General features: G+C 71.5%; 50 protein-coding genes, 3 tRNA genes and 4 pseudogenes (1 of these 57 running past the window's edge). 33 read left to right on the plus strand and 24 right to left on the minus strand.

The features are described from left to right. Positions 1-165: 165 nt before the first annotated feature. Both ABZU99_RS30595 and ABZU99_RS30600 read right to left on the minus strand, forming a co-directional pair. Positions 166-1,596 carry an FGGY family carbohydrate kinase gene (locus ABZU99_RS30595; RefSeq protein ID WP_356048170.1) on the minus strand — a complete coding sequence of 477 codons (1,431 nt, stop codon included), beginning with the start codon at positions 1,594-1,596 and terminating at the stop codon, positions 166-168. Between the two features lie 25 nt (positions 1,597-1,621). After that, complete coding sequence (locus tag ABZU99_RS30600) at positions 1,622-1,972, minus strand: YtxH domain-containing protein (RefSeq protein ID WP_356048168.1); 351 nt, start codon at positions 1,970-1,972, stop codon at positions 1,622-1,624. Positions 1,973-2,116: 144 nt separating this feature from the next. On the opposite strand from ABZU99_RS30600, the gene ABZU99_RS30605 reads away from it, so the two are divergent. From ABZU99_RS30605 to ABZU99_RS30615, 3 genes are all read left to right on the plus strand, one after another. After that, positions 2,117-2,189 (plus strand) — tRNA-Asn (locus ABZU99_RS30605). Between the two features lie 5 nt (positions 2,190-2,194). Then, positions 2,195-2,267: transfer RNA gene (locus ABZU99_RS30610), tRNA-Asn, on the plus strand. 200 nt (positions 2,268-2,467) lie between these two features. Beyond that, positions 2,468-2,541, plus strand: a tRNA-Ile gene (locus ABZU99_RS30615). Positions 2,542-2,736: 195 nt separating this feature from the next. Here the strand turns inward: ABZU99_RS30615 and ABZU99_RS30620 are convergent. Further along, a complete protein-coding gene (locus ABZU99_RS30620; RefSeq protein WP_356048166.1) occupies positions 2,737-3,312 on the minus strand; it encodes a hypothetical protein in 576 nt (191 codons plus the stop codon). Positions 3,313-3,341: 29 nt separating this feature from the next. Here ABZU99_RS30620 and ABZU99_RS30625 point away from each other — a divergent pair. Continuing rightward, positions 3,342-3,815: pseudogene (locus ABZU99_RS30625) on the plus strand (GNAT family N-acetyltransferase); the annotation flags it as partial. Positions 3,816-4,369: 554 nt separating this feature from the next. Beyond that, the gene (locus ABZU99_RS30630) at positions 4,370-5,524 is read left to right on the plus strand and encodes a hypothetical protein (RefSeq protein ID WP_356048164.1); all 1,155 of its coding nucleotides are present in this window, start codon (positions 4,370-4,372) and stop codon (positions 5,522-5,524) included. A 561-nt stretch (positions 5,525-6,085) separates the two neighbouring features. Here ABZU99_RS30630 and ABZU99_RS30635 read toward each other — a convergent pair. After that, a complete protein-coding gene (locus ABZU99_RS30635) occupies positions 6,086-7,075 on the minus strand; it encodes an AraC family transcriptional regulator (RefSeq protein ID WP_355944073.1) in 990 nt (329 codons plus the stop codon). 412 nt (positions 7,076-7,487) lie between these two features. On the opposite strand from ABZU99_RS30635, the gene ABZU99_RS30640 reads away from it, so the two are divergent. Beyond that, a complete protein-coding gene (locus ABZU99_RS30640) occupies positions 7,488-8,210 on the plus strand; it encodes a response regulator transcription factor (protein WP_356048162.1) in 723 nt (240 codons plus the stop codon). Here the strand turns inward: ABZU99_RS30640 and ABZU99_RS30645 are convergent. Continuing rightward, positions 8,194-9,768 carry a beta-ketoacyl-[acyl-carrier-protein] synthase family protein gene (locus tag ABZU99_RS30645; RefSeq protein ID WP_355943819.1) on the minus strand — a complete coding sequence of 525 codons (1,575 nt, stop codon included), beginning with the start codon at positions 9,766-9,768 and terminating at the stop codon, positions 8,194-8,196. The genes ABZU99_RS30640 and ABZU99_RS30645 overlap by 17 nt on opposite strands. A gap of 101 nt (positions 9,769-9,869) precedes the next feature. On the opposite strand from ABZU99_RS30645, the gene ABZU99_RS30650 reads away from it, so the two are divergent. The 7 genes from ABZU99_RS30650 (at position 9,870) to ABZU99_RS30680 (ending at position 21,435) form a co-directional block, all read left to right on the plus strand. After that, positions 9,870-11,666, plus strand: a complete 1,797-nt coding sequence (locus tag ABZU99_RS30650) for a fatty acyl-AMP ligase (RefSeq protein WP_356228077.1) — start codon at positions 9,870-9,872, stop codon at positions 11,664-11,666. Positions 11,667-11,736: 70 nt separating this feature from the next. Continuing rightward, on the plus strand, positions 11,737-13,545 hold the full coding sequence (locus tag ABZU99_RS30655) for a fatty acyl-AMP ligase (RefSeq protein ID WP_356048157.1): 1,809 nt from the start codon (positions 11,737-11,739) through the stop codon (positions 13,543-13,545). A gap of 543 nt (positions 13,546-14,088) precedes the next feature. Then, complete coding sequence (locus ABZU99_RS30660; RefSeq protein ID WP_356048155.1) at positions 14,089-16,035, plus strand: dynamin family protein; 1,947 nt, start codon at positions 14,089-14,091, stop codon at positions 16,033-16,035. 5 nt (positions 16,036-16,040) lie between these two features. After that, positions 16,041-17,879, plus strand: coding sequence for a dynamin family protein (locus ABZU99_RS30665; protein WP_356048153.1), 1,839 nt, complete (start codon positions 16,041-16,043; stop codon positions 17,877-17,879). Positions 17,880-17,917: 38 nt separating this feature from the next. Beyond that, positions 17,918-19,870, plus strand: coding sequence for a dynamin family protein (locus ABZU99_RS30670; protein ID WP_356048151.1), 1,953 nt, complete (start codon positions 17,918-17,920; stop codon positions 19,868-19,870). Further along, entirely contained in the window at positions 19,870-20,940 is a 1,071-nt protein-coding gene (locus ABZU99_RS30675; RefSeq protein WP_356048149.1) for a hypothetical protein, read from the plus strand. Before ABZU99_RS30670 ends, ABZU99_RS30675 begins: the two co-directional genes overlap by 1 nt. A gap of 3 nt (positions 20,941-20,943) precedes the next feature. Beyond that, a complete protein-coding gene (locus ABZU99_RS30680; protein ID WP_355943805.1) occupies positions 20,944-21,435 on the plus strand; it encodes a hypothetical protein in 492 nt (163 codons plus the stop codon). Here the strand turns inward: ABZU99_RS30680 and ABZU99_RS30685 are convergent. Beyond that, positions 21,341-22,168 carry a Crp/Fnr family transcriptional regulator gene (locus ABZU99_RS30685; protein WP_356048147.1) on the minus strand — a complete coding sequence of 276 codons (828 nt, stop codon included), beginning with the start codon at positions 22,166-22,168 and terminating at the stop codon, positions 21,341-21,343. The genes ABZU99_RS30680 and ABZU99_RS30685 overlap by 95 nt on opposite strands. 624 nt (positions 22,169-22,792) lie before the next feature. Between ABZU99_RS30685 and ABZU99_RS30690 the strand changes: the two genes are divergently transcribed. The 5 genes from ABZU99_RS30690 to ABZU99_RS30710 all read left to right on the plus strand — a co-directional run bounded on the left by ABZU99_RS30690 (position 22,793) and on the right by ABZU99_RS30710 (position 25,136). Next, positions 22,793-23,287, plus strand: coding sequence for an FG-GAP repeat protein (locus ABZU99_RS30690; protein WP_356048145.1), 495 nt, complete (start codon positions 22,793-22,795; stop codon positions 23,285-23,287). After that, positions 23,284-23,424, plus strand: a complete 141-nt coding sequence (locus tag ABZU99_RS30695) for a hypothetical protein (protein WP_356048143.1) — start codon at positions 23,284-23,286, stop codon at positions 23,422-23,424. Before ABZU99_RS30690 ends, ABZU99_RS30695 begins: the two co-directional genes overlap by 4 nt. Positions 23,425-23,550: 126 nt before the next feature. Next, positions 23,551-24,018: a thioredoxin gene (trxA, locus tag ABZU99_RS30700; protein ID WP_356048141.1), complete on the plus strand. Its 468-nt coding sequence runs from the start codon at positions 23,551-23,553 to the stop codon at positions 24,016-24,018. After that, positions 24,011-24,655 carry a histidine phosphatase family protein gene (locus ABZU99_RS30705; protein WP_355943797.1) on the plus strand — a complete coding sequence of 215 codons (645 nt, stop codon included), beginning with the start codon at positions 24,011-24,013 and terminating at the stop codon, positions 24,653-24,655. Before trxA ends, ABZU99_RS30705 begins: the two co-directional genes overlap by 8 nt. A 55-nt stretch (positions 24,656-24,710) precedes the next feature. After that, positions 24,711-25,136 (plus strand): OsmC family peroxiredoxin, encoded by a 426-nt coding sequence (locus ABZU99_RS30710; protein ID WP_355943795.1) that lies wholly within the window; start codon positions 24,711-24,713, stop codon positions 25,134-25,136. Here the strand turns inward: ABZU99_RS30710 and ABZU99_RS30715 are convergent. Further along, a complete protein-coding gene (locus ABZU99_RS30715) occupies positions 25,111-25,716 on the minus strand; it encodes a hypothetical protein (protein WP_356048138.1) in 606 nt (201 codons plus the stop codon). The two genes, ABZU99_RS30710 and ABZU99_RS30715, sit on opposite strands and share 26 nt — an antisense overlap. A 32-nt stretch (positions 25,717-25,748) precedes the next feature. Here ABZU99_RS30715 and ABZU99_RS30720 point away from each other — a divergent pair. From ABZU99_RS30720 to ABZU99_RS30745, 6 genes and pseudogenes are all read left to right on the plus strand, one after another. Next, a pseudogene (locus ABZU99_RS30720) lies at positions 25,749-25,949 on the plus strand (SMP-30/gluconolactonase/LRE family protein); the annotation flags it as partial. A 353-nt stretch (positions 25,950-26,302) separates the two neighbouring features. Next, complete coding sequence (locus tag ABZU99_RS30725) at positions 26,303-26,872, plus strand: hypothetical protein (protein ID WP_356048136.1); 570 nt, start codon at positions 26,303-26,305, stop codon at positions 26,870-26,872. 488 nt (positions 26,873-27,360) lie between these two features. Next, positions 27,361-28,380, plus strand: coding sequence for an NADP-dependent oxidoreductase (locus ABZU99_RS30730; RefSeq protein WP_355943789.1), 1,020 nt, complete (start codon positions 27,361-27,363; stop codon positions 28,378-28,380). A 302-nt stretch (positions 28,381-28,682) separates the two neighbouring features. Beyond that, positions 28,683-29,234: an IPT/TIG domain-containing protein gene (locus ABZU99_RS30735; RefSeq protein WP_356048134.1), complete on the plus strand. Its 552-nt coding sequence runs from the start codon at positions 28,683-28,685 to the stop codon at positions 29,232-29,234. 109 nt (positions 29,235-29,343) lie between these two features. Beyond that, positions 29,344-29,763: a hypothetical protein gene (locus tag ABZU99_RS30740; RefSeq protein WP_355943785.1), complete on the plus strand. Its 420-nt coding sequence runs from the start codon at positions 29,344-29,346 to the stop codon at positions 29,761-29,763. Positions 29,764-29,815: 52 nt separating this feature from the next. After that, positions 29,816-30,205 (plus strand): hypothetical protein, encoded by a 390-nt coding sequence (locus ABZU99_RS30745; RefSeq protein ID WP_355943783.1) that lies wholly within the window; start codon positions 29,816-29,818, stop codon positions 30,203-30,205. 112 nt (positions 30,206-30,317) lie between these two features. Here ABZU99_RS30745 and ABZU99_RS30750 read toward each other — a convergent pair whose 3' ends face one another. Continuing rightward, positions 30,318-31,094 carry an intradiol ring-cleavage dioxygenase gene (locus tag ABZU99_RS30750; RefSeq protein ID WP_356048131.1) on the minus strand — a complete coding sequence of 259 codons (777 nt, stop codon included), beginning with the start codon at positions 31,092-31,094 and terminating at the stop codon, positions 30,318-30,320. A 560-nt stretch (positions 31,095-31,654) separates the two neighbouring features. On the opposite strand from ABZU99_RS30750, the gene ABZU99_RS30755 reads away from it, so the two are divergent. Together ABZU99_RS30755 and ABZU99_RS30760 are read left to right on the plus strand one after the other, a co-directional pair. Next, positions 31,655-32,464, plus strand: coding sequence for an EI24 domain-containing protein (locus ABZU99_RS30755; protein ID WP_355943779.1), 810 nt, complete (start codon positions 31,655-31,657; stop codon positions 32,462-32,464). Between the two features lie 11 nt (positions 32,465-32,475). Continuing rightward, a pseudogene (locus ABZU99_RS30760) lies at positions 32,476-32,724 on the plus strand (DJ-1/PfpI family protein); the annotation flags it as partial. A gap of 76 nt (positions 32,725-32,800) precedes the next feature. On the opposite strand, the gene ABZU99_RS30765 reads toward ABZU99_RS30760, so the two are convergent. The 3 genes and pseudogenes from ABZU99_RS30765 to ABZU99_RS30775 form a co-directional block, all read right to left on the minus strand. Continuing rightward, positions 32,801-33,970 (minus strand): aldose epimerase family protein, encoded by a 1,170-nt coding sequence (locus ABZU99_RS30765; protein ID WP_355943777.1) that lies wholly within the window; start codon positions 33,968-33,970, stop codon positions 32,801-32,803. After that, positions 33,967-34,474 (minus strand): annotated as a pseudogene (locus ABZU99_RS30770) (hypothetical protein); the annotation flags it as partial. The gene ABZU99_RS30765 and the pseudogene ABZU99_RS30770, both read right to left, overlap by 4 nt. A gap of 71 nt (positions 34,475-34,545) precedes the next feature. Continuing rightward, positions 34,546-35,514 (minus strand): transcriptional regulator, encoded by a 969-nt coding sequence (locus ABZU99_RS30775; protein ID WP_355943775.1) that lies wholly within the window; start codon positions 35,512-35,514, stop codon positions 34,546-34,548. 59 nt (positions 35,515-35,573) lie between these two features. On the opposite strand from ABZU99_RS30775, the gene ABZU99_RS30780 reads away from it, so the two are divergent. Further along, complete coding sequence (locus ABZU99_RS30780) at positions 35,574-36,803, plus strand: MFS transporter (protein ID WP_355943773.1); 1,230 nt, start codon at positions 35,574-35,576, stop codon at positions 36,801-36,803. 127 nt (positions 36,804-36,930) lie between these two features. Then, on the plus strand, positions 36,931-37,443 hold the full coding sequence (locus tag ABZU99_RS30785; RefSeq protein ID WP_355943772.1) for a DUF6299 family protein: 513 nt from the start codon (positions 36,931-36,933) through the stop codon (positions 37,441-37,443). Between the two features lie 30 nt (positions 37,444-37,473). Here ABZU99_RS30785 and ABZU99_RS30790 read toward each other — a convergent pair whose 3' ends face one another. Beyond that, positions 37,474-38,085, minus strand: coding sequence for a TetR/AcrR family transcriptional regulator (locus ABZU99_RS30790; protein ID WP_355943770.1), 612 nt, complete (start codon positions 38,083-38,085; stop codon positions 37,474-37,476). Between the two features lie 173 nt (positions 38,086-38,258). Here ABZU99_RS30790 and ABZU99_RS30795 point away from each other — a divergent pair, with 173 nt between their 5' ends. Further along, complete coding sequence (locus ABZU99_RS30795) at positions 38,259-40,775, plus strand: glycoside hydrolase family 3 C-terminal domain-containing protein (RefSeq protein WP_356048204.1); 2,517 nt, start codon at positions 38,259-38,261, stop codon at positions 40,773-40,775. Between the two features lie 31 nt (positions 40,776-40,806). Here ABZU99_RS30795 and ABZU99_RS30800 read toward each other — a convergent pair whose 3' ends face one another. Further along, positions 40,807-41,757, minus strand: coding sequence for an SGNH/GDSL hydrolase family protein (locus ABZU99_RS30800; RefSeq protein WP_356048127.1), 951 nt, complete (start codon positions 41,755-41,757; stop codon positions 40,807-40,809). A gap of 326 nt (positions 41,758-42,083) precedes the next feature. Here ABZU99_RS30800 and ABZU99_RS30805 point away from each other — a divergent pair, with 326 nt between their 5' ends. Then, entirely contained in the window at positions 42,084-42,578 is a 495-nt protein-coding gene (locus tag ABZU99_RS30805; protein WP_355943766.1) for a DUF3145 domain-containing protein, read from the plus strand. Positions 42,579-42,613: 35 nt separating this feature from the next. Next, on the plus strand, positions 42,614-43,510 hold the full coding sequence (locus ABZU99_RS30810; protein WP_355943764.1) for an NAD(P)-dependent oxidoreductase: 897 nt from the start codon (positions 42,614-42,616) through the stop codon (positions 43,508-43,510). Between the two features lie 60 nt (positions 43,511-43,570). Here the strand turns inward: ABZU99_RS30810 and fabF are convergent, their stop codons facing one another. The 5 genes from fabF to ABZU99_RS30835 all read right to left on the minus strand — a co-directional run bounded on the left by fabF (position 43,571) and on the right by ABZU99_RS30835 (position 48,476). Then, positions 43,571-44,833, minus strand: coding sequence for a beta-ketoacyl-ACP synthase II (fabF, locus tag ABZU99_RS30815; protein WP_355943762.1), 1,263 nt, complete (start codon positions 44,831-44,833; stop codon positions 43,571-43,573). A 63-nt stretch (positions 44,834-44,896) separates the two neighbouring features. Continuing rightward, positions 44,897-45,145 carry an acyl carrier protein gene (locus ABZU99_RS30820; RefSeq protein ID WP_020871568.1) on the minus strand — a complete coding sequence of 83 codons (249 nt, stop codon included), beginning with the start codon at positions 45,143-45,145 and terminating at the stop codon, positions 44,897-44,899. Between the two features lie 82 nt (positions 45,146-45,227). After that, complete coding sequence (locus ABZU99_RS30825) at positions 45,228-46,238, minus strand: ketoacyl-ACP synthase III (protein WP_355943759.1); 1,011 nt, start codon at positions 46,236-46,238, stop codon at positions 45,228-45,230. 13 nt (positions 46,239-46,251) lie between these two features. After that, on the minus strand, positions 46,252-47,202 hold the full coding sequence (locus ABZU99_RS30830; protein WP_355943757.1) for an ACP S-malonyltransferase: 951 nt from the start codon (positions 47,200-47,202) through the stop codon (positions 46,252-46,254). A gap of 89 nt (positions 47,203-47,291) precedes the next feature. Next, on the minus strand, positions 47,292-48,476 hold the full coding sequence (locus ABZU99_RS30835) for a helix-turn-helix domain-containing protein (RefSeq protein WP_355943755.1): 1,185 nt from the start codon (positions 48,474-48,476) through the stop codon (positions 47,292-47,294). Between the two features lie 96 nt (positions 48,477-48,572). Between ABZU99_RS30835 and ABZU99_RS30840 the strand changes: the two genes are divergently transcribed. Beyond that, positions 48,573-49,241: a pirin family protein gene (locus ABZU99_RS30840; RefSeq protein ID WP_355944069.1), complete on the plus strand. Its 669-nt coding sequence runs from the start codon at positions 48,573-48,575 to the stop codon at positions 49,239-49,241. Between the two features lie 16 nt (positions 49,242-49,257). Here ABZU99_RS30840 and ABZU99_RS30845 read toward each other — a convergent pair whose 3' ends face one another. Then, on the minus strand, positions 49,258-50,070 hold the full coding sequence (locus ABZU99_RS30845) for a serine hydrolase domain-containing protein (RefSeq protein ID WP_355943753.1): 813 nt from the start codon (positions 50,068-50,070) through the stop codon (positions 49,258-49,260). Positions 50,071-50,228: 158 nt separating this feature from the next. On the opposite strand from ABZU99_RS30845, the gene ABZU99_RS30850 reads away from it, so the two are divergent. Then, complete coding sequence (locus ABZU99_RS30850) at positions 50,229-50,690, plus strand: MerR family transcriptional regulator (protein ID WP_355943751.1); 462 nt, start codon at positions 50,229-50,231, stop codon at positions 50,688-50,690. A 13-nt stretch (positions 50,691-50,703) separates the two neighbouring features. Here the strand turns inward: ABZU99_RS30850 and ABZU99_RS30855 are convergent, their stop codons facing one another. The 5 genes from ABZU99_RS30855 to ABZU99_RS30875 form a co-directional block, all read right to left on the minus strand. After that, positions 50,704-51,900 (minus strand): alpha/beta hydrolase, encoded by a 1,197-nt coding sequence (locus ABZU99_RS30855; protein ID WP_356048122.1) that lies wholly within the window; start codon positions 51,898-51,900, stop codon positions 50,704-50,706. A gap of 145 nt (positions 51,901-52,045) precedes the next feature. Beyond that, complete coding sequence (locus ABZU99_RS30860; protein WP_355943747.1) at positions 52,046-52,726, minus strand: response regulator transcription factor; 681 nt, start codon at positions 52,724-52,726, stop codon at positions 52,046-52,048. After that, positions 52,723-54,072 carry a sensor histidine kinase gene (locus ABZU99_RS30865; protein WP_355943745.1) on the minus strand — a complete coding sequence of 450 codons (1,350 nt, stop codon included), beginning with the start codon at positions 54,070-54,072 and terminating at the stop codon, positions 52,723-52,725. The genes ABZU99_RS30860 and ABZU99_RS30865 overlap by 4 nt, the downstream gene beginning before the upstream one ends. A 110-nt stretch (positions 54,073-54,182) precedes the next feature. Then, positions 54,183-55,154: a DUF4429 domain-containing protein gene (locus ABZU99_RS30870; protein WP_356048119.1), complete on the minus strand. Its 972-nt coding sequence runs from the start codon at positions 55,152-55,154 to the stop codon at positions 54,183-54,185. 74 nt (positions 55,155-55,228) lie between these two features. Next, positions 55,229-55,752, minus strand: partial view of an alpha/beta hydrolase gene (locus ABZU99_RS30875; protein ID WP_356048117.1) — the end only. The gene runs 682 nt beyond the window's last position; 524 of the gene's 1,206 nt are visible here — the last part of the coding sequence; its start codon lies off the right edge, out of view — the gene reads right to left on this strand; the stop codon is at positions 55,229-55,231.

The raw sequence follows: 55,752 nt of genomic DNA on the forward strand, positions 1-55,752 counted from the left end.
CTCTCGGGCTCAGACGGGATCTCCGACACTCGGGCTCAGACGGGATCTCCGACACTCGGGCTCAGACGGGATCTCCGACACTCGGGCTCAGACGGGATCTCCGACACTCGGGCTCAGACGGGACCTCCAACACCCGGGCTCAGACGGGACCTCCAACACCCGGGCTCAGACGTCGAACGCCCCGGGGTGCGTCTGCTCCCGCACGGCCACGTACTGCTGCCGCACCGCCTGCCCGACCGCCAGTTCGTCCCCCGGCTCGAAGATCTGGCTGGCCGCCGCGGGCCACCGCGGGGGATCCTGCGGCGCGTGGGTGCCGTGCGAGACGCCCAGCGCCCAGGCGGCCTGCCGGGCCGCGCCCAGGGCGGTGTAGTCCGCGGGCTGTGGCACGACCACCTGCGCCCCCAGCAGCGCGGGCGCGATCGCCCGGACGGCCTGCAGATCGGCCGCGGGCCCCAGCAGGAACACCCGCCGCACCTGGACCCCACGGTTGCGCAGCACGTCCAGCGCGTCCGCGAGCCCGCACAGCATCCCCTCGAAGGCGGCCCGCGCCAGATGCTCCGGCTTCATCGACTCGCGCCGCAGCCCGGTCAGCGTGCCCGCCGTATGCGGCAGATGAGGGGTCCGCTCGCCCTCCAGATACGGCAGCAGCACCAGCCCGTACGCACCGGAGGTGGACTTCATCGCGAGCGCGGAGAGCCCCTCCAGATCGGTGCCGAGCAGCTCCGCCGTGCCGCGCAGCACCCGTACGGCGTTGAGCGTGTGCACGACGGGCAGATGCATCCCGGTCGCGTCCGCGTACGACAGGATCGTGCCCGTCGGGTCGGCCAGCGCCTCATGGTGGACGGAGAAGACCGAGCCCGAGGCCCCGAGCGAGATCACCGCGTCGCCGAGCCCGACGCCCAGACCGAAGGCCGCCGCCATGGTCTCGCCCGTCCCGGCGGATATCAGCAGCCCCTCGGGGGTGTGCCCGGCGGCGTCGGCAGGGCCGATGACCTCCGGCAGCCGCACCTGATGACCGAGTGCCAGGTGCACCAGATCGGGGCGCCAGGAGCCGGTCGCCGCCGACCAGTAGCCGCTGCTGGAGGCCGTGCCGCGGTCGGTCGTACGCCGCAGCGGCCGGCCCAGCAGCTGCCACACCAGCCAGTCGTGCGGCTGTATCAGCTCGGCCACGCGCTGCGCCGCCTCCGGCTCGGCCCGCGCCAGCCAGCGCAGCTTGGCCACCGGCTGGGAGGCAGTCGGCACGGAGCCGACGGCCTGGGCCCACGCGGTGCGGCCGCCGAGCGACTCGATGAGGTCGGCGGCCGCGGCCTGGGCGCGCTTGTCGTTGCCCACCAGCGCGGGCCGCACCAGCGCTCCGGCCGCGTCCAGCGCGAGCAGCCCGTGCTGCTGCGCCGAGACGCCGATGGCCTGCACCCCCTCCAGCAGCCCGCCCTCGGCGGCCTCGCCGAGGGACATCAGCCACGCCTGTGGATCCACATCGGCGCCGCCGGCCGGATGCGGGGCGTACCCCTGTCTGAGCACGGCACCCGTATCCATGTCACAGACGACGATTCGTGTGCTGTCGGACGAACTGTCCAACCCGGCGACTATCCCCATGGACCAGATCATGCCACCGCGGAGGCTAGGTGTTGCTGGTGCCCCAGTCGTCCTCCTCCACGCCATGCTCCTCGCGCTGCCCGAACCGCTCCTTCAGCGGCCGGGCCTTCTCCACCGCCTTCACGGCGGCCTGCCGGCCCCCGTGCGCGGCCGACTCGGCCGCATTGCGGACGGCCGGATTCTGCGCGAGCCGCTGCGACCACTTGCGCAGCTGCTCATACCGCTCGCGGCCGGCCCGCGCGCCGAGCACGTAACCCACAGCCATCCCGGTCATGAACGTCAGCCGGTAGCGCATCGACCTGCCCTTCTCGTTGTCCTGCACCTCGGACCCGGAGTCGTGCCGCTCGCCTACCCGCCCACGCCGCAGATCACCCACAGACCATCGACAGATCATCCGGTGACAGCTGCCGGGATACCGATTGGCGGAGCACCCCCCTGCTTGCGCTAATGTATGTGTCGCAGCGAGCGCACGCCGTCCGGGAGCCCCCGGACGAGGGCGCGGTCGAGGCACACGGAGCAATCCCCTGTAGCTCAATTGGCAGAGCAGCCGGCTGTTAACCGGCAGGTTACTGGTTCGAGTCCAGTCGGGGGAGCTCGGTCCCCTGTAGCTCAATTGGCAGAGCATTCGGCTGTTAACCGGAGGGTTACTGGTTCGAGTCCAGTCGGGGGAGCAGCTGAAGAGGGCCCCGCGGGGCCCTTTTTCATGCCCTGCGTCATGCCCTGCTCGATGCCCTGCTTCGTGGCCGCCCAGTGATCCACGTCATGATCGAAGGCATGGGGGTGCCCATCATCGGCCCCCCGAAGCAACAGATCGTATGAGCGGCTATGCTGCGGCAGACGGAGCGCGCAGATGTGCGCGACGCGCCGTTACGGGGCGGTAGCTCAGCCGGTTAGAGCAGCGGACTCATAATCCGTCGGCCGTGGGTTCGAGTCCCACCCGCCCCACCGACGCACTACGCGGGCGGCCCTACTCTGACCTGCGGAAACGAGAGAACGGGGGTCGCCACTCCAGTGTGGCGAACCCCGTTCATCCGTTCAGACCAAGATCCGGTGGACCCGTAGTGGACACAAGGACGGATCAGTGGACACAGGGGCCTCACGCCGCCTTCTGGCGCCTGCACGGAGTATGGCGGCGGGGCCTCATGCCGTGGGCGGGAGGCCCGTGGGCAGCTCCCAGCCATCCAGGCCCGGGGACTCGGAGCGGGCGACAGTGAAGCGCGTGAGCGAGAAGTCCGATCGCTGCTCCTTCGGGTACCGGTCGTTGAAGTTCTCGACCCGAACCAGTTCCAGGTCGTTCGCGGCGCAGTGGTCGCGTATCCACTTCATGGCCGCGTTGGCGGCGTCGTCCTGGCCCCGGTCGGCCAGCACGATCATGCCGAGGGGATCCGAGTCAGGTTGGGTCTGCGCTCCAACGGCCCAGGTGTCCCCTGACCGCCGTGCGCCGTGGGCGAAGAAGGCGGCGAGGTCGCCCTGCCGGGCCGTCTCGGGGATCTCCAGCGGGGTGTGCACCTGGAAAGGGATGTCGCGCGGGACGACAGCCATCACCGACTCGGCCTCGGCTCGCATCATCTCGGGCAGCACGCTGGTGTAGGTGTCGGACGTGATCTGGTGCGAGGAGTGCCCCAGCTTCTCCTGGAAGGCTCGCAGCGGCACAGCGGGGACTTCGTTATCGAGGACGCCGCTGCGCGCCGACCGCTCGGCCGGGTCGGGTTGCACCGCAAGCCCGCTAGTGTCCTGCGCCCCCAGTTAGCACGCTCACATCACCACAGCCGGCCCCAGAGGGCCGGGGTCGAGTCGCGGGCGAGAAAGATCGCGAGCAACTCATGCTCTGGTACCGCGAGTTCGTCGCCGCCATCGGCGGATCCGCCTCCGCGGATGCCGGCTCCTGGGCCGACACACGCATCGCCTCCGGCCGCGTCACGTTCTGGGAGGCGCCGGACGGCACCCCGGTCTCCATGGCGGGTATGAGCCCGATGGTCGCCGGCCAGATCCGGGTGGCCCCCGTCTACACCCCAGCCCATCTGCGCGGCCGCGGTTACGCGGGCGCCGCGACGGTCGAGGTGACTCGGGCCGCGCTGGCCGCAGGCGCGGCGGAGGTCCTGCTGTTCGCGGACCTGGCCAACCCCACCAGCAACGGTCTCTACCAGCGGATCGGGTACCGCCCGATCACCGACTTCGCGGTGTACGACTTCTCGTGTGGCGCACCGGAAGTCCGTTGAAGCACTCAGGAGCGTCCTATCACGGACACCACAGCGAACACCTGTGCCATCAGGAGCCCATCGGCACGCGGGCTGCGGGGATAGATCCAGCCATTGGTCCGCGTTAGCAACAGGGGCCGGTGCCTCGGCAGACTCACAGATGAGGGGTGGCACGGTGGTGAGCCGAGGGCGGCATGACTTCGAACGCTTGCCGCGCCTGTGAACCGCAGCCCGCTCACATTCGGAGATCATTTAAGGGGCAGATTTTGTGACCAGATGGCGGTGCGCCGCGGTGTGTGCCATCGCTACCACGGTAATCGGCAGCGGCTATCGCGCTCTGCGTACTCCTCCGGAGTGGCGGCGAGTCATGTTCGCCGCGACCACTCGTCGACGGGCGGTGAGAAGTCCGCCTGGCAGGCGGCTCATGTGACGCTTTCACGGTGCATCACCGCGGAGAGGTGGCCGGGCGTGCGTGTCGCCGCCGTCCTTCGGGAGCGTGCCGTTACCGTGATTCGGCGCGGCCTCACGGCCCGCCCCAGCACCTGCTGCTCACATCGCGGAAGACGGGAGTGGTGATGCGGGCTACGCCCGATACGGACAACGGGCAGCCGCGCGTTGTGGTGGGCCTCCTCGCCGATCCGGACACTCCGGCGGAACTGGCGGAGGAGCTGGCCGATGATCTGCCGGAACTGCTCGCCGAAGCCGTGAACCGAGACATCGAGTGGAGCCTGCGGGTCGTCCGTGACCCGCTGACCGCCACGTTGCACGACAGCGTCGCGATCCTCAACGCGACACGGGAGCACAAGCTCCGGGAGAACTGGGACATCGCCATCTGCCTCACCGATCTGCCCTTGCGCACCGGCGGGCGACCACTGGTGGTCGATGTGGACGCCGAAGACCGGGTGGCGCTGGTGTCGCTGCCCGCGCTCGGCGGGATCTTCCTACGGCGGCGGCTCCGTCGCTCCGTCGTCCGGCTCCTGAAAGATCTGATGCTCACCACGACCGGCGACGGCTCCACGCGGCCGGGCCAGGGCACCACCGGACCGATCGTTCCGGAGCGGACCGCCCCCGTGAAGCGCGTGGCGACGGACGAAGAGATTGTCGATCTGCGGATCGTGGGGTCTCCGGCGAGAGGACGCCTGCGCCTGCTGCTCGGAATGGTGCGCGCCAACGGCCCTTGGCGGCTGGTCCCCGCCCTCGCCAAGGCGCTCGCTGCCGCGCTGGCCACCAGCGCCATCGCCGTGATGAACGGGGCTGTGTGGAACGTGGCCACCGGGATCCGGGCCGAGCGGCTCGCCGCGATCTCCCTCTTCTCGGTGGCGTCCATGGTGACCTGGCTCATCGTCCACCGGCGTCTGTGGGAGCGGCCCGATTCTCCCTCCCCCGAGGACAGGGAGAAGGCGGCGCTGTACAACGCCTCCACGGTCCTGACCCTGTCCCTGGGCGTCCTGGTCGGTCTCGTCGGCCTCTATGTCGTGGACTTCGCGGTGTCCTTGTTCCTCATTGAGGGCGGAGTGCTGGCCAAGCAGGTGGGTCGCCCGGTCGGACTGGGCGACTACGCGCGCCTGGCGTCGCTGGCGAGCGCGGCGGCCATCGTGGGCGGAGCCCTCGGATCCGAATTCGAGAGCGACGAAGCGGTGCGCCGCGCCGCCTACGGAAAACGGGAACGACAGCGCCGCGAGCAAGCGGAGCGTGAACGACAGCAGGCCGACGCCGCGCAGTCCGGGTAGGCGCCGGCAGCGTGGACGATGGCCCCCGCGCATGGCGCCATGCGCGGGGGCCTCATCACAAAGGTGGCGGCGGGACCGTCCGGACCCATCCGGCATGCGGACGGGCCCGGACGGAATTTCGGGAGGGGTTACCGGTCGGTCGCGCTCTGTGCCGCCGGTTTCACCGGCTCGGCCGGCTCCGCGGGGAGCCGGCCCCCGGCCAGGCGCCGTAGCAGCGCCGGACGATGGAGACCGTCGAGCGCAGCCGGTTCACGAGCACGTGCTGGGGCCTCGGCGTGAGTTCCTCCGCAGGGGCAGGACAGCGCCGACCTGATTGCTGTCCTCGACGCCTGCGCCGAGCTGCTCGCCGGCTGCTGAGGAGCCCGAGCTGCCCCAATTGATCATGGGTTCAGCCGCTGGAGCGAGACGTTCGTGTGGGTGTGCGCGCCGAGTCTGGTGGCGTTGTTCATGCTGGTCACGTGGCGCACGGCCCTCCGTTCCGGTCAGGGGCGCGCGCCCGTCACGAGGCGGTCGAGCGAGGATTCGACAGCGGAACGGACGCGCCGCCTGCTGGATCCCGCCTCAGGCGTGTGTCCTCGACAGGTTGCGTACTGATCGCGTTCGGTAGGCACCGGGGGTCGCACCGGTCCACCGGCGGAACGCGCGGATGAAGGCCGCCGCGTCGGCGTACCCGAGACGTACGGCGATCTGGTCGACCCCGAGTCCGAGGGTGGACAGCATCTCAACAGCACGAGCGTGCCGCGCTGCGTCGACCAGACGCCGGTAGGACGTGCCCTCCACCGCCAGGCGCCGGTGCAGAGTGCGGGTGGAGACGTGCAGCGCGGCTGCGGCAACGCCCATGTCGGGGATGCCGTCCGGCCACTGCATGAGCAGCTCCCGTACCCGCGCTGCGAATCCGGTGTCGGTGCGCCGGGCCAGCAGGAGCCTGCACTCGCGTTCGCACACCTGCATGGTGTGCCGGTCAGCCTGCGGCAGAGACTGCTCCAGTACCGCCGTCAGGATGACGATCGCGTTGCGCGGCGCCCCGAAGGCGATGGGCACGTCGTCAAACGCCTCGGACGGGGCGGACTTTTCGGGCCGTGGGAAGCGCAGATCCAGCCGGTGGGGAGTGAAGGGCCGACCCACAATGGTGTCAAGGATGGTGCGGATATTGGCAATTTCTCGCTCAATGAAGAAGTGCCGGACGGGCGGGGGCACCAGCCCGTCGTCCAGGACGAGACGGACCTCGTTTCCGTCCTCCTGAAGGTGGATCCCGACCATGGCGAAGGTGAGTTCCAGGTAGCGCAATCCCACAGCCGCGGCCTCGCGTAGCGTCGGGCTGGCGAGCAGCGCGAAGCCCAGCACGCTGTACGTACGCAGCGGAATCCGGCTGCCGACCTCAAGCCCCAGGCCGGGAGCGTCGCCCGTGGCGCGGACCAGGTTCTGCGCCACAGTGAGCTCCTGCCAGGCCCGGACATGTGCGGCATCGTCGGCAAGAGCGTTCTCGTCCACACCGCTGCCGGCGAGGCTCGCCCGTACGGGCACTCCGCGCCCGACGCCCACATCCACCATCGCGCGCACGCCTGCGATGCCTCGCTTGAAGAGCCGCGGAGCTGTGGAGACTTCGCCGGAGGCCGCCCTGTGTCCGGAACGGCCAACAGCATGGCCGCCATTGCCTGGAACCAGCACTGCCAATCCCCCTAGCATCGGAAGGGACCGATGCGGCGTATCCCGCCGTAGGCTGCCCGTCAGCTTAGTCCAGATGTGCGTGCGGACCAGGGGGCGTGCGCCTTATCGGCCACCACTGCCTATAGCGCTCGGCGCGCCCCCACGGTCATCACGTGTGCAACCGCTGTACCCCAAACATTCTCCAGCACAGCCAGTGAAACGCACAGTTCCGGTTGCTGGTTGCCGAAGGCAACGGGCACTTCCGAACATCGCACAGGCGGAGCGGATGATAGACGACTTCAGCACGTTGGAAGTAATGCTGGTCGACAATGAGGATCTCGTGCGTCGCGGATTCCGTCAGGCTCTCGGGGAGGCGCCGGATATCACGGTGGTCGCCGATGCGAGGGTCGGCGAGGAAGCATTACGCATGGCCGAGCTGCGGCGGCCGAAGGTCGTCCTCGTGGATGCCGAATACGAATTTATCCGGAAACTCACCCAGCCTTTGGGGACGGCAGTACCCGGAATCGCGCCTGGGGTGATTGTCCTGACCAGCAACGCCCTTGACAGCCATCTGTTCTGGTCGCTGAAGGCGGGCGCACGTGGTTTTTTGCTCAAGAGTGCCAGCCAGGACGAGCTGATCTCAGCCGTCCGTGCGGTTGCTGACGGCGCGGCCTTCTTGTGCCCCGCGATGACCCGACGGCTGATCGATCGGTTCGAGATCCTGCCGCCGCCGCATGAGCGGTCTCACGCGGCCGCCCTGGCAAGCCTGAGCGGCCGCGAGACCCAAGTTCTCCGCGGTATAGCCATGGGCAGGTCGAACCAGGAGATCGCCCACGAACTGCATGTCACGCTCGCCACCGTGAAGTCCCACGTCTCGCGCGTCCTCGCCAAGCTCGAGTTGCCGAACCGGATGCACGCGGCGCTGATGGCCCAGCGGAGCGGTCTCGTGCACCCGCCCCAGCCACCGCGGGCCAAACAAGCCCCGGCGGGCCCCTGTCCTCCGGCGCGTCCCGAGCCCGTGGTCAGGCGGGCTTGGTGAACGCGAGGACCACGTTGTGACCGCCGAAACCGAAGGAGTTCGAGATGGCCGCGGTGACCCTGCTGCGCCGATGGGTTCCCGTGACGATTTCCACCTTCACCTCGGGATCCTTGTCGTCGAGGTTCCTGGTCGCGGGAATCACATCGGTGAAGACGCTCAGGACCGTGAAGATGGCCTCGATCGCGCCGGCCCCGCCTATGAGATGGCCGGTGATCGACTTGGTCGCCGTCACAAGAGCATGCGGACCGAGCGATTCCAGCAATGCCGCCGCCTCGATACGGTCACCGACGGGCGTACCGGGTGCGTGTGCGTTGACGTGAACAATGTCCTGCGGGCCGAGGCCGCCGGAGAGCAAGGCCTCGCGGATCGCGCTGATCTGACCGTCCGCTGACGGAGATGTCATGGTGTGCGCGTCGGAGCTCATCCCTGTACCGGCGAGCGTGGCATACATCCGCGCGCCACGAGCTTTCGCGAACTCGGTTCGCTCCAGCACGACGGCGCCGCCGCCCTCGGACATGACGAAGCCGTCACGGGCGCTGTCGAACGGCCGCGATGCGTTCTGAGGGTCCTCATGACGGCCGGACAGGGCTCCCATACGGGCGAAAGCCGCCATGGACAGCCGGGCGATGCATGCCTCGGCGCCGCCGGCGACAACGACATCGGCCCGCCCGGCACGCAGTATGGCGAGCCCCATGGCTATTGCCTCCGCTCCGGAGGCGCAGGCGCTGGTCGGCGCGTGGGCACCGGCCCGGGCGTCGAGGGCCAGACTGACGGCGGCGGCCGGACCGTTGGGCATCAGCATTGTCACCGCGAACGGCGACACGCGGCCCGGCCCCTTGGCCAAGGACAGGTCGTGCTGGTCGATCAGCGTCCCCCCGCCGCCGAGGCCGGTGCCGATCACCACGGCCAGCCGCTCCGGCGCCACCTCGGGCGCGTCGGCGTCGGCCCATGCCTGCCGGGCAGCCACCATCGCGATCTGCTGGCAGCGGTCCATCCGTCGGGCCTCGACCCGGTCCAGTACCTCGGTCGGTTCCTGACTCAGCCGGCCTGCCAGCCGTACGGGCAGATCGCGAGCCCACGGTTGGTCGAGCACGGTGATCGGGGATTCGCCGGCGAGCAGCGCCTTCCAGGTGGAGTGGACGTCGCCACCCAGCGGCGTGGTCATTCCCAAACCGGTGACCACAACGCCGGTCGTACCGAGGACCTCCCCGTCCGGGCGACCGGGGAGATCGGGGAGTTCGGGGAGCTTCGGATAACCCAAGAAGTAGTCGTCAGATGCGTCGTAGGACATCGAGTTTCCCTTTCTGAAGCTTCTGGGAAGTGCGCTCCCTTGGATACGGGCCATTCGTCGTCCACTGGCCGTCGTCATGACGGTAGTCAGTACGGTGCGCTTTCCGTAACGGCCGACGGACGGAACCGTGACGGCGACCGGAGGATGGGTTTCATCCGTCTTCCGGCTTACTCGAAACTCGCCTCCGGTCGGGGGATGGACACCATCCCGCGGCGGATACCCGATGTTTCTCTGCCGACTTAGCATCTCTTCGAGTGGAACGACCATGACGCACACGTACAGCAATGGCTGGATACGTAACCAAGTTCCGGCGGGTCGTGGGGGATGGCAGGGCAATGCCAATGGCCGAGCCGAACAGGAGGACCACGATGTCAGAGGATGCCCTCACAGAATTCCGACTGGAGCCGACGACCTTGGTCGAGCTCTGCAGATATCGCGCGTCCAGGGAGCCGGATCGGGCGATGTTCGCCTTCCTGGAGAACGGCCTCGAAGAGTCCGACTCGCTCACCCTCGCCCAACTGGACGCCCGGGCGAGGGCAATCGCGGCGCGTCTGAGCAGGCAAGCCCCGCAGGGCGCCCGAGCCGTGCTGAGTTACCCGCCCGGCCTGGACTTCGTGTCCGCCTTCTTCGGCTGCCTGTATGCCGGCCTGATAGCGGTGCCGGCTCCTCCGGTGCTGCGCGTCGGAGTCGACGACCGGTATACGCGCTTCCGGGAAATCGTCAGCAGCTGCCAGCCGGATGTGCTGCTGTCGAACGGGTCAAGGCTGAACCGTGTCGACGCGTTGCTGAAGGACATCTCCACACCACGCCGGCCGACCTCTGTGGCCACCGACGAGATCAGTGACACGGACGCGTACGGCTGGAATGCCCCCGGCATCGGCCCGGACACGATCGCGTACCTGCAGTACACCTCCGGCACGACCGGTCCGCCCCGGGGTGTGGAGCTCACCCATGGCAACGTCCTGCACAACCTCTCGCTGATCTTGGACAACGGTACCCAGGCCACGGACGACTTCGACCGGCTGCCGCCTGTCGTGTCCTGGCTGCCCGTGTTCCACGACATGGGACTGATCAGCGGGGTACTGCAGCCGATCTACGCCGGGTACGACGCCGTACTGATGCCGCCCTCGGCGTTCACCCAGCATCCGGTCAACTGGCTCCGCGCGATATCGGACCGCGGAGCGGGCATCACTTCGGCACCCGGTTTCGGGTACGAGTTGTGCCTGCGGCGCATCTCCGAGGAGCAGCTGCGTTCCCTCGATCTCAGCGCCTGGCGGATCGCGGTGGTCGGCGACGAGCCGGTGCGCGCAGAGATGATCGACCAGTTCAGCGCCATGCTCGCCCCGTTCGGCTTCCGCCGCGAGGCGTTCTTCCCGAGTTACGGCATCGCCGAGTCCACTGTCATGCTCAGCGGCGGGCCGGTGGAGGCCGAACCGGTGATCCGCCGGTTCGACGCGGTGGCGCTGGCGAAAGGCAAGGTGCAGCGAGCCGGTCGCGAGGACGAGGCCCGCCGGCTGGTCGGCCTGGGCCAGGTACACCCGTCCATGGCCATCGCGGTGGTGGATCCGGCCACCGGAGATCCGTGCGCCCCGGACGAGACAGGGGAGATCCTGGCTTCCGGACCGAGTATCGGTGCCGCGTACTGGAACGCCCCGAAGGACACGGCGCGTACGTTCAACGCCACCGTGCGCGGCCACGAGGGCCGCCGGTTCCTGCGCACCGGCAGCCTGGGCTTTCTGGACGGCGGACAGCTCTTCGTCACCTGCCGTGTGGACGACCTCATCGTCATGGAGGGCATGCAGCACTACCCGTACGACATCGAGGCGATCGCGGCGGCAAGCCATCCCGCCATACGGGAGGGCTACTGCTGCGCCCTCACCGTCGAGGACGGCGGACGCACGCGCCTCGTCGTCCTGGCTGAGATCAACAGCCGGTACCGCGTCATGACCGGCGCCGTCCCGGACACGCCGTCGGGTGCCCGCGCGACCCTCGCGGCGGATGAGGTCGAAGAAGCCGTCCGGGGGGCCGTCTTCGCCGCGCATGGCCTCCGGGCCGACGACGTTCTCCTGGTCAAGGCCGGTGCGCTGCCGTTCACCACCAGCGGCAAGTTGCAGCGCGCACAGTGCCGGTCCAGGTATCGGGCGCGGGCCTTCGCGACAGTCTGAACCTCGCTCCACGCGGGGGCGCGCGAACTGCCCGCGGCCTTCTTCCTCTTCCTCCGTTTGGAGTGGTCACATGCGAACCAATCACGAGCACGGTGTCCGCCTGCCCGAGGCGGTGGCCGGCGATCACGGCGCACTGCCGACGCTGATCGACCTGTGCCGCACTCGTGCGGCTGCCGAGCCCGACCGGAAGAGCTTTGTGTTCCTGGGCGACGGGGTCGAGGAATCAGAATCACTGACCCTGGCCGAACTCGACCGCCGGGCGCGGGCGGTCGCCGTGACGCTACGACAGCAGGTTCCTGAAGCGCGGGCACGCGCGCTGCTGAGTTACCCGCCGGGACTGGATTTCCACGTCGCCTTCCTGGGCTGCGTCTACGCGGGTCTGATCCCGGTGCCGGTGGCTCCGCTCGACGGCACGCGGAGCAATGCCAAATGGACCCGGGTGGAGTCGATCGCCGCGAGTTCCGAGCCCTCGCTGTTCCTGTCGACCGGCCCTGTGCTTGCCGCCGCGGAGCACGTCCTCACCCACGCCGAAGGGCTCGCCCGACTCAACCGGGTGGCGACCGACGAGGTACGCCCGGATCTGGCCCCGGAGTGGACCCCACCGGTGGCCGCCGCTGAGATGGTCGCCTATCTGCAGTACTCCTCGGGATCGACCGGTGTGCCGAAAGGCGTCGCGATCACTCACGGCAATGTGCTGCACAATCTGTCGTTGATATACGACTACACGCGTCGGTCTGCCGACGACGCGGGGCTGCCCCGCCCGTCGTCGGTATCGTGGCTGCCACCGCACCACAACATGGGCCTCATCTGCAATGTCCTCGACCCCCTTTTCTCCGGCCGGGACGTCACCCTGCTGCCGACGATGACCTTCGTGCAGCGTCCGCTCACGTGGCTGCGGGCCATCTCCCGGCTTGGACGCGCGGACAGCTGCGCGCCGAACTTCGCCTACGACCTGTGTGTCCGCCGGGTGACGGACGCTCAGCGCCGAGAACTCGACCTCAGTCGCTGGGAGATGGCGCTGGTCGGAGGTGAGCCCGTCCGCTCCGATACGCTCGACCGCTTCAGCGCGGCATTCGCGGAGGCCGGCTTCCGGCGCGAGGCGCTGTCCCCCGCGTACGGTCTCGCCGAGGCGACAGTGATGGTCACGGCCGTGCCGGTCGGCCAGGCCCCGGAAGTCCTGCGGCTGGACTCCGAGGCGCTCGCCGCCGGAAAGGTGCGCCCAGCCGTGTCGGCACAGGACAGACGGGAGCTGGTCGGCTGCGGCTCGATCCATCCGTTGAGCACGGCTATAACCGTCGACCGGGAGACAGGCAAGCCCTGCGGGGAGGACGAGGTGGGTGAGATCTTCGTATCCGGCCCAAGCGTCGCGACGGGGTATCTGAACGCTCCCAAGGAGACTGCCGAGACCTTCATGGGGTCCATTCCCGACCAGCCGGGGGAGCGGTTTCTCCGTACGGGTGACCTCGGATTTGTGCAGAACGGGGAGCTGTTCGTCACCGGCCGGGCAAAGGATGTCATCATCATCGCCGGTGCCAACCACTACCCGCAGGACATCGAGGCCACCGTTGAGGCCAGCCACCCGGCCGTCCGCGCGTTCGGTACTTGCGCGGTGTCGGTCGACGACGGCGCACACGAACGGCTCATCGTGCTCGCCGAGACGACGACGGCAGCCGGAGGCGAGACCTGTGATCAGGTGACCGCCCAGGAGATCAAGCAGGAAATCAGGCGCGCGGTCCATGCGGGACACCGCATCCAGGTGCACGATGTCGTCCTTCTCAAGCCGGGGACGCTGCCGCTCACGACGACCGGCAAGCTGCGGCGGCGCGACAGCCGGGACCGATACCTCGGGGGTTCCTTCGAGGCGGCCCTCATCGAATGAGGGTGCGCCCGCCGCGCGTCCGGTGCGCTGGCCGGGCCTTGCCGGCCAGGGCACCGCGCAGGCTCGCCGACGCCGGATCCTGCCGGTCGGATCCGGTCGGATCCGGTCGGCTGACATGGCTCAAGCCTGGAGACTGCACGTTGCCCGCCGGTTCCGACCGGCGGGCAACGCGTCTTCCCGGTCGGGCGTCGGTCACGAGCTGAAGGGCACCCGAGTCCAGCTCAGGACCTACTTGCTGCCGGGGGCGACGGTCAGCTTCAGCCAGTCGGTGGCGTGGCTCGACCCGTCGACGGCGATGTGCGTCAGGTTCGGCGCGGCGATCGTGACGCCTTAGCGGAGCCGGCAGTCGCCGGCTCCGTTCTGACCTGCGCAAACTCCTTTATGGAGGTGGAGTCCAACGCGCTGACCCGGGACTTTGCGGGAGCGCTCCGGCGGACACCCGCGCTCAGCCGCGCGGGGTGGCGGCGGGGCACCTCTCCCGATCCCATCCGATCCCATCATCTGACGAGATGCCGACTCTGCCATCGGCCCTACGTTGGCGCCGTGACAGGAAAGTCGGTGATCAACGGCCCGGGGGATGCGTCGGCCCTGGCGGTCGCGGGGCATCTGCGGTGGGTCCACAGCCTGCTCGCCGGTCCCGATCTCCCCGCCGAACGCCGGGACGTGCTGCGCTCCCGGCTGTGGTCGGTTCAGGCGCGGGTCGCGGATCCCGAGTTGCGCGTCGCGGTGTTCGGTGAGACGTCCAGCGGGAAGAGCACACTGCTCAACGCCTTTCTGCGGCGGCGGATGCTGCCCTCCTCGGCCCGGGTGACCACACGCACCACCACGGTGCTGCGGTACCGGGACGGCGCGGAAGGCCTGATGGTCCGTACCGCTGACGACGCCGTGCTGAGATGGCCCTCGGAACCGTTCGCCCGGTGGACGGGGCATTCGTACGGGCCCGGGGCCGCCGCCCTGGAAGGCGCGCTGGAACGGGTGCTGACCACCGACCTGGCCGAGCAGGTACGGGGCCTGCAGATCCTCTCGCCGGTCCGGTTGCTGGGCGGCGGTGTCACGGTGGTCGACACGCCGGGGTTCAGCGTGACCGACCGGGGACATCGGGAACTGGCCGTGGCGGCGGCGCGCCAGGCGGACGTGGCGCTGGTGGTGGTGCCCGCCGTCGCCGCGATGTCGCTGACCCTGGTGGACTTCCTGACCGGACCGCTGCGGGACCACCACGACCGGTGCGCGTTCGTTCTGACGAAGATCGACCTGCTCGAGGAGGACGAGCGTCCCGAGGCCGTCGAGGTCGTCGAGCACCGGTTGCAGGAGCTGGGCATCGTGGACGCCGTACTCCTGCCCTGCGCCCCGGGCAAGGCCCTGGCGGAGGCCGTCGAGGCCGATGGCAGGGTGCCGGACGAGTCCGGTCATCTCGCGCCGTTCCTCACGGTCGAGGCGCGGATCGCGAGGCTGGCCGCGGACCGGCGTCGGTCCGCCGTGGCCGCCACCGTCCTGGGACTGCTCTCGGAACTGCTGTCGGCGGTGGAGGAGACCGCCGACCGCCGTCGCGCCGAGCTCAGCAGCTCCAGCCGCGAGCTTGCCACCCTGACGCTGCCGGACTTCACGGCCTTCCTGGAGGCGTGGGCCGAACGCGGCCTCAGCCGGCTCAGCACCGAGCCGCACCTGGGCGACCCGACCCGCGGTCTCTCCGCGGTCAGGGCGAAGCTCGAGGACAAGGTCGCCGACGCGGTGGCGGGCGACAAGATCAACAAAATGGCCGAGGCCGCGGCGGAGGTGTCGCGTCTCGTCCGGGGGCGCCTGGGGCGGTACGCCGAGAGGGCCCTTGGCAAGGCGGCTCACCGGGCGGGCGAACTGCTGGCGTCCGCCGCGGACGAACTCGCCCGCGACTTCGCTGCCCAGTACAGCAGCATGGCCGGGCTCGCAGGCGAGACGCGGACCGCTCCCACGGCGCCCCCGGTGGCCCTGACGGAGCTGCCCGCCCCGGACCTGTCCGGCATCGACCAGGCGCTGACCTCGATCGGCGCCCGACTGGAGACCGGTGACAACTGGCGCACCGGCGGGGGAGCGGCGGCCGGCGCCATCGCCGGCAGCCTCATAGCCCCCGGCATCGGCACCGTCCTCGGCGGGCTGCTCGGCGCCTTCATCGGCGTACGCGGCTCCGACGCCACCCGGCAGCAGTTCCTGGACCAGGCCCGCCCGGTGATCGACGCCGCACACGCCGAGATCGGTGCCCTCGTGGCCGCGTACGTCTCGCGCGCCCATCAGGGCGTCACCGAAGGCATCGCCGCGCTTCGCCGACAGTACGACGACGAGTGGCGCGAGGAGATCGCCCGCCTCACCGCGGCCAACGACCGGCAGCGGGACCGCCTCGCCGCCGGGATCACCGCCGCCGAGCAAGCCGCGGCGGCCGCCCGGCGCCGCCGTGAGCGGGTCGCCGCCATGCGCCGGGAGACCACCCCCCGTACCGCCCCTGAACCGGAGGAGCCGTGACCACCGTGAACAGCACTCCCGAGCCCGCGGCCGGCCCGCCACCGCCGCGGCCCACCGTCCCTGAGGCCCAAGTCGCCGAGTCCCAAGTCGCCGAGTCCCATGGCGCCGATGTCAGCGCCGAGGCCCCTGGCTGGCTGCGCGAGGCCGTCCAATTGGCCGCGGACCATGGCCAGGACCAGGTCCGCGAGGAGCTGGACTTCCTGGCCGCCTCGCGTGGACGGCCCGTGTTCCGGGTCGCCGTGGTGGGCGAGTTCAACCGGGGAAAGTCCACGTTGATCAACCGGCTGCTGGGCCGTGACCTGCTGCCGACCGGCTCCCTGCCGGTCACCCGGGTTCCGGTCGTGGTCAGGGCCGCGCCGGACGAGGCGTTGCGCATCGGATGGCCGGACGGCCGCCGTGAGCTGCGCCGTTTCGATGGCGGCGAACCCTGGCAGGGGCTGACCGGCACTCCGCTGACCGAGGGTTCCGGGGACGTGGGGGGATCCCCGGAACCCTCCCTGACGGTGACGGTGGCCGACGGCTGGCTGACCGGGCTGGACATCGAGCTGGTGGACACCCCGGGCGTCAACTCCGGCACGGAGGAGCAGTTCGAGCAGGTACGCCGTACCGCGGCCGGAAGCGACGCCGTGCTCTTCGTCGTCTCCGCCGTCTCACCGATGGGTGTCACGGAGCGCCGTCTCCTGCAGGAGGAGGTCCTGTGCCGGCACGTACCGTTCACCGCCGTCGTGGTGACCATGCTCGATCTGGTCGACGCCGACGACCGGGAGGAGACGCTGCGGGACCTCGGGGAGCGGCTGTCCGACCTGCCGAATCTGCCCGTCCTGGCCGCCCCCGCGCCCGGCGGCGGAGAGACCGAACTGGCGGCTCTCCGCTCCCTCGTGGAGGGGTTCGCGCAGGGCAGCGGACGGGCGCTGTGGCGCGACCGCAGACTCGCCGCGCAGGTGGCCGACCACTGCGAGGCGATGGCCCGCATCGCGGCCGAGGCCATCGCGGCCGGCCGGCTGTCCGAGAGTGAGGCCGAGGCGCGGACCGAGCGGACCATGTCGCTGCTGGAGAGCGAGGAGCGCCAGTGGGCACAGCTCCGCATCTCCCTGACGGCCCGGCAGCTTTCGCTCGGGGAACGGCTGCGTGAGTACCTCCGCAAGGAGCGCGACGGCCTGATCGAGCGGTTGCGCTGGGAGCTCGAACGCGCCCCGGACCCGGGCGGCTGGTGGGAGCGCGACCTGCCGTTCCGGCTGCGCCACGAACTGGCCCTGCTGGCCCGCAACTGCGAGCAGAGCGTGCTGCTGCCCGCCCTCACCGCCGACACCGACTGGCTGGACCAGGAAGTGTCCCGCTGGTTGCCGGAGGCGGGGCCGAGCCCGGCTCCCACCGCGCTGAAGCTGTCGGCCCAGCCCGAGATCTCCGGCGAGGTCTCCAGCCTGTCCAGGACGCGGCTGGCCACCCGGCTCGGCGCACAGGGCGGTGCCGTCGTGGGCTATCTGATCGCCGCCGCACGGTCGGCCCCGATGCCGATGGTGTACGGGGCCGGGTTCAGCCTGCTCGGCGGGCTGCTCGCCGAGGCGTCCATCAGGGCCGCCACCGAGCAGCAGCGCCGAGAGGTCGACGCCGTACTCGTCCGAGTCGTCGACGAATCCACCACGGCCTTCCAGCGGCAGACCGTGGGAGTGCTCTCGGAGATCTACCAGGAGGTGTTCGACCAGCTGCACCGGTCACACCGTGCCTGGAGCGACGCCCGGCGAGCGGCCCTCGACTCCGCGTCCGGGCCGGATACGGACTGGCAGTCCCTGGCCCCGGCCGCGGCCACCCTGGCCGCGCGCATCCGGTCCGCACTGCAGGGCTGAGGAAGAGCTGTGAGAGCTGAGGAGAGGAGACGCGACACATGACCACGGAAGAAGGCGGGTACGCAGCCGCTGCCGCGCAGCGACTGCGGCTGACCGGGATCTGCCGGCAACTCGTGAAGATCGCCGAGCAGATCGGCAACAGCGGGGCGGAGGAATCAGTGGCCGCGCTGATGGAGCGCATGGACAGTGACGCCTTCCATGTGATGGTGGTCGGCGACTTCAAACGGGGCAAGTCCACGTTCGTCAACGCCCTGCTGGGAGCCGAGGTACTGCCGGTCAAGGCGGTGCCGGCGACAGCGGTCATCACCGAGGTCAAGTCTGGTGACCCGCCCGCCGCCCTGCTGTGGCGGGAGAACGCCACCACTCCCGAGTCCGTCGACCCCAAGCAGCTGATCGACCTCATCACCGTCAACAACAAGGCGACCGACCAACGCAGTCCCTACGTCAAGGCCGAGGTCGTCTGGCCTCTGGAGCTGTGCCGCCACAACGTCGTCCTCATCGACTCGCCCGGCCTGAACGAGCATGTGAACCGGGACGAGATCACCCTCGCCCACCTGCGCAAGGCGGACGCGGTGATCTTCCTTCAGCACGCGATCGCTCCCATGAGCATCAGCGAGACCCAGTTCCTCCGCTCCTACCTGGACGCCCACGACCCGTTCTTCGTCTTCACCTACTTCGACGCCATCGACGACCATGAGCGCGATGACGTCATGGCCTCGGCCCGGCAGCGCATCACCGACCTGCGGGGCGAGGACCGCGACCGGGGCCGCTTCTTCTTCGTGGACGGCAAGTCGGCGCTCCGGGCCCGGATCGCCGCGGACGACGACGGGTTCCAGCGCTCGGGGGTCGGCGCACTGGAGGCGGAGCTGGAGCGGTACCTGGTGACGGAACGGCACAAGGTGAAGCTCCTTGCACCGGCCCGCTCCCTGCGCGGCCTCGCCCGGGAGCTGGACCGCAACATTCCGCACGAGCTCGCCATGCTCGACTCGCGCGCCGGTGATCTGGAACGGCGCTGGGAGGCCGCCCAGCAGCCGTTGCGGGAGGTCGAGGCCCAGGCCCAGCAGATCGCCATGGACCTCAAGAACCAGACCCGGATCTTCCAGGAGCGGGTGGAGACCCTGCTCGGCGGCTTCCTCGCCGCCGTCGCCGACGAGGCTCCGGTGGTCGCGGCAGAGGTCACCACCACCACTCATCTCGGCATGAACCCTTTCAAGGCCCCCGAGCGCGCCAAGCAGGTGGCCGGAGAAATCGCCGCCGGCACGGCGAAGGCCATGGAGGAGAAGGTGGCCCAATGGGTGTCCGACTCCCTGGAACCCGTCATCGCGCAGGATCTGGAGAAGCTCGCCGAGCGCATGAACACCGAACTGGGCTCCTTCGAAGCACGTCTGGACCGGCTGCGGATCGATCTGCACGGCGTGACCGGAGCGGCCGCGGCCGGGGAGCGCCAGGAGGAGGCCCCACTGACCCGCTTCCTCGCGGGGGTGGGCGGGTTCGTCATCGGCGGGGTGGCCGGCGGCATGGTCGGCGCCCGGTTCGGCGCCAAGGAGGCCCTGCGCACCCTGCTGCCGACCATGGCCATCGCCATGGCCTGGATGTTCACCCCGTTCGGGCTGCCGACGCTCATCGGCGCCCTGGTGGTCCAGGGCATCTGGCACAGCAACCTCGCCCAGGGCCGGCTGGAGGGCAAGATGCGGGAGGCGGTCGGCCGGGAGATGGCCACCCAGATGAGGATGGAAGGCCCCAAGGAGGCCCGGAAGGCGGCCCAGGAGTTCACCGCCACCACCATGAAACCCTTCGGTGAGGCGATCACCGGGGGGCTGACGTCCCGGATCGAGGAACTCTCCCGCAGCGTCGCCTCCGCCCAGGAGATCCGGGAGAAGGGCGAGGAGGCCGTCGAGCAGCGCCGCTCGGAGCTCAGGGAGCTGGACGAGCTCCTCCGCCGGACCGGCGACGACCTCGGTGACCTCGTCGACGAGCTGGCGATGATGTGATGGCCCGCTTCCGCAGACGGCTCTGCCTGGCCGTCGACCTGCGCCACTACAGCCGCCACGCCTACCCCGAGCAGGAGGACGCGCAGTACCGGCTGCGGCTCGTGGTCGAGCACGCGCTGCGCCGGGCCCGGGTGCTGCGGGTCCGGGCACAGCAGCAGGTGCAGGGCGACGGCCAGCTGGTGGTCTTCCCGGCCGGGATCGACGCCGTACGTGTGGTCCCGGCGCTGATCCTGGGCCTGCGCGACGGCCTCTACCAGGCAAATCAGGCGCCCGGCGCGTTCGGCCGACTGCGGATGCGGGCCGCGCTCGGTCTGGGGTCGGTCTCCCGGGCCGACCGCGGGTATCTGGGCGACTGCGTCGTGCTGGTCAACCGGCTGGTCGACTCGGACGGGGTCCGGAAGGTACTGGAGGCCGAGGAGGGCGCCGACCTGGCGCTCGCCGTACCGGACGAGATGTACCGGGATGTGATCGTGCCCCAGGGGCGCGGGCTGTCCGCCGCCGAGTTCCGGCGGATCGACGTGGTCGTCGAGAAGAAGGACTTCTCCTGCCGGGCGTGGCTGCACGTACCCCGCTCGGCGCCGGCCCGGGACCTGGGGGTCGAGCCGGTGGTCTGGGCCCACTCGCGGGGGCGCACGGCGATGCGCGAGTTCGTCGTCCCGGCGCTGGGCGCGGCTCACCTCGCGGCCACGGTGGTCTCGCACAGCCAGACGCTGAGGGAATGGGTGCTGCCGGGCTCCGGCACGGATCCGGGGCATGGGGGCGTCGACGGGCACTTCGACGGTCCGGACGACGGCGCGCCCGGCACCAACCCCATGGGTGCCCATGACAGGGACCCGCACCATGTGGAGACGCACCATGTGGAGACGCATCACGGGGAAACGCCCCACCCGGACCCGCCTCACCCGGACCCGCCCCACCCGGACCCGCATCAGCCGGACCCGCATCAGCCGGACCCGCATCAGCCGGACCCGCATCAGCCGGACCCGTGGCATCACGATCCGGGCCACCAGATCCACGACGTCCCCTTCCACGACGTCCCCTTCCACGATTTCCACGATGGCGGGCACTGAGAAATGGCAGAGCATGACCCCGTAGCGTGCGAACTGGCGGCTGCCGTTGCCGCGATGGCGTCGTTCCAGCAGGTCACCCAGCAGGCGGACGCCAAGGCGGGGACGCTGGTCACGGTGCATGTGGGTCTCGCGGCCGTCATCGCCACCCAGATCGGGCAGGCCCGTGCCCCCTTGCCGGCCGGGGCGCTCGGTGTGCTGTTCTGGGTGGCAGGGCTCGCGTACGCGCTGACCTTCACCGTGGCGGGGTACCTGCTGGCCCAGGTGGTTCGCCCGCGCAAGGGCCGGCAGCCGGCACCGAACCGCTTCTCTCTCGACACCGGGGACCACCGGGAAGCCGGCAATGGGCAGTTGGCGACGCAGGCATGGGCCACGGCGCACGCGGTCGCCGAGATCGCCGCCGTCAAGAACCGCTATACCGCCCGTGCGGTGACCTGGGTGGCAGCGATGGTCCTGGCAGCGATGATCTGGCTCCTCCTCGCGGGGGCTGTGGGATGAGCGGTGCGCCCCCGTCCCCGCCGGCGAGGCGGCCGAGTTCATGGACATCCGTCACCAGGATCCGCCGGTAGCCGGTCTCGATGACCCGCTCTCGACGCAGCGACCGCAACACCCGGTGCACACTCGGCTCGGAGGCGCCGACCAGGGCGGCAAGCTCCGGCTGGGTGAGGGACACCCCGAGGGAGACTCCGGAGGCGCAGGGCTGACCGTACGCGCGCAGCAACTCGGCCAGCACCCGGGCGACCCGGGTCTCCACCGCGCAGCTTCCGAACTCCTGCCGTCGCCGCGTCGCCCAGCGCAGCTTGCCCGCCACGGCGCACATGACCGCCTGGGCAACGTCCTCGTGCGAGGCGAGGAAACGGAGGAAGGCCTGACGGCTGATCAGTTTCGTCGTGCCGGTGCTGGCCGCCATCACCGTCGCGACCCGAGGCAGGGAGTCGAAGCAGGCCAGCTCACCGACGATGTCGCCACCGGCCCGCACGGCTATCAGCGCCTCCCGGTTGTCCTCGGTGTTGGCCACCACCTTGAACCAGCCGCTCAGCAACAAGAACATGTGCGAGCCGAACTCGCCCTCGCGGAGCAACCGTTCGCCCCTCTCGAAGCACATCTGCCTGCCGAGCCCGACCATCTGGTCGCGGGGCTCCTCGGCAAGGCTGCCGAGGAGGCTGGCCGCCGGCCAGTGGCGGTATTCCGGCTGGTGAGCGGGTCCTCTGCGCGTAACGGGTGACGCCATGGTGAGTTCCCCCGAATCATTGTTCGTTTTGTACGCGATCCCACCTCTGTGAGCATTATGTGGGCTCTAGTGGAACTCCACTGAAAAAACTCCTGCTTTGTTGCAGGTCTCCTCGTGGGTATGCCAGTCCCGGCAACCACGGTGATCACGAACGAGTCCTTGACCGGAGAAACCGCTGTCCGCGCAGGCTCCCTCGCGAGGTATCGCCGTGCGTTCGTTGGTCCCCGCCGCAGTCGTGGCCGTCGTCGTGCTGCGTCCCGACCTACCGCTACGACCCCGGGCAGGACGACCCGGACGACACCGCCGCCGACACCGACCCGGCCGACCTCACCCCCGTCGCCGTCCACCGCGGCGGCGCCGAGGGGCTCGTACGGGACCGGCGGCCTGAGAGTTCGCGCTGATCACCATGTGCGCCGGGGGCGGGCTCGCCACAGGGACGATCATTCAGCGGCTGTGACGGGTGTGCTCAGCCGGCCTCGGTGACCAGGGCGCGGAGCGCCGGGCGCAGGGCGGCGGCGAGCTCGTCGGGGGACGCGCTGGTACGCCTCGCCCATCTCCTCGGCGCCGAGAACGGGCCGCGCGAGCCCGGCGCCGGGGACGCCGACGGCGACGGCGACGGGATCGATGATCTGCTCGCGCCCGGCGCGGGGCCGGCCGGAGAGCCGGGCGCGCGGCGCGGGCGAGCTCACTGTCGTCCACGGGGCGAAGTCCGGCCTGGGCACGGGGCGTCCGGATCTGTCGGTCGATCAGTCCGGCCCCGGGGTGCCCGGCGATCCACAGGGGGACGACGGCTTCGGCGCCTCCCCGGCGGTGGGCGACGTCAACGCCGACGGCCGCCCCGACCTCGTGGTGGCCACCCGGAGGAGGACGGCGGCAAGGGCCGGCTCACCCTGCTGCCCGGGTCCGGGCGTGGCCGCCACGGTGAGTACGAGCCGGGTGCGAGTAGGTGCGACGGTGAGTACGAGCCGGGTGCGAGCAGGCGCGAGGGGGCGGGCGGGGAGCAGGCCGTCGATCTGGACACCCCGGGCGTACCCGGACGGCACCAGCCGTACGGCTTCGACGCCTTCGCCCCACGGCCGCCGCTGCTCGACGTCGACGGCGACGGCCATGACGACGTGATCGCCGCCGCGCCCGGCCACGACCGGGGCCGGACGGGCGGTTTCCGGGTCTTCCGGGGGACGGATCGCGGGCTGTCGACCAGGGGTGCAGCCCACTTCACCCCCTCTTACCTGGGCATTCGCGTTCCTGTCCAATAGCGGCCGACTTCCGTCGGCACTGGGCCCCCGACCTGCGGGAAAGCGGGGAGCAGGAATAACGGAGGACGGGAGCGGGGTTACCGTGCAGTGGCATCTGCCGACAGTACGGAAGCGGGTAACGCAGGCATGAGCACGAGCACCGTTGAACTCACCAAGGACAACTTCGACGAGATCGTCTCGGGGAATGAATTCGTCCTGATCGACTTCTGGGCCTCGTGGTGCGGACCCTGCCGGATGTTCGCGCCGGTGTACGAGAAGGCCGCGGAGCGCCACCAGGATCTGACGTTCGCCAAGGTCGACACGGAGGCGCAGGCCGAGCTCGCCGCCGCCTTCGACATCCAGTCCATCCCGACGCTGATGATCATCCGTGACGACATCGCGGTCTTCGCCCAGCCCGGCGCCCTCCCCGAGCAGGCGCTGGAGGACGTCATTGCCCAGGCCCGCGACCTCGACATGGAGTCGGTCCGCGCCTCCATCGCCGCCGCCGCTGACGAGAAGAAGGCCGCTGACGAGAAGAAGGCCGCCGACGAGGCGAAGGCCATCGACGAGAAGAAGGCCATCGACGAGGCGAAGGCGTCCGACGGCCGTGGGTGAGCTGGTGCTGATCCGGCACGGCGAGACCGAGTGGAGCCGGTCGGGGAGGCACACCAGCTGGAGCGACCTGCCCCTGACCGCGCGCGGTGAGGAACAGGCCCGCGCGCTGCGCCCGTTGCTCGCCGCGCGAAGGATCGGGGTCACGCTGGTCAGCCCGCTGGGCCGGGCCGTGCACACCGCGCGGCTCGCCGGGCTCGACGACTTCCGGATCGAGCCCGATCTGCACGAATGGGACTACGGCGGCTACGAGGGCATCACCACCGCCGAGATCCACCGCGCCCGGCCCGACTGGAATCTGTGGACCGACGGCGTCGCGCCGGGCGGCGCCGAGCACCCTGGGGAGACGCCCGAGCAGGTCGGGGCCCGCGTCGACCGGGTGCTCGTCGGGATCGCGCCCGCGCTGGAGACGGACGAGGCCGATGTGATGCTGGTCGCGCACGGCCACGTCCTACGGGTGCTCACCGCGCGCCGGCTCGGCCTGCCACCGTCCGCCGGTGCGCTCTTCCGCCTCGAGACCGCGACCGTCAGTCGACTGGGAACCGAGCATGGCCGCCCTGCCCTTGTCGCATGGAACGTAGGCTCGGAAGTGTTCTCCGGGCGGGTCGCAACCGACAGCGGGGCGACGACGGCCGGATGATCGGACCACACGTCAGTTCCCGACACGTCATCACAGGAAGCAGGAAACAGCGAGCATGGCTACGACGCGTACCGCGCACACCGTCTGGCAGGGCAATCTGGCCGAGGGCAACGGGGTCGTCACCTTCGACTCGTCCGGCATCGGCGAGCAGCCCGTCTCCTGGCCGTCCCGCGCCGAGCAGGCGAACGGCAAGACCAGCCCCGAGGAGCTGATCGCGGCCGCTCACTCCAGCTGCTTCTCGATGGCGCTCTCGCACGGCCTCACCCAGGCCGGCAACCCGCCCACCCAGCTGACCACCCAGGCAGATGTCACCTTCCAGCCCGGCACCGGCATCACCGGTATCCACCTCACCGTCGAGGGCACGGTGGAGGGCCTGGACGAGGCCGCGTTCGTGGCCGCCGCCGAGGACGCGAAGAAGAACTGCCCGGTGAGCCAGGCGCTCGCCGGTACGGAGATCACGCTGACGGCGAAGCTGGCCTGACGTTCTCCGCCCGCTGCAGCAGACCCCAGGTGAACTCCGCCACATACGGGCGGAGTTCACCGTTTTGGTTCTCCGGGGCGTCGAAGGCGAGCCGCCAGCGGGTCGGCGCCGACCCCTCCATCGGCCGGGCGGGCGCGAAGGCCCGCGCCACCTCGTCCACCGTGCACGACCAGGGCGTCAGATCAGCGGCCGTACGGAGTGTGGGGTCCGGCGCGCCCGGGGCGCGCACCAGCCACTCGTTCCACACCGCCCCGCCGGGCGCGGTGAGCACCTCGAACCGCAGATCCGGCCACAGCGGCACCGGCCAGCTCAGCGCCTCGCACGTGAGATCGCCGATCCGGCGGGTGGCGGTCGTCTGGGGCGGGCCGAGCACCGAGCGGTAGCGGGCGGTGGCGCCGCGCCGGCGCGGTGAGCGCTGCATCGCCTGCCAGCGGCGGTTGGCCTCGCGCATCACGGCCCGCGCGTAGCCCAGCTCGCGCAGCGCGTCCTCCACCAGCTCCGGCTGGAAGTCGGCTATCCGCCGCAGCAGCACGAGGACGAAGGGGAAGGGGGTGGGAAACGAGTCGGGCGCGGAATCCATGGCCCTTATCGTGGCGTACGCGCCCGCTCGGCCCCGACGGCACACTCGATCGGGTGGTGGAGCTTCCGGTTCCGCGCCCGACCGCCTGTGCGTTCGGTGGCCCGGAGCTGACCGACCTCTATGTGACCTCTGCCCGTGCCGGACTCGGCGCGGCGGCGCCCCCGCTCGCGGGATCGCTGCTGGTCATCGCGGGCGCGGGGCAGGGGCTGGCGCAGCCGGCCTTCGAGGGCTGAGCGGAGCCGGGCGGACCCGGACGGCGGGCGGCCACGAGGTGACCGGGAGCTGAACGGGAGGGCGCGTCGCGTCTCTGCACAGGATCCTCACACACTCCGGTTTCAGCACTACTTGTTGGTCACATAACCTTCCCGGCGAAATGGATTACTGCCCTCCGTGCCGCCGCCATCTCAACGGTGCCCTCTCCTGCCCAGGCTGCGGGACGTCCGTTGAGAACCTCGGGCTGCCTGCCGTCGCACCCGACACGCCGGACGGCGGTGACTCCGGCACGCCCGCCTCTCCGCGCTCTACGCGCGCGGACCGGCGCAAGGGGCAGGCGTCCCCCGCGGCTCCCGAGTCCGCGGCGTCTTCGGTGTCTCGCTCCTCCCGCCGGAAGCCCAAGTCCCGCGGTGTCATCGGCGGCCGCGCCCGCAGGGCCCGTCCGGGCCGTGGGCGCCGGGTGGCGATCCTGGCGGCGGTACTCGGCCCCGTACTGGCCGCGCTGTTCGTGGCGGAGCTGGCCACCGAGGGCTACTGGCGGGACGCCGCCCCCACGCCCGCCCGGGAGAAGCCGGTGGCCGACCGCAGCGGCGGGGTGACGAGCAGTGCCGAGCCGGCCACGCCCCACAGCGGCGGGCCGAGCGTGGATCCCGCCGCCGAGAGCAGCCGCCCGGGCAAGGACGGCAAGGGCCGCGAGGGCGGCGACAAGGGCAAGGACAAGGACCAGACGAAGGACGAGAGCGCCGCCTCGTCCGGTCCCGATCCCTCCTCGCCGCCCGACGAGCCCGCGGCCACCGCCCCGGCCCCGGGCGGCGGCTCGGACCCCACTCAGCGGCCCACCGCGCCGTCGAAACCGCACCCCACCGCCCCGGCGACGACCGCGCCGGCGCCCACCCCGTCGCCCACGCGGACCTGTAACCGCGTGCTGTGGTGGTGCACGTAAAGGGGCGTGCGCGTAAGGGGCGTGTGTAAGGCGTGCGTAAGGGGCGGGGCCCACCGTCAGCGGCTACGCCCCGGTCGCCCGAACCGGCGCCGCAGGCTCCGCCTCAGCCCACGGGGACGCGGCCGCGGCGACCTCCGGCCGCCCTCCGCGCCGGGCCGCCGGGCCGGCCCCTGGCTCGGCCGCCAGTGGCCGTCGGGCCGTGCGGCGGCGGCGAGCGGTGCGTCGGCACCGGGGCCGGACCCTGGCTCGGCCGCCAGTGGCCGTCGAGGGAGAGGATCGGCGCCTTGCGCTGCGCTTGCGTCTGGATCTCGTAGCGCGAGTCATGGGCGGTCACCCGGAAGGCTTGTCGTGGGAGGCCATGGCCGCGCTGATGGCCGAGCCGACGGTACCGCGACGCCGCGCGAGGACGGCAGGCCACTTACTTGACATCCTGAAATATTGATGAGCATCCTTGTTTTATCTTCTCAAGCATTAGGAGGCTCACCCCCATGTCCGTCATCCCCGCCACCGGCCGTGAATGGCACCTGGTCGCCCGCCCCGACGGATGGCCGAAGCCGGAGGACTTCGCGCTGCGCGAGGCCCCGGTCGCCGAGCCGGGCCCCGGTCAGGTTCTGGTCCGCAACCTCTACATGTCGGTGGACCCCTATATGCGCGGGCGGATGAACGACGTGAAGTCGTATGTGCCCCCCTTCCAGCTGGACAAGCCCATGGAGGGCGGCGCCGTCGGCAAGGTCCTCGTCTCGAACGTGGACGGCATCGCGCCCGGTGACCACGTCCTGCACTTCGGCGGCTGGCGCGAGTACGCCGTGGCGGACGCCAAGCAGTTCGTCAAGGTCGACCCGGAGATCGCCCCGCTCAGCGCCTACCTCGGTGTGCTCGGCATGACCGGGCTCACCGCGTACGCGGGGCTGCTGGAGGTGGCGTCCTTCAAGGAGGGCGACGCGGTCTTCGTCTCGGGCGCGGCGGGTGCGGTCGGCAGCGAGGTCGGCCAGATCGCCAAGCTCAAGGGCGCCTCCCGGGTGGTCGGCAGCGCCGGTACGGACGAGAAGGTCCGGCTGCTGGTCGACGAGTACGGCTTCGACGCGGCGTTCAACTACAAGAAGGGCCCCGTCACCGAGCAGCTGAAGGAGGCCGCGCCCGACGGGATCGACGTCTACTTCGACAACGTCGGCGGCGACCACCTCGAAGCCGCCATCGACCGCCTCAAGGTGCACGGCAGGATCACCGTCTGCGGCATGATCGCGCAGTACAACGCGACCGAGCCGACCCCCGCCCCACGCAATCTCGCGCTGGTCATCGGCAAGCGGCTGCGGATGCAGGGCATGCTGGTCCGGGACCACGAGGATCTGCAGCCGCAGTTCTTCGAGGAGGTCGGCCACTGGGTCCGGGAGGGCAAGCTGCACTACCGCGAGACGGTCGTCAAGGGCATCGAGAACGCGGCGGACGCCTTCCTCGGCATGCTCCGCGGCGACAACATCGGCAAGATGATCGTCGCCATCGAGGACTGATCCGCGCCGGGCGCACAGGGGCAGCCCCGGGAGGTACTCCGGGGCTGCCGCCGTGCGCCGACGCGCTGCGCCGCCAGGGTGAATCGACGTCAACTCTCTTGTGGCGTCACCGCTCGAATGAGGTACTGAGAACAACCAGACGGTGGGCCGCCCATCCCTCCCCGGGGAGCGCGGCCTGCGGCTTTCTCCGCCCCTAGCGGCGTGCGGACCGGTCAGGCAGTGTCGACGCCCTGCTGACTGCGAGGGCCTCCCCATCGAGGGACCGCGGCGTTCACCCCCGCATCTCTATGAGGAGAAACCTCATGTCCGCATCAGTGCAGCGCGCGATCACGCTCGCGGTCGGCGTGCCGACGATCCTGTTCGTCATCCCGAGCTCCGGTCCGACGGGCGGCGGCAACCCCGTCGTACTCATCGGAACGAACCTGGACACGGTCACCTCGGTCACCTTTGGTGGCACCAACGCCCCCATCCTCGCGAAGGACCCCAGCGGGACCCTCCTGGTCGTCACCGCCCCGGCCCATGCGGCGGGCGCGGTGCCGGTCGTCGCCACCAACAACTTCGGCCCGAGCCTCCCGGCCGCCTACACCTATCTGGCTCCGCCGCCTCCGGTCGCGGCGCTCATCACCCCGGTCAGCGGTCCCGCGGCGGGCGGCACCCCGTTCACCATCGTCGGCACCAACCTCACCGGTGCCTCCGTCACCTTCAACGGGGTGGCCGCCACCGGCGTCACGGTCCTCGCCGGCGGCACGGTGCTCACCGGCGTCACCCCGGCGGGCACCGCGGGCCCCGCCACGGTCGTCGTCACGACCCCCGGCGGATCCGCCACCGTCCCGGGCGGCTACATCTACACCTGACGCCCGCTCGTACCCGGTGCGCCGTTCCCCGGTCGGCTCGCCCGGCCGGGGAACGGCCATGCGGTCAAGGGTGCTGACGTCCGACACCACTGGCCGTACGATTCCGCAGATGTCCACGCACACCCACGGCCAGAGGCGGTCGGAGCTCTCCGCCACGCCCCCGCCCTGGCACCGCCTGTACCCGCTCATACCGCTGCTGACGGTGGTCTCGGCGGGGCTGCTGGCCGCTCACGTCTCCTTCGACGGCGACACCTTCCAGCACTGCCGCTATCTGGGCCCGTCCACGCGGATGTACGTCACCGCCTGGGCCGCCCCGGTTTGCGCCCTCATGGCCCTGGCGCTGCTGGTGGCCGTGCGCCGCGACGCGCGGCGGCGCGGACAGGGGTGGGGCCGGCTGTCCGCCGTGGCCGTGACCCTCCTGCCGCTGCTGCTTCCGGTGCAGCTCGTGGCCCTCTACTGGGTCTACCAGCCGGATCCTTCCGGCGGGTACGACTGCTCGGGCCTCCTTCCGGCATCGATGGCGATGTGACGGGTACCCGCACCCTCGGACCCGTGATCGGCCAGTAAGGAAGGTGTCCAGGATGACCAGCTCGGAGCAGTCCGCCCCGCAAGTGCTGGTGGCGCTCAGCGGAATCTCGCAGGACGACGCGAACGCCGTCTTCGGCGTGCTGCGCGCGTGCTACCGCTCCGACCAAGCCTCCGCCGACCTCCCGCAGAACGCCATCGAGGGCCGCCCGGCGGTGTGGACCTCCACCTTCGAGGTGGCCGACCCGCGGACGGAGCCGCGGCCCACCTCCCTGACGGCGCCCGTCACCGCTGACCTCCAGGGCGGCCCCCGCCAGGTGCGGCAGATGGCCGATGTGCTGGCCCGCGCCTTCGACGTTCAGGAACAGGGTGCGATGGCAGGCGACCAGGAGCGGGAAATGCGGCTGAGGCTGGCCAGCGCGAGCGGTGGCCGATGGCCGGAGTAGCCGGCAGCGCGTACGCGCCGGCTGACCTGAGCGTCGCCTGGCCGGGTGGGCGCGCGGCAGCCCCTCGCCCGGGGAGCCGGGCGAGGGCCGAGTGCGGGGACGCGGCGGGCGGTCAGACGTCGAGGTCCACGCCGACCGTGAGGGTGCCGCGGTAGCCGGCGGACGGGGTGGTGCCCAGGGCCGTCAGGGCGAGGAGGCCGGCGGCGGTGCCGCCGTTGCCGTAGATGCCGTCGGCGGACAGGGGAGTGCGGGGGACGGTGTTGGTGGAGTACGGGGAGAGCCTGGCGACCGCCTGCGTGATCCTCTCGTCGAAGAAGAGCTGGCCGGTGTGGATCTCGTTGCCCCCGGTGAACGAGCCGTCCGGGGTGAGCGTGACCCCGGTGTGCAGCTTGAGGTGGACATGGATGCAGCGGCCTCGGTACCAGCCGGGGTAGATGCCGGTGAGCGTGGCGACCCCGTCCGGGCCGGTGAGCACGCCGCCGCGCAGGAACGTGCCGTTGTCCGGCTCCTGGTGGCCGTTGTTGCCGACGAAGCCGGAGTACTCACCGAGCGCGTCGCAGTACCAGACCTCCACCAGCGCCTTGTTGAGCGGTGCGCAGGTGGCGGTGTCGACGACGGTGAGGGTCAGCTGGAGCGGTACGCCCGGCTTGTTCTCGGTGACATTGGAGCGTACGAGCGCGTGGTCGAGGTAGTACGGGCCTTCGGTGAGCTCCTTGGTGAGGGTGCAGATGGCGCTGGCCGAGGTGGCGGAGCCGGTGTGCGCGGAGGCCGGCTCGGGGCGGGCGGTGGCGGTGCCCGCGGCGCCGATTCCGATGGCCGCGGCCGCGGCGCTTCCGGCGATCAGGACTCTGCGGCGCCTGATGGGCGCGGGGTTGTCTGTCATGGGCATGGAAACGTAGAGGCGGTCCCTGTGGACCATCTGTGAGTTCGGCAAAGTCCGGCCGCGTCAACCCTCCTTATGGCCAACTCGCCTCCATGGCAGTGGCGTTGAGGCGACGGTGGCTCCGGGCCTGTGCCGGGTGCCGGGTCGCCGGGGTCCGTGCCCGCTCTGGGTCTGTGCTGGGTGCCGGGTCGCCGGGGTCCGCGTCCGCTCTGGGCCTGTGCCGGGTGCCGGGTCGCCGGGGTCGGTGCCCGCTCCGGGCCTGTGCCGGGTGCGGGGCCGCCGGGGTCGGTGCCGGGTGCGGGGCCGCCGGGGTCGGTGCCCGCTCCGGGTCTGTGCCGGGTGCCGGGCCGCCGGGGTCCGTGCCCGCTCTGGGCCTGTGCTGGGTGCCGGGTCGCCGGGGTCCGCGTCCGCCCTGGGCCTGTGCCGGGTGCGGGGCCGCCGGGGTCGGTGCCCGCTCTGGGCCTGTGCTGGGTGCCGGGTCGCCGGGGTCCGTGCCCGCTCCGGGCCTGTGCCGGGTGCCGGGCCGCCGGGGTCCGCGCCGCGCCGGCCCAGTAGGCTTTCGGCCCATGCGTGATCTCGCGACCGGCTGCGGTTATCTGATGAAGGGACAACGCTGGGTAGCCCGGCACGGCAGATGGTGGGGGCTCGGGATGATTCCCGCCCTCATCACCCTTGCCGGGTACGCGGCGGCACTCATCGCGCTCTTCTTCTGGACCGATGACGTCATCGCCTGGGCCACCCCCTTCGCCGACGACTGGTCCTCGCCGTGGCTCGGCGTCTTCCGGGGCGCGCTGGCGATCCTGTTCGCCGCCGCGTGCCTGTTCCTCGCGGTCATCACCTTCACGGCGGTCACGCTCCTGGTCGGCCAGCCCTTCTACGAGTCGCTGTCCGAGGCGGTCGACCGCTCCGAGGGCGGGTCCGTGCCCGAGTCGGGGCTGTCGCTGGGGCGTGAGCTGTGGATCGGGCTGCGTGAGGCCATCGCCCTGGTGATCCGGGTGACGCTGTGGAGCGTGCTGTTCTTCGCGCTGGGCTTTGTCCCGGTCGTCGGCCAGACGGTGATCCCCGCGCTCGCCTTCTGCGTGACCGGCTTCTTCCTCACCGAGGAGCTGACCTCGGTCGCGCTGATGCGACGCGGCGTCCTGCTGAAGGAGCGCCGTCGCATGCTGCATGGCCGCCGCCTGCTCACCCTCGGCTTCGGCGTCCCGCTCGCCCTGTTCTTCCTGCTGCCGCTGGTCGCGGTGTTCCTGATGCCGGGCGCGGTCGCGGGCGCGACGCTGCTCGTACGGGACCTCACGGGCGAGGACGAGACCGAAGCCGAGGGCGAGTCGGTGAACGGCGACTCGGGTCACGCGTCGGGCGCCCTCAACGGCTCGTAGCCGCCTGCTGACATGCCACCACCCACCACCAGGGCCTGGACATGCTCGATGCCACCGGCGCTCGCGCGGTGAGCGCCCGCGTCGTCGACGACGGTGACCTCGTCACCGGCGCCGGCGCCACCTCCGGACTCGGCCTGGGTCTGTATCTGCTGGAGCGTGAGCTGGGCCCCCGAATCGCTCACGCCGTCGAAGAGCTGTTCGCCCATGAGCGCCGCGGCACCGTCTGGCGCGATCGGGGTCCGGCACCCGCCGGCTTCTGACCACCCGCCACGTCTTGGCGCCCGCCCCAACCTGGTCCCTCCGCCCCCCGAAAGGCCACCCAGTCATGACCGGGTTTCAGCGCGTGGAGAAGGAGTGCACCGTCGTCGAGCGGTACGTCTCGCCCGGCTGCAGCACCGTGGAGGGGAACTCCGGGTGGTTGGGGGAGTCCGGGAAGTGCTGGGTCTCCAGGCAGAAGGCGTCGGTCTGGCGGTAGACGTGCCCGGAGGTGCCCGCGAAGGTGCCGGTGAGGAAGTTGCCGCTGTAGAACTGCACACCCGGCTCGGTCGTCGCGAGCTTCATGACCCGTCCGGAGCCGGGCTCGGTGACCGTGACGATGTTCTCCGGGCGGTCGGTGACGCCCTTGTCCAGGACGAAGTTGTGGTCGTACCCCTGGGCATACAGGATCTGCCGGTGCGCCTCGCGGATGTCCCGGCCGATCTCCTTGGCGCGGCGGAAGTCGAGCGGGGTCCCGGCCACCTTGGCCAGCTCGCCGGTGGGGATGAGGGTCTTGTCGACCGGGGTGTAGCGGGAGGCGGCGATCCGCAACTGGTGGCCGTAGACGGTGCCGGTGCCCTCGCCGGCGAGGTTGAAGTAGGTGTGGTTGGTGAGGTTGACGACGGTGGGCTTGTCGGTCGTGGCCTCGTAGTCGACGCGGAAGTCGCCCGCGGCGGTGAGGGTGTAGTCGACGCGCACGCGGAGCGTGCCGGGGTAGCCCATCTCGCCGTCGGGGCTGACCCGGCGCAGTGTCAGGCCCACGTCCGCGCCCTTGTGGAACGGCTTCACGGACCAGACGTGCTTGTCGAAGCCCTTGTCGCCGCCGTGCAGGCTGTTCGGCCCGTCGTTGACGGGCAGCCGGTACTTGTGTCCGTTCAGGATGAAGGTGCCGCGGGCGATGCGGTTGCCGTAGCGGCCGATGAGCGCACCGAAGTACGGGCTGTGGGCGACGTAGGAGTCCAGGTCGGCGAAGCCGAGGGAGACATTGGCGCGGTGGCCGTGGCGGTCGGGGATCTCCAGGGTCTGGACGATGCCGCCGTAGGAGAGCACCTTCAGCCGGGTGCCGCCGTTCTCGATCGTCCAGCGGTCGACACGGGTGCCGTCCTTGAGGGTGCCGAAGTGCTCCTTCACCGCCCGTCCTCCGCTCGTCGTGTCGGCGCTCCTCGCGTCGGCGGGCGTCGCGGTGGCGGCCGCGGCCGCCAGTCCCGCCGCCGCCCCAGCCGTGATCACCGTGCGTCTGCTCGTGGTCATGTGCGGCTCCCGAAGAGTAGATGGCCGAGGGTGTGCGAACCGGCCCTGCGCTTGTGCCGGACGTCGACCCCGACCGCCGCCAGCAGCACCAGTCCCTTGATCACCTGTGGTCGGTGCCGATGCCGACCAGCGACATTCCGTTGTTGAGCACGCCGAGCCCCAGTCCGCCGATGATCGCGCCCAGTACCGTGCCGACGCGGCCGCCGGCCGAGGCGCCGCCGATGAACGCGGCGGCGATCGCCTCCCTTGTCGCGCACCCCCGACAGCTCGGCCGCCGGCTGATTGCCGCCGAGGGCGTCACATGCCGTCTCATCACAGTGTTGCGCATCACGAAGCTGAAGGCGACGAAGAGACCGGGCAGGAAGCCGGTGCCGATCTTCGCGAAGCCGTCGGGGAACGGCGACAGGGACTGTCCGTCCAGCAGGATCCGGGTGCCGCCCCGGAATGCTTGATCATCGTCACGCCCGCGGCCGAGCCGATGAACGCGATCCCTGCGGCCAGGTGGTTGACCTCGGCTTCACGGAGACAGCCGAGCAGCGCGTCGGGGTGCCCGAGCATGGCCGTAGCGGAAGGGGTCAGCTCTGCTGGGCCCTGATCAGCGCCTCGCCCGCCGCCGTGCGGTCGTACAGCACCGACCGCCCGGCCCTGCGGCGCCGGATCAGCCGCGCCTCGCGGAGGACCCGCAGATGGCGGCCGATCGAGCCCAGGGTCTGGCCGGTCAGGGCCACCAGATGGGTGGTGCTCTTCGGGGTGTCCAGGAGGACCAGGACGTTCGCGCGGGCCGGGCCGAGGAGGCGGGCAAGGGACGCGGGGACGGGGGAGCGGTCGGGGTCGGCGAGGGGGCCCGCGCAGGGGTAGACCACCGCATAGCGGTGCGGCGCGTCCCAGGAGACCCAGCCCCGGGCGGGGGTGACGGGGACGAAGAGGAGCTGAGCGCCGTAGGTGGACCGCGGCGGATGGTCGTGCTGGTTGATCCGCAGCCGGCTCTCGCCGAGCCAACGCATTCCCGGCCGCAGGGTCTCCAGCGTGGCGGCCCAGCCGCCCTGGCTCAACTGGCCGGTGCGCGCGACCACATCCGCCTCGACGATCCGTCTGCGCCGCGCCCAGTACGGCAGCACCGTCTCCGTCCACACCCATTGCAGGAGCTCCGCGAGGCGCGCCGGCAGATCGTCGCGGTGCAGCGCGGCGGGGAGCGGGCCGCCGAGCGAGACGGTGAGGTCGGCGCGGGCGGACGCGGGCGGCGTCCGGCGGATCCGGGCCACCTCCTCCTCGAAGGCCGGCTCGCCCTCGCCCGTCGGCGTGGGGGTGAGGAAGTCCGCGAGCCAAGTGCGGCCGAGCGCGGCCCGCACCAGCAGCGCGGTGACCGGGTCATCGGCCAGCCGGGCCCGGTAGGCGGGCAGATGGGCGCCGAGCCAGGCACGTTCGCCGGGATGGGCGGCCACCGCCCGCTCCAGCGTGATCAGGCCCGCGGTGGCTTCGGCCAGCGGGGAGAGGACGAAGCGGCTGCGCGCGAGCGTGTCCGCGTCGACCAGCCAGCACCCCATCGTTTCGCCTCCCCGCGAAACATTAACGCCGCCCTGGCGGCACCGCTGAGGCTCCGGCCATGCGTACGTATCGAGAAGTCTTCCGCGCCCCGGAGTTCACCCCGCTGTTCCTGACCGGATCCCTGCAGACGGCCGCCTCGACGACGAGCGGGCTCGCCCTCGGCACGCTGATCTACGCGGCGACCGGCTCACCCCTGCTCTCCGCACTCAGCATGTTCGGCCCCTCGCTAGCCCAAGTGGTCGGCGCCATGGCACTGCTGTCGGCGGCCGACCGGCTGCCGCCACGCGCCGCGATCACCGGGCTGGCCCTGTTCTTCGGGCTGGGGACCGCCGCCCTGGCCCTCCCCGGGCTGCCCGTGGCGGCGGTCTTCGCCATCGTCCTCTCGCGCGGAGTGGCCGCCTCCCTCGGCGGCGGGGTCCGCTACGGGCTGCTCAACGAGATCCTGCCGAGGGACGGTTATCTGCTGGGCCGCTCCGTGCTCAATATGGCCGGCGGCACCATGCAGATCTGCGGGTACGCGGTCGGCGGCGTCCTGGTGACGACCCTCTCGCCGCGCGGCGCCCTGCTCACCGCCGCCGCGCTGTACGGCATCGCCGCGGCCGTGGCGCGATGCGGCCTCAGCCGCCGGCCGCCGCGCGCCGCCGGGCGCCCGTCGATCAGCGAGACCTGGCGGACCAACGCGCGGCTGTGGTCCTCCGTGCCGCGCCGCTACGTCTATCTCGCGCTCTGGGTACCCAACGGGCTGATCGTGGGCTGCGAATCCCTCTTCGTCCCCTACGCGCCCCGGCACGCCGGGCTTCTGTTCGCCTTCGCCGCCTGCGGGATGCTGATCGGGGACGCAGTGACCGGACGGTTCGTACCGCCCCACTGGCGGGAGCGGCTCGCCGCGCCGCTGCGGCTGCTGCTGGCCGCGCCGTATCTGATCTTCGCACCGCACCCGGCGCTGCCGCTCGCGCTGGCCGCCGTGCTCCTGGCCTCGATCGGATTCTCGGCCTCGCTGCTGCTCCAGCAGCGGCTGATGGCCCTGACGCCCGAGGAGATGAGCGGCCAGGCGCTCGGGCTGCACTCCTCCGGCCTGCTCACCATGCAGGGCGTCGGCGCGGCGCTCGCGGGCGCCGTCGCGCAACACGCCTCGCCCGCGGCGGCGATGGCGGTCATGGCGACGGCCTCCGTCGCGGTCACCCTGGCCCTGGCACCGGGTCTTTCCCCAGGGCATCCGCGTGCGGGGTCAACCGGGCGCCGCGAAACCACCCGCCCGGCGGTGTCGGACACGCCGCCCCGGGGGTGAGTTCCCGCCACTGGGACCGCGGCCCCGGTAGCTGTACAGGGCACTGGGCTCCCGCTCATGGGAGTCCGTTCCCGAGCCCCGCATCCGCTCGGGAGTCCACTCCCCGTCCACGGAGGTATGTACGTTCATGCGCAACCGCCGTCGTATCCTCGGCGCCCTCGCCTTTCTGTTCTTCGCGGCCCCGGCCGCCAACGCCGCGCCCGTCGGCCCCGGCGCGTCCGATGGCCCCTCCCTGCCGTCCCGCTCCGGGCTCTCCCGGCTCCACCGGCCCCCCGTGCCCCTGCCGTGGGGCGACAACCTGACCATCGACCGCATCGGGTACGTCACCAGGGGCGGGACCGTCACGCTCTACGGCACCTACCGCTGCGTACGGGACGGCATGGATTTCCCGCGCGCCAACATCCTCGTCACGCTCACCCAGGAGGGTGAGGACCATGGCATCGGGGGCGAGGCGGCGATCTGCGACGGGCAGCGGCGGCGCTGGCAGGTCGAGGGCGTCGGGGCGGCGCGCTATGAGCGCGGGCCGGCCTACGCCGAGGCCACGTTGGTGAAGTTCGAGAACGTCAACGACTACGTGCCGGTGCCGCGCATCGCCGCCGACGCCGAACGGGAGGTCAGGCTGGCGTCGCCGGAGGACTGACCGCCGGCCGGTGGGATGTCCTCAGTGTCCTCAGCCCTTCTTCCGGGCCTCCTCCTCCCCCTGCCCCAGCAGGGAGACGAAGGCCCGGAAGAGGGCGGGCATGTCGACCGACTCCGGATCGTGCAGCCACTGGAACTGCAGCCCGTCCATCACCGCGACCAGCAACGGCGCCGCGTCCTCCGGGGTGAGCCCGCCGGGCAGCCGGTCGCCGAACTCCCCGCGCAGGGTGGCCGCCATGTCGGCGCGCACTCGCTCGTAGCGCCGGGTGAACCAGTCGCGCGCGGGGTGGTCCTCGGTGACGCTCTCGCCGAGTAGCGCGGAGAAGGTCTGGACGATGCCGGGGCGCATCGCGTTGTAGTCCACCAGCGAGGCCAGCAGGGACAGCGGCCAGGTGCCCCCGCCGTCGCGCCGCGCGGCGCCGGTGTCCCACTGGTCGCGCTCCGCCAGGACGGCGATGAGCAGGGCGTCCTTGGTGGGGAAGTAGTGCTGCAGACCCTGCTGGGTCAGCCCCGCCCGCTCGGCCACCGCGTTGAGCGAGGCGCCCCGGTAGCCGCGCTCGGCGATCACTGCGAGGGCGGCCCGGAGGATCTCCGCGCGCCGCTCCTCACCGCGGCGTGTGCCGCGGTCCGTCACCCTTTCCATGGCCTTACCGTAGGGCATGTGTGATAACGAATTCATAACACTACCTACCGAGTGACAGGCAATCGGGTCCACGATGGCCCGGTCGACGGACCCGACAGGGAGGCCGAGCCGTGGTGGACGCGATCAGCAACGACAGCACGGACACAGCGGGTGACGCGGCGGGGGCCGCGACCGTGGGCGCGGCGGTGGAGAAGGCCCTCGGCGCGCTCGATCCGGACACCAAGGCACGGCTGTTGGCCGGGCAGGACATGTGGTCCCTGCCCGCCGTCCCCTCCATCGGGCTGCGCTCCCTGGTGATGTCGGACGGTCCGATCGGCGTGCGGGGCGTGCACTGGACCGCGGACGACCCCTCCGTCGCCCTGCCCAGCCCCACCGCGCTCGCCGCCACCTGGGATCCGGCGCTCGCCCGCCGCGCGGGCCACCTCCTCGCCCAGGAGGCGCGGCGCAAGGGTGTTCATGTGCTGCTCGCGCCGACCGTGAATCTGCACCGCTCCCCGCTGGGCGGGCGCCACTTCGAGGCGTACAGCGAGGATCCCCATCTCACCGGCGAGATCGGCACCGGCTATGTGACGGGCGTCCAGGAGGGCGGCATCGGCACCACCGTCAAGCACTTCGTCGCCAACGACGCGGAGACCGAGCGCTTCACCGTCGACAACCGGGTGAGCGCACGGGCGCTGCGCGAGCTGTATCTCGCCCCCTTCGAAGCCATCGTCAAAAGCGCCCGCCCGTGGGGCGTCATGGCCGCCTACAACGGGGTCAACGGCTCGACCATGACCGCCCATCGCGAGCTGCAGCGCGAGGTGCTGCGCGGCGAATGGGGCTTCGACGGCTTCATCGTCTCCGATTGGACGGCCGCCCGCGACACCGTAGGGGCGATGCGCGGCGGGCTCGACGTCGCCATGCCGGGGCCGCGGACCGTCTACGGCGAGGAGCTGGCCGCCGCCGTGCGGCAGGGGCGGGTGGCCGAGTCGGAGGTGGACGACGCGGTACGGCGGGTGCTGACCCTGGCCGCCCGGGTCGGCGCCCTGGACGGGGTGGCCCCGGCCGTCGCCCCCACCGACCGGCCCGGGCCGGTCGACGGGGACGCGCTCGCGCGCGAGATCGCGCGGCGGTCGTTCGTCCTGCTGCGGAACGAGCGGGCCGGCGCGCCGGACGGGGAAGCGGCCGGGAAGCCGGTGCTGCCCCTCGATACCACCGAGTCCGGCTCCATCCGGTCCCTCGCGCTCATCGGCGCGGCGGCGCGCGATGCCCGGGTGCTCGGCGGGGGTTCGGCGCTGGTCTTCCCCGACCACATCGTCTCGCCCCTCGACGGGCTGCGCGCCGCTCTGCCCCCGGACGTCCGGCTCGACTACGCCGTGGGCGCCGACCCCAGCGATGAACTCGCCCCGGCCGGCGAGGGATTCGAACTGCGCGCCGTGGTCCGGGCCGCCGACGGGCGGGTGCTCGGCGCCTCGCCGCTGCCCAGTGGGCAGGTGCAGTGGGTCGGCGACTTCCCCGAGGGGGTGACGTACGAGGAGCTGCACACGGTCGAGACCGTCGGCACCTTCACCCCGCGCGAGAGCGGCGCGCACTCCTTCGGCACCAGGGGGCTGGGCGGGCTCCGGCTGACCGTGGGCGGGGAGGTGCTCTACGACGGGGAGCAGGGCCCGGCCGACGCCGATGACCCCTTTGAGGCGTTTATGGGCTCACCCCTGCCGCGCGGGCAGGTCCGGCTCACGGCCGGCGAGCCGGTGGAGGTCAGCCTGGTCTGCACGGTCGCGCCCTTCCCCGACGCATTCCCCGCGGTCTGCTTCAGCCTGGTGCACCGGGCGCCCGAGCGGGACGCGGAGGCACTGCTCGAGGAGGCCGTCGCCGTGGCCTCCGCCGCCGATGCGGCCGTGGTCGTGGCCGCGACCACCGAGAGTGTTGAGAGCGAGGGGTTCGACCGCACGGATCTGAGGCTGCCGGGCCGCCAGGACGAGCTGGTCCGGCGCGTCGCCGCCACCGGCACCCCGACGGTGGTCGTCGTCAACGCCGGCTCCCCGGTCGAGCTCCCCTGGCGCGAGGACGTCGCCGCGGTGCTGCTCAGCTGGTTTCCGGGCCAGGAAGCGGGGGCCGCGCTCGCCGACGTCCTGCTCGGCGCCGAGGAGCCGGGCGGCCGGCTGCCGACCACATGGCCGAAGCGGCTGGAGGACGCGCCGGTGCGGGAGGTGGTGCCGAGCGAGGGGCAACTCGTCTACGAGGAAGGCGTGTTCATCGGCTACCGGGCGTGGGAGCGATGGTCGGGGACGGCTCCGGCGTACTGGTTCGGGCATGGTCTCGGCTACACGGACTGGGCCTACGAGTCCATGAACTTCACCGCCGCGGGTGACGGTGCGGGCGAGGAGCTCGGCACGGTGAGGGTGCGGGTCCGCAATACGGGTGCGCGGGCCGGGCGGGAGGTGGTGCAGATCTACCTCGCCGTGCCGGAGGGCGACGGGGACGTGGTGGAGCGCCCGGCGCGGCGGCTCGCGGGTTTCGCGACGGTCGCGGCGGGGCCCGGGGAGACGGCGGAGGCAACCGTGACGCTGGGCCGCCGGGCGGCGGAGATCTGGGACGAGGCGGCCGGCGGCTGGCGGCTGATGCCGGGGGTCTACACGGCGGAGGCAGGCCGAAGCGTGGCCGACCGCCGCCTCTCGACGCCGGTGCCGGTGGCGATGCCGAAGCTCTGAGGGGACGGAGCCCCGGCCGTGTCATCGGGGGCTACGGGGCCGTGACGCGGCGGTACGCCATCTCGGCCAGCTGCCGCTGGCCGGCCTTGCTGGGGTGGAACCAGTCCCACTTGCTCAGCTCGGACGCCGTGAACCGGTACTTGTGCACCGCCGGGTCGTATCGGCACAGCGGGTCCCGGCCGCAGACGTCCTTCAGCACCTTGTTGTACGCGTCCACCCGGTCCGCGACCTGCCGGCGGCGGTCGTTCGAGGCCGCGTCCAGGTGGTCGGAGTCCTTCAGCATCGAGGGGCAGATGCCCAGCTTCCAGATCTGCTTGCCGAAGACGTTCTTGCGCCCCTCCGACCACAGCCGCTTCAGGTCCGGCACGCTGGCCACGTACACCTGAGCCTTCGGCAGATCGCGCCGCAGCCGGCTGAGCGCCGAGGTGAAGGTGGTGCGGAACTGGTCCGTCGGGGTCATGTCGGCGACCGAGTCACGGCAGGCGTCGTTGGCGCCGATCATCACGGTCACCAGCTTCGGCTTCCGGGCGGTGGCCGCCTCGATCTGGCCGGGGAGGTCGGCCACGACGGCGCCGGTCTTCGCGAAGTTCCAGCTGCGGGAGCCCGAGCGCAGGCGCTGGGCGAGGCTGTTCACCCGTGTGCCGGTGGACCAGGACACCTCGGGGCAGTCGGAGAGCACCGAGCAGGCGTCGAAGCCCCGGGTGATGGAGTCGCCCAGGGAGGCGAGGGAGTCGGGCCGGGTGTTCCAGACGATGGCGCGCTTGGCGCCGGGGGTCTTTCCCGCGCGGGGCCCGTGCCGGGAGGGGCTGTCCGAGCTGCCGAAGCAGCCGGAGGAGCTGAGCACGGCGGCGGTCGTCAGCAGAGCGACGCCGGTGCGGGCTGCGGCGCGGGCGGCGGTAGGAGTCGTCATGCGCACGACCGTGCGCGTGGTCGTCGAGGACGCGGCGGTCGGCCGCTGGCGTCGTGTCGCGCTGGCCCGCATGGCTGTTCCCCCTCCGGCTGTTGGGTGATATCTCTCCACGACCGACGGTACGTCACTCCTCCGGCTGGTTCGCGCGGTAGTTTTTTCTTGTGCCAGTTGAGCTTCTGCCCGGCGGCGGAGAGCGCGGTGCGGTACCGGAACCTTACTCCGGGTCACTTCCTGTCCCTTTTCTGGAGAATTATGCCCGATCAATTTCACTGCAGGTAACGTCAGGACTGGTGCAGAGGTGATCACTAGGGCAGAATGCCGGGTAACGTCCCGGACATGACCGGTACGGGCGCGAGGCCGCTGGGGAAGGCGTACCTCGAACCGCACAGGAGGCCCCGGTGACGACACGTGGAGTTCTGTATGTGCACTCCGCACCGCGCGCGCTGTGCCCGCATGTCGAATGGGCCATCGCGGGCGTACTCGGTGTGCGTGTCACCCTCGACTGGATCAAACAGCCCGCGGCCAACGGCACCTGGCGCGCCGAGTTCTCCTGGCAGGGCGAGGTCGGCACGGCCTCCAAACTGGCCTCCGCGCTCCGCGGCTGGCATCTGCTGCGCTTCGAGGTGACCGCCGAGCCCTGTGCCACCGCCGAGGGCGAGCGCTATAGCTCCACCCCTGACCTGGGCATCTTTCACGCCGTCACCGGAATGCACGGCGACATCCTGATCCCCGAGGACCGGCTGCGCGCCGCGCTCGCGCGCTCCGCGCGGGGCGAGAGCGATCTGGAAGCGGAGATCGCCAAGCTGCTCGGCAAGCCGTGGGACGACGAGCTGGAGCCGTTCCGCTACGCGGGTGAGGGTGCGCCCGTCCGCTGGCTGCACCAGGTCGTCTGACGGCGCCGGCGCCCTCCACGTCTTAGCGTGGCGAGATGACCGAACAACTCCCGGCAGCACAGTCCGTCGCGGTCCTCGGCACCGGCATCATGGGCTCCGGTATGGCCCGCAACCTCGCCCGCTCCGGACTCGACGTCCGCGCGTGGAACCGCACCCGCGCCAAGGCCGAGCCGCTCGCCGCCGACGGCGTACGCGTCACCGACACCCCCGCCGAGGCCGTGGACGGCGCCGATGCCGTCCTGACCATCCTGCACGACGGCCCCACGGCCCTGGAGACGATGCGTCAGGCCGCCCCCGGGCTGAGCCCCGGCACCGTATGGGCCCAGGCCACCACCGCCGGGCTGGGGGCGATCGAGTCCCTCGCCGCGTTCGCCCGCGAGAAGGAGATCGTCTTCGTCGACTCGCCCGTCCTCGGTACCAAGCAGCCGGCGGAGAGCGGACAGCTTCTTATCCTCGCCGCCGGCCCCAACGAGGTGCGTACGGTCATCTGGCCGGTCTTCGACGCGATCGGCAGCCGTACGGTGTGGGTCGGCGACAGCGGCGAGGAGGCGGCCGCCACCCGGCTCAAGCTCGTGCTCAACAGCTGGGTCATCGCCATCACCAACGCCACCGCCGAGTCGCTCGCCCTCGCCAAGGGGCTGGGCACGGACTGGCAGCTTTTCCTGGACGCCCTGGAGGGCGGGCCGCTCGACAACGGCTATATGCGGGTCAAGTCGGCCCAGGTGCTCAGCGGCAAGCTCGAACCGAGCTTCGCCACCAGGACCGCCGAGAAGGACGCCCGGCTGATCGTGGAGGCGGGGGAGCGCGCCGGGGTACGGGTGGATCTGGCGGCCGCGTGCGCGGAGCGGTTCCGGCGCGCCATCGAGCAGGGCCATGGCGACGAGGACATGGTGGCCTCGTACTTCGCCAGCTTCGACGAAACACAGGGATGACATGCGAACGGCCCGCTTCCGGCCGGAGCCGGAAGCGGGCCGTTCCCGCGTATCAGCGCGTCAGACCGTGCGGAAGGCCAGCACCACATTGTGGCCGCCGAAGCCGAACGAGTCGTTCAGCGCCGCGATCTGGCCCTGGGGGAGCGGCCGCGGCTTGTCGCGCACGACATCCGCGTCCGCCTCCGGGTCCAGCTGCTCGATGTTGATCGTCGGCGGGGCGATCCGGTGGTACAGCGCCAGCACGCTGGCCACCGTCTCCACACCGCCGGCGCCGCCCAGCAGATGGCCGGTCATGGACTTGGTGGCCGAGAGCGCGATGTGGTCCACGTCCTGGCCGAACACCTTGCGCAGCGCCTTGATCTCCGCCACGTCGCCCTGCGGCGTCGAGGTCGCGTGCGCGTTGACATGCGCGATCTCGGCGGCCTTGAGGTCGGCGGACTGCATCAGGTTCTGCAGCGCGTGCGCGATGCCGTTGCCGGACGGCTCCGGCGCGGTGATGTGGTGGGAGTCGGCCGAGATGCCCTGGCCGACGGCCTCCGCGTAGACCCGGGCACCGCGCCGGGCGGCGTGCTCGGCGGACTCCAGGACGATGACGCCGGCGCCCTCGCCGAGGACGAAGCCGTTGCGGGCGACGTCGTACGGGCGGGAGGCGCCCTGCGGGTCGTCGTTGTTCTTGGACATCGCCATCATGTTGCCGAAGGCGGCGATGGGCAGCGGATGGATGGCCGCCTCGGTGCCGCCCGCGACGACCACATCGGCGCGGCCGGTGCGGATCATCTCAATGGCGTAGCCGATGGCCTCGGCGCCGGACGCGCACGCGCTGACCGGGGTGTGGGCACCGGCGCGGGCGCCGACCTCCAGACTCACATTGGCGGCCGGGCCGTTGGGCATCAGCATCGGCACGGTGTGCGGGGAGACCTTGCGGACCCCCTTCTCGCGCAGCACGTCGTACTGGTCGAGCAGCGTGGTGACACCGCCGATGCCGGAGGCGACGACCGCGCCGAGCCGGTCGGGGTCGACCGACGAGTCCTCGCCCGCCTTGGCGGTGAAGCCGGCGTCCGCCCATGCCTCACGGGCGGCGATCAGCGCGAACTGCGCCGAGCGGTCGAGCTTGCGGGCCTGCGGGCGCGGGATGACGGTGCCCGGGTCCACCGCGGCGCGTGCGGCGATCTGGACCGGCAGCTCGCCGGCCCAGTCCTCGTCCAGGCGGCTGACGCCGGAGCGACCGGCGAGCAGGGCTTCCCAGGTCGATGAGGCGTCGCCACCCAGCGGCGTCGTGGCACCAACACCGGTGACGACCACGGTGCGATTGGTCGAGTTCACAGGAATTCTCAACTCCTCGGTAGAGGGTGCTGGAACTGCCACCGCATGGGTGGCGACAAGCGCTCAGCCCTGGTGCTTGAGGATGTAGTCGACGGCGTCGCCGACGGTCTTGAGGTTCTTGACGTCGTCGTCCGGGATCTTCACGTCGAAGCGCTCTTCGGCGGCGACGACGACCTCGACCATGGACAGCGAGTCGACGTCCAGGTCGTCGGTGAAGGACTTGTCCAGCAGGACGTCCTCGGTCGGGATACCGGCGATCTCGTTGACGATCTCGGCGAGACCCTCGAGGATCTCTTCCTGAGTGGCGGCCATTGCGGCGCTCCTTCTTCGGTGTGTTGCGGTGTGTGCGCAGCGCCCGAGATGTACGGGGCTGCGTGGATATGGACTATGGAGCCTAAGGGAGGGTAACGACCGTCGCTGCGTAGACGAGACCCGCTCCGAATCCGATGACGAGCGCGGTGTCGCCGCTCTTCGCCTGCCCCGTCGCCAACAGCCGCTCCATGGCGAGCGGAATGGAGGCGGCCGAGGTGTTGCCGGTGGTCTCCACATCACGGGCGACCGTGACATGCTCCGGCAGCTTGAGGGTTTTGATCATCGAGTCGATGATCCGCATATTGGCCTGATGGGGAATGAACGCGTCGAGCTCGTCCGCGCTGACCCCGGCCACGTCCAGGGCCTGCTGGGCGACCTTCGCCATCTCGTACACGGCCCAGCGGAACACCGCCTGGCCCTCCTGGCGGATCGCCGGGAAGCGTACGTCCTCGGCGGACTGGTCGCGGTAGACGTCCCAGGGGAGCGTCTGGCTGATGGTGTCGGACTTGTCGCCCTCCGAGCCCCAGACCGTCGGGCCGATGGCGGGCTCCTTGGACGGGCCGACCACCACGGCGCCCGCGCCGTCACCGAACAGGAAGGCCGTCGCCCGGTCCTCCAGGTCGGTCAGGTCCGAAAGCCGCTCGACGCCGATGACCAGCACATACTGGGCGGTGCCATCGGTGACCATGCCCTTGGCGAGGGTCAGGCCGTAGCCGAAGCCCGCGCATCCCGCGGAGATGTCGAACGCGGCCGGCCTGTTCGCCCCGAGCAGATGGGCGATCTCGGTTGCGACCGCCGGGGTCTGCTTGAAGTGCGAGACGGTGGAGACGATCACGCCACCGATCTGCTCGGGCGTCAGCCCGGCGTCGGCGATGGCCTTGCCGCCCGCCTCGACGGACATCGTGGCGACCGTCTCGTCCGGACCGGCCCAGTGCCGGGTGGCGATGCCCGAGCGGCTGCGGATCCACTCGTCGGAGGAGTCGATGTGCTTGAGGATCTCCTCGTTCGGCACCACCCGGGTGGGACGGTAGCCGCCGACGCCGAGAATGCGCGCGTACGCGGCGCCCTCAGTGGGCTTGATCTTCGCGGTCATGCTCTCGGAGCTCCTATTCGGCCGGTGTGTCGGCGGCAGGGTCGGTGTGCTCGGCGATCAGTGCACGGGCCGCGTCGAGGTCGTCCGGAGTCTTGAGCGCCACGGTGGCGACGCCCGGCAGGGCCCGCTTGGCGATACCGGTCAGCGTGCCGCCCGGGGCCACCTCGATCAGCGCGGAGACCCCAAGCTCCTGGAAGGTCTCCATGCACAGATCCCAGCGCACCGGGTTGGACACCTGGGCGACCAGCCGCTCGATCACCTCGGCGCCGGACGCCACGGCCTTGCCGTCCCGGTTCGACACGTAACGGATCCGCGGATCGGCCACCGGAACGCCCGCGACCAGGGCCTCGAGGGTGGCGACCGCCGGTGCCATATGGGCGGTGTGGAACGCGCCGGCCACCTTCAGCGGCACGGCCCGGCGCACGCCCTCCGGCTTGTCCTCGGCCAGCGCCGCCAGCTGCTCGGCGGTGCCCGCGGCCACGATCTGCCCGGCACCGTTCACGTTCGCCGGGGTCAGCCCGAGCTTTTCGAGGTGCGCGACGACAACGTCCTGCTCACCACCCAGTATGGCGGCCATACCGGTCTCGGCGTGGCTCGCGGCCTCGGCCATGGCCAGACCCCGGCGGCGGACCAGCACCATGGCCGCCTCGTCGGTCAGCACTCCGGCGGCCGCGGCGGCGGTGATCTCGCCGACACTGTGGCCCGCGGCGGCGCCGATACGGTTCTCCATCCCGTCGGCGAACAGCGCCCGGGCGGAGAGGAGACCGGCGGCGACCAGGAGCGGCTGGGCCACCGCCGTGTCGCGGATCTCTTCCTCGTCGGCCTTGGTGCCGTAGTGGATCAGGTCCAGGCCGGATACGGCCGACCACCACGTCAGACGTTCGGTGACGCCGGGGAGGTCGAGCCAGGGAGTCAGGAAGCCGGGCTTTTGAGCGCCCTGGCCGGGAGCGACGAGTACGAGCACTCTCACACTCTCTCTTGTGGTGGGTCCTGCTCGCCCGTGAGGACAAGGACGAAGAACCGTCTAGGTAATTGTGGGAGTCCGACAAAGGGTCAGGACAATATGTCTCTATCGGCCAGCCGACCCAGGATCAGGGCTATGCGCAGAGTAAACGCCGAGCGGACGTCGGAAGGCGACCATCCGGTGACGTCCGTCACACGTCGCAGCCGGTAGCGCACGGTGTTCGGGTGAACAAAGAGCATCCGGGCCGCGCCTTCCAGGCTGCTCGCCTGCTCCAGGTACACACTCAGCGTTTCCAGCAGCGCCGAGCCCGCTTCCTCCAGCGGTCTGTAGATCTCCTCCACCAACTGGTCACGGGCAGCCGGGTCTCCCGCCATCGCGCGCTCCGGCAGCAGATCGTCCGCGAGCACCGGACGCGGTGCGTCCGGCCACGCGGTGCACGCCTTCAGGCCGGCCGCCGCCGCACCCGCCGAGCGGGTCGCGGCCAGCAGATCGGAGACCACCGGACCCGCCACCACCGGACCCGGCGCATAGGGCCCGATCAGCGCCTTCGCCGCCTGCAGCGGATTGTCCGAGCCGCCCGCGACCACCACCAGCCGGTCGCCCAGCACTCCGGTGAGGACCTGCAGCTTGGCGTGGCGCGCGGCGCGCCGGATCGCCTCCACGGTCAGCTCGCTGTCCCCGTCGGGGGCCGTGCCCAGCACCACGCACACATGCTCGGGGGAGTTCCAGCCGAGGGCGGCGGCCCGGGACAGCGCCCCCTCGTCCGCCTCCCCGGACAGCACCGCGTTGACCACCAGCGACTCAAGCCGGGCGTCCCAGGCGCCGCGCGCCTCGGCCGCCTGCGCGTACACCTGGGCCGTCGCGAAGGCGATCTCCCGCGCGTACACCAGCAGCGCCTCGCGCAGCACCGACTCGTCCCCCGGAGCCGCCACGTCGTCGATCGCCGACTCCATGACCTCGATGGTCGTACGGACCATCTCCACGGTCTGGCGCAGGGTGATCGCCCGGGTCAGCTCGCGCGGAGCGGTGCCGAACACATCGGTGCTGATCGCCTGCGGGGCCTCCGGATGCCGGAACCACTCGGTGAAGGCCGCGATGCCCGCCTGTGCCACCAGACCGATCCAGGAGCGGTTCTCGGGCGGCATCGCCCGGTACCACGGAAGCTGCTCGTCCATGCGCGCGATGGCGTTGGCCGCCAGCTTCCCGGAGGACTTCTCCAGGCGGCGCAGGGTGGCACTGTGTGGATGCGGGGTGTTCGCGGCTGGTTCAGGCACGAGGACAAGACTGCCTTATCGGGTGGTGTACGCGGGGAGCGGGGAGGCCGGGGGCGGGTACGGGGGGAATCGGGGCGCACTACCGTGGACCGGGTGATGTGGATACAGCGGTCCGGTGAACGGTATCCGGGCGGGGACGGCACGGGCATCGAGACGCGCCACGCCTTTTCCTTCTCTGACCACTACGACCCCGGCAATGTGCGCTTCGGGCTCCTCGTCGCGTGCAACGAGGAGCGGCTCGCGCCCGGCGCGGGCTTCGCCGAGCACCCCCACCGCGATCTGGAGATCGTGACCTGGGTCATCGAGGGCCAGCTCACCCACGAGGACACCACCGGCACCCGGACCGTGGTGCGCCCCGGCGATGTGCAGCGGCTCAGCGCCGGCAGTGGGGTGCGGCACACCGAGCGGAACGCCGGCCCGGAGCCGCTCGCCTTCGTCCAGATGTGGCTGGCGCCGGGGCCCGGCGCCCCGGCCGACCCCGGATACGAGGTCGTACGCGGCATCGCCGACGGCACCCCGTACGCGCTGGAGCGGACCGAGGCGGTGCTGCATGTGCGCCGTCTCACGGACGCCGAGCACACCGCCCTCCCGGACGCGCCCTGGGTCTATGCCCACGTGGTGCGCGGCACGGTGCGGATCGGGGCCGAGACCCTGGAGGCGGGCGACGCGGCCAGGATCTCCGGGGCCGAGGGCCTGGAGGCGCGGGGCGTGGGAGCGGCGGAGCTGCTGATCTGGGAGATGCACGCGGAGCCGGTGTACGGCTGACGCCGGAGGGCCGGCTTCAGCCCAGCTCGGCCAGGACCGCGTCCGTCAGGGCCGGCCAGACCTCGATGGCCCAGGGGCCGAAGGCCCGGTCGGTCAGGGTGACGCAGGCCGCACGCGCGTCCGGGTCGACCCACAGGAAGGTGCCGGACTGGCCGAAGTGGCCGAAGGCGCGGGGCGAGGACGAACCGCCGGTCCAGTGCGGCGACTTGCCGTCGCGTATCTCGAAGCCGAGGCCCCAGTCGTTCGGCCTCTGGTGGCCGTAGCCCGGCAGCACTCCGGTCAGCCCCGGGTGCACCACGGACGTGGCCTCGGCCAGCGTCCGTTCCGCCAGCAGCCGCGGGGCCTGGAGCTCCGCCGCGAAGCGGGCCAGATCGTCCACGGTCGAGACGCCGTCCTTGGCGGGCGAGCCGGCCAGCTCGGTGGCGGCCATGCCGAGCGGCTCCAGCACCGCCTGGCGCAGATACTCGGGGAACGGAATGTCCGTGGCCTTGGCGATGTGGTCGCCCAGCACCTCGAACCCCGCGTTGGAGTAGAGGCGGCGATCGCCCGGCGCGGCCACCGCGCGGTGCTCGTCGAACGCGAGCCCGGAGGTGTGCGCGAGCAGATGGCGGACCGTGGAGCCCTCCGGCCCCGCCGGCTCGTCCAGCTCGACCGCGCCCTCCTCGACGGCGACCAGCGCGGCGTACGCGGCCAGCGGCTTGGTGACCGAGGCGAGGGGGAAGCGGCGGTCGGTCGGGCCGTACGATCCGGCCAGGGTGCCGTCCGCGCGTACGACGGCGGCCGCCGCCGTCGGGACCGGCCAGTTCTCGATCATCCGCAGGCTCTCCATGCCCCAGAGCCTAATACCGGGTGTCCGGGGCCTCCCGTCGCCCAAGATTTCGCCAAATCCGAGCTTGCCTGGAGTGCACTCGAACTCCATAGCGTTGAGGCCGTCGTGGGGTTCGCCCGGATCGGCCCCGCATCGGCGACGGCGAGAGGTACACCGGCATGACCGTGACTGAGAGCGTTCCGGCGAGGACGAAACCGCGTACCTGTGCCGGCCACCAGCGCCCGCATCCGCGGCCGGCCGGCCAGGACCGGTACACGATCAGCGAGGTCGCCGAGCACACCGGGCTGACGGCGCACACCCTGCGCTGGTACGAGCGGATCGGGCTCATGCCGCATGTGGACCGCACCCACACCGGCCAGCGCCGCTTCACCAACCGCGATCTGGACTGGCTCGCCCTCGTCGGCAAGCTGCGGCTGACCGGGATGCCGGTCGCGGACATGGTCCGCTACGCCGAGCTGGTGCGGGAGGGCGAGCACACCTTCCGCGAGCGCGAGGAGCTGCTGACCACCCATCGCGAGAACGTGCGGGAGCGGATCGCCGAGCTGCGCAGCACGCTCGAAGTTCTCGACTTCAAGATCGACACATACGCGGACGCCCGGAGGGCGTCGGAGCGGGACTGATCAGCGGCCGGGCTCAGACCAGGCCGTGGCGGCAGTTGGCCGGGTCGTCCTCGTGGGCGCAGCGGACCGTGCCGAACTCCCCGAGGGCGATCCGAGCGAAGTTGCGCAGCGAGTCCGTGCCGGGGGCGAAGTAGCCGGTGTGGCCACGGGCGCGGTCGGCGGAGATCACCCGGGCGCCGAAGGACCGGTCGGTCGGATCCTCGCCGTGCCCCAGGCCCATGAAGTCATAGCCCGTCACCCGCCGGATCCAGTCGGTGCTGTCCCGGGCGGCCCACACCCGGGCGCCGGTGTGCAGCCCGTCGGCGCTGTCGGCGCGCATGCCGGGGCTGCCGAGCACCACCAGGTCGGAGACGCGCGTACGGTCCATCGCGGCCGCCGCCAGGCCGCAGACCACCGAGCCGTAGCTGTGGCAGAAGACGGCGGGCGGGGCGTCCGCGGCCGCCGCCGTGGTCACGGCGAGCCCCGCGAGGAAACGGTCCAGGCGGGGCGCGCCCGCCCTGGCCAGCCGGCTGGTGGCGGCGTCCGGCCCGAGCCCGACCGGGGTCGTGTAGCCGACCCAGGCGACGACGGCCGTACGGGTGCCGGGCGCCTCCTCGGCCATGGCCGCGCGCAGCGCCTTGGCCATGCCGGCCGGGGTGCCGTACGGGTCGCGGGAGCGGTCGAAGGCGGCCAGGTCGATGTCCGAACCGGGCACGATCACGGCCGTGCGTTGCGCCGTCGCCATGTCCCCGTACACCTCGGCCACTTGGCCACGGCCGCGCGGATCGAAGGCGAGGATCTGCCGGCCGGGCGCCAGCAGCGCGCTGTAGCGGTCGACGAGCGGGCTGTGCGGATCCGCGGCCCGCTCCTTGTCCCGCGCGGCCCGCAGCGCACGGGCGTTGGCCTCGTAGCGCAGCGCGGGCGGCGCGCCGTCGAGGTTGCCCACGACCTGGGGATGGCGGATGGCCAGGGCCCGCCGCTGTACGTCGGTGAGCCGGCCGAAGAACCGGGCGATCGCGGCCGGGGACGCGGTGGCCGGGTCGGGCAGCTCACGCCCGGGGCCGGGCAGCGAGTGGTCGGCCAGCCAGGCGTCCGTCCCGGGCGGCGGCCCGGTGACGGCCTGCTCCTCGTGCGCGACGGTCCAGCCGGCCGTTCCCGCCATGACGGTGATGGTGAGCGCGGCGGTGATCAGGCGGCGGGCGTAGCGCCCGGGGCGAAGCGTCTGCGTCATGGCCGCGGTTCCCTCTTCCGTTGGTGGCGGAAGGAAACGTAGGAAGACGGCCCGGGCCGCGACGTCACCCCCCGGTGCCAAGTCGGACGTCATACCGCAGTAGGGGGTCGACGCCCGGCCACGCGGCGGGAAGGCGTGGGCGCCGCTACTGACTTCCCGGGGTCACCAGGCCCGACTCGTAGGCGAAGATCACGGCCTGTGCGCGGTCGCGGAGTCCCAGCTTGGCCAGCACCCGGCCCACGTGCGTCTTCACCGTCTGCTCCGCGAGCACCAGCGACTCCGCTATCTCCTGGTTGGACAGACCCCGCGCGATCAGCCCCAGCACCTCCGTCTCCCGTGGCGTCAGGCCGCCCCGGCGCAGAGCGAGGGTGGATCGGCGGGGCGCGGGGCGCTGGCGGGCGAAGTCGGCGATCAGCCGGCGGGTGACGGACGGGGCGAGCAGCGCCTCGCCCGCCGCCACCACCCGTACCGCGGAGATCAGATCGGCCGGCGGGGCGTCCTTGAGCAGAAAGCCGCTGGCCCCGGCGCGCAGCGCCTCGTAGACGTAGTCGTCCACGTCGAACGTGGTGAGCATCAGGACCTTCGGCCGGTGGATGACCCCGCGCGGCGGGTCGAGGAGCCGGCGGGCCGCCTCCAGCCCGTCCATCTCGGGCATGCGGACGTCCATGAGGACGACGTCGGGGTGGGTGCGGCGGCTGACGTCCACGCCCTGCTGTCCGTCCGGTGCCTCGCCGACGACGTCGATGTCGCTCTGCGCGGCGAGCAGCGCGGCGAACCCCGCCCGCACCATCGCCTGGTCGTCGACGATGATCACTTTGATCGTCATGCCCGCTGGTCCGTCTCTTCGAGGTCTACGAGGGGAAGCCGGGCCGCGACGCGGAAGCCGCCGCCGGGCAGCGGGCCGGTGTCGAGCATGCCGCCGACGAGCCGGACGCGCTCGACCATGCCGACCAGGCCATGGCCGGTGCCGGTGGTCTCCAGCGGCTTGGTGGGAGGGCTGTCCGGCGAGCCGTTGACGACGAGGACGGTCAGCCCGGAGCGGTCCTCAGCGGCCGAGACGGAGACCCGGGTGGCGGCGCCCGGGGCGTGCCGGACCACATTGGCCAGCGCCTCCTGCACGATCCGGTACGCGGACAGCTCCACGGCCTGCGGCAGCGGGCCGAGGGCGTGGACCTCGTCGGCGATGGTGAGGGTGGTCGGTATCCCGGCCCGCACCGTCGCCTCGACCAGCTGCGGCACCTGGTCGAGGCCCGGCTGCGGCGCCCGCTCGCCGCGCGTCTCCTCGCTGCGCAACACGCCCAGCAGCCGCCGCATTTCGGCGAGGGACTCCCGGGCGGTGGCGGCGATGGTGCCGAACTCCCGTTCCGCCTCGGGCGGCAGACCGCCGATCCGGTACGGGGCGCTGTCGGCCTGCACGGTGATCACCGACATATGGTGGGCGACCACGTCGTGCAGCTCGCGCGCGATGCGGGCGCGCTCCTCCAGGAGGGTGCGGCGGGCCCGTTCCGCCTCGCTGATCGTCTCCTGTTCGGCCAGCCGCCGCTGGGCGTCGCCGCGCTCGCGCAGTGCGCCGCCGACGAGCAGCACGACCCCGCTGAGCACGAACAGCACCACATTGCTGCCGTTGCCTTCGTCCGGGACGGGCATGCCGAGCACGAGCCCGGCCGTGCCGGTGACCAGCCACACCGCCACCAGGGTGCGGCGCGGTTCGCGCAGAGCCAGGGCGAGCAGCAGAAAGAGATAGCCGATGATGGCGGGCGGCTGCCAGGGCCACACCTGGCGCCCGGGGTCCGGGATGGGGAGCACCACCAGCGCGCAGGCGATGTCGGAGAGTAAGACGATCCACCATGCCTGCAGGGGGCGGGTGACCGACAGCAGCAGCGGGGTGGTCTGGGCGACGGCGAGCAGGGTGGCGAAGCCGCCGCCCACCCCGTAGTCATGCGAGAGGACCTGGACGGAGACGGGGAAGAGGATCGCGGTGAGGATCATCGCCACGCCGTAGGGCACCCGGCGCAGCCACCGCCTGGACGACTGGGCGAACAGCGGGGTCGCCGGATAGCTGGGGGTCACCAGGGCCCGGGTGAGGGCGCCCACCTGCCGCCGGGCCGCCGCGGGCAGGCTCTCGTGCGCGGTGGAGTGAGCGGCGGCGGAACCGGAGGAGGGGCTGGTCATGGCCGCTTCAGCCTAGGGCTGCGCGGTGCGGGCGCACGTCATACCTGGGAGTCGGATGCGGCTCATACCTGGGTATCGGTCGCGTCCCGGTCCCGGCCATCGGCCGGCCCCTACAGCTCGGCCAGCAGCTCGGCCTTCTTCGCGCTGAACTCGTCGTCCGTCAGCAGTCCCGCCGTATGCAGCTCGCCCAGGTGGCGGATGCGGTCGGCGATATCGGCCGGGTCCCGGCGCTGGGCCGGGGACCGGGCGGGCGCGGGGGCGCCGTCGGCGCACGGGGCGGGGGCGGCGGCCCGTATGGCTTCCAGCACGGCGGCGGCGAAGGGCAACGACTGGTGGACGAGCCCGTAGCCCATCCCGAAGACGACGGCGGCCGGGTCCTGGTCGGGGCGGCCCGCGGGCCGGTCCTCGGCGGAGCGCTCGACGAGCCGCAGATGGCCGTGGTTGCCGCTCTTCGGGGCACCGCCCTTCGGTGAACCGGGCTTGGCGGAGCCCTCCTTGGGGGTGCCCTCCTTCGCGGCGGTGCCCGCCGACCCCTTGCTCTCCGGGGAGCACCACTCCAGGCCGCTCAGCTCATCGACCCGGAAGCGCTGGTCCCCGGCCTTCCACTTGGCGGAGGAGGCGCCGGTCCAGAACCAGCGGAAGGAGACCGCCTTGCCGTCGAAGGACGCCTTGCCGTCGTACGCCTTGAAGGACATCGGCGGCGGGGGCGCGGCGACCAGGTGGGTTTCGGAGGGGGTGGCGGCATCGGGCCCGAGGGCCCCGCGTATCTGCTCGGCGTAGTAGTCGGCGAGGCTCTCGCGCTCGGCCGGCAGCACCAGGCGGTACGGGTCGTACGCCTCCTTGAGCTGCCCGTCGGCGGCGTCCACCAGCGGGTCGGCGCCGGGTCTGGGCACCGCGCGCAGCACCACCGTTCCTCGTTTGCCGGGAGCGAGCTCGACCGCGGACAGCGCCTCGTAGGGGACGCGGCGTCCGCCGAGCGCCTGGAACAGCTTCGGCGTGCGGATCCCCCGTTCGAAGCGGATGAGCACGGAGTCGGTGTCGAACTCCCAGACGGTCTGAAAACCGGCCAGCACATCACCCATGCGGCTCATCGTATGCGGCGGTGGCCCGCCCGTCCCCCTTTGCGAACTACGCGCGTCAAACGTGTGCCGGGCGGTCAGCGCAGTCCGGCGGTGCAATCGTCGCCGTCCCCGCAGCTCACGGACTGGACCGCGCCGACCCCCACCCTGGCGAAGTTGTCGAGGCTGGTGGTGCCCGGTTCGAAGTACCCGGCGTGTCCCTCGGCCCCGTCGGCGGCGAGGACGCGGGCGCCGAAGCCGTGGGAGACCGGGTCGGCGCCGTGGCCGAGCCCGCCGACCTCCAGATGCGGAATGTCCCGGATCCAGTCGCCGGGGCCGCGCATCGCCCAGACCCGGGCGCTGGTGCCGAAGTCGGAGACACGGTTGGCGCGCATCCCCGGGCTGCCGGCCACCGCGATGTCGGTCACCTTGGGTGGCAGATCGCGGGCAGCGACCCCGCACACCACCGAGCCGTAGCTGTGGCACATCAGCGAGACCCGGGAGAGCGCCGGCAGCGCGTTGACCAGCGCCCGCAGCCGCACCGCGCCCTGGGCGGCGAGCTTGCCGGTGGCGGCGTCCATGCCGATTCCGGCCGGCGAGGTGTAGTCGGCCCACGCGATGA

It is taken from the genome of Streptomyces sp. NPDC005266, assembly GCF_040607655.1.
Classification (GTDB): Bacteria; Actinomycetota; Actinomycetes; order Streptomycetales; family Streptomycetaceae; genus Streptomyces.

Excerpts from the sequence above, each read along its gene's own strand:
- ABZU99_RS30800 (WP_356048127.1), bottom strand. The coding sequence starts at position 41,757 with ATGCGGGCCAGCGCGACACGACGCCAGCGGCCGACCGCCGCGTCCTCG.
- ABZU99_RS30675 (WP_356048149.1), top strand. The coding sequence starts at position 19,870 with ATGGCCCGCTTCCGCAGACGGCTCTGCCTGGCCGTCGACCTGCGCCAC.
- ABZU99_RS30765 (WP_355943777.1), bottom strand. The coding sequence starts at position 33,970 with ATGACCACGAGCAGACGCACGGTGATCACGGCTGGGGCGGCGGCGGGA.
- ABZU99_RS30630 (WP_356048164.1), top strand. The coding sequence starts at position 4,370 with ATGCGGGCTACGCCCGATACGGACAACGGGCAGCCGCGCGTTGTGGTG.
- ABZU99_RS30850 (WP_355943751.1), top strand. The coding sequence starts at position 50,229 with ATGACCGTGACTGAGAGCGTTCCGGCGAGGACGAAACCGCGTACCTGT.
- ABZU99_RS30655 (WP_356048157.1), top strand. The coding sequence starts at position 11,737 with ATGCGAACCAATCACGAGCACGGTGTCCGCCTGCCCGAGGCGGTGGCC.
- ABZU99_RS30595 (WP_356048170.1), bottom strand. The coding sequence starts at position 1,596 with ATGGGGATAGTCGCCGGGTTGGACAGTTCGTCCGACAGCACACGAATC.
- ABZU99_RS30635 (WP_355944073.1), bottom strand. The coding sequence starts at position 7,075 with ATGGTGGATGTGGGCGTCGGGCGCGGAGTGCCCGTACGGGCGAGCCTC.
- ABZU99_RS30790 (WP_355943770.1), bottom strand. The coding sequence starts at position 38,085 with ATGGAAAGGGTGACGGACCGCGGCACACGCCGCGGTGAGGAGCGGCGC.
- ABZU99_RS30685 (WP_356048147.1), bottom strand. The coding sequence starts at position 22,168 with ATGGCGTCACCCGTTACGCGCAGAGGACCCGCTCACCAGCCGGAATAC.
- ABZU99_RS30755 (WP_355943779.1), top strand. The coding sequence starts at position 31,655 with ATGCGTGATCTCGCGACCGGCTGCGGTTATCTGATGAAGGGACAACGC.
- ABZU99_RS30710 (WP_355943795.1), top strand. The coding sequence starts at position 24,711 with ATGGCTACGACGCGTACCGCGCACACCGTCTGGCAGGGCAATCTGGCC.
- ABZU99_RS30785 (WP_355943772.1), top strand. The coding sequence starts at position 36,931 with ATGCGCAACCGCCGTCGTATCCTCGGCGCCCTCGCCTTTCTGTTCTTC.
- ABZU99_RS30750 (WP_356048131.1), bottom strand. The coding sequence starts at position 31,094 with ATGCCCATGACAGACAACCCCGCGCCCATCAGGCGCCGCAGAGTCCTG.
- ABZU99_RS30745 (WP_355943783.1), top strand. The coding sequence starts at position 29,816 with ATGACCAGCTCGGAGCAGTCCGCCCCGCAAGTGCTGGTGGCGCTCAGC.
- ABZU99_RS30780 (WP_355943773.1), top strand. The coding sequence starts at position 35,574 with ATGCGTACGTATCGAGAAGTCTTCCGCGCCCCGGAGTTCACCCCGCTG.
- ABZU99_RS30820 (WP_020871568.1), bottom strand. The coding sequence starts at position 45,145 with ATGGCCGCCACTCAGGAAGAGATCCTCGAGGGTCTCGCCGAGATCGTC.
- ABZU99_RS30690 (WP_356048145.1), top strand. The coding sequence starts at position 22,793 with ATGATCTGCTCGCGCCCGGCGCGGGGCCGGCCGGAGAGCCGGGCGCGC.
- ABZU99_RS30740 (WP_355943785.1), top strand. The coding sequence starts at position 29,344 with ATGTCCACGCACACCCACGGCCAGAGGCGGTCGGAGCTCTCCGCCACG.
- ABZU99_RS30775 (WP_355943775.1), bottom strand. The coding sequence starts at position 35,514 with ATGGGGTGCTGGCTGGTCGACGCGGACACGCTCGCGCGCAGCCGCTTC.
- ABZU99_RS30715 (WP_356048138.1), bottom strand. The coding sequence starts at position 25,716 with ATGGATTCCGCGCCCGACTCGTTTCCCACCCCCTTCCCCTTCGTCCTC.
- ABZU99_RS30810 (WP_355943764.1), top strand. The coding sequence starts at position 42,614 with ATGACCGAACAACTCCCGGCAGCACAGTCCGTCGCGGTCCTCGGCACC.
- ABZU99_RS30735 (WP_356048134.1), top strand. The coding sequence starts at position 28,683 with ATGTCCGCATCAGTGCAGCGCGCGATCACGCTCGCGGTCGGCGTGCCG.
- ABZU99_RS30865 (WP_355943745.1), bottom strand. The coding sequence starts at position 54,072 with ATGACCAGCCCCTCCTCCGGTTCCGCCGCCGCTCACTCCACCGCGCAC.
- ABZU99_RS30855 (WP_356048122.1), bottom strand. The coding sequence starts at position 51,900 with ATGACGCAGACGCTTCGCCCCGGGCGCTACGCCCGCCGCCTGATCACC.
- ABZU99_RS30645 (WP_355943819.1), bottom strand. The coding sequence starts at position 9,768 with ATGGTCGTTCCACTCGAAGAGATGCTAAGTCGGCAGAGAAACATCGGG.
- ABZU99_RS30845 (WP_355943753.1), bottom strand. The coding sequence starts at position 50,070 with ATGGAGAGCCTGCGGATGATCGAGAACTGGCCGGTCCCGACGGCGGCG.
- ABZU99_RS30840 (WP_355944069.1), top strand. The coding sequence starts at position 48,573 with ATGTGGATACAGCGGTCCGGTGAACGGTATCCGGGCGGGGACGGCACG.
- ABZU99_RS30825 (WP_355943759.1), bottom strand. The coding sequence starts at position 46,238 with ATGACCGCGAAGATCAAGCCCACTGAGGGCGCCGCGTACGCGCGCATT.
- ABZU99_RS30860 (WP_355943747.1), bottom strand. The coding sequence starts at position 52,726 with ATGACGATCAAAGTGATCATCGTCGACGACCAGGCGATGGTGCGGGCG.
- ABZU99_RS30730 (WP_355943789.1), top strand. The coding sequence starts at position 27,361 with ATGTCCGTCATCCCCGCCACCGGCCGTGAATGGCACCTGGTCGCCCGC.
- ABZU99_RS30870 (WP_356048119.1), bottom strand. The coding sequence starts at position 55,154 with ATGGGTGATGTGCTGGCCGGTTTTCAGACCGTCTGGGAGTTCGACACC.
- ABZU99_RS30640 (WP_356048162.1), top strand. The coding sequence starts at position 7,488 with ATGCTGGTCGACAATGAGGATCTCGTGCGTCGCGGATTCCGTCAGGCT.
- trxA (WP_356048141.1), top strand. The coding sequence starts at position 23,551 with ATGAGCACGAGCACCGTTGAACTCACCAAGGACAACTTCGACGAGATC.
- ABZU99_RS30670 (WP_356048151.1), top strand. The coding sequence starts at position 17,918 with ATGACCACGGAAGAAGGCGGGTACGCAGCCGCTGCCGCGCAGCGACTG.
- ABZU99_RS30650 (WP_356228077.1), top strand. The coding sequence starts at position 9,870 with ATGTCAGAGGATGCCCTCACAGAATTCCGACTGGAGCCGACGACCTTG.
- ABZU99_RS30680 (WP_355943805.1), top strand. The coding sequence starts at position 20,944 with ATGGCAGAGCATGACCCCGTAGCGTGCGAACTGGCGGCTGCCGTTGCC.